We start from the raw sequence: 57,180 nt of genomic DNA on the forward strand, positions 1-57,180 counted from the left end.
CCACCGATCAGTTCGACGACGATATCGACGTCCGGATCGCGCACCACCGAAAACGCATCGTCGACGACCTGTGCCGCCGCTTCGCCGGCCGGCGTGCAGCCGGCCACGAGCGCGCGCGCGCGCGGCAGGTCCTTGTCGGCGACGCGCGTGATGCGTATCCCGCGCCCGGCACGCCGTTCGATCTCGTCACGGTTGCGCGCGAGTACCCCGAAGGTACCCCCACCCACGGTGCCGATACCCAGCAGACCCACGTTGATCGGTTTCATCAGAGCAGCCCATCCTTGCGGAACATCTCTTTCACGCCGCGCGTCGCCTGGCGGATGCGCGACTCGTTTTCGATCAGCGCGAGCCGGACATGGTCGTCGCCGTACTCGCCGAAGCCGATGCCTGGCGATGCGGCCAGCTTGGCCTCGTCCAGCAGTTTCTTCGAGAACTCGAGCGAACCCATCTTCGCGTAGGCCTCGGGGATCTTCGCCCAGATGTACATCGCCGCCTTGGGCGACTCGACCATCCACCCGGCCCCGTGCAGGCCCTGCACCATCACGTCGCGCCGCTTCTGGTAGGTCATCGCGATCTCGCGCACGCACTCCTGCGGGCCTTCGAGCGCGAGGATCGAGGCGATCTGGATCGGGGTGAAGGTGCCGTAGTCGTGGTAGCTCTTCATCCGTGCCAGCGCCGACACGAGGTCGCGGTTGCCGACCATGAAGCCGACGCGCCAGCCCGCCATGTTGTAGCTCTTGGACATCGTGAAGAACTCGACCGCGACGTCGCGCGCACCGGGCACCTCCATGATCGACGGGGCACGGTAGCCGTCGAACGTGATGTCGGCGTACGCAAGGTCGTGCACGACATAGATTTCATGGCGGCGGGCGATTTCGATGATCTTCTCGAAGAACGGCAGGTCCACGCACTGGCTGGTCGGGTTCGACGGGAAGTTCAGGATCAGCATCTTCGGCTTCGGGTACGACTCCTTCATCGCACGGTCGAGTTCGTCGAAGAAGTCGACGCCCGGAGTCATCCGCACATGGCGGATGTCGGCGCCGGCGATCACCGGGCCGTAGATGTGGATCGGGTAGCTGGGGTTGGGCACCAGCACGATGTCGCCGCGTTCGAGGGTGGCGAGCGCCAGGTGGGCGATGCCCTCCTTCGACCCGATGGTGACGATGGCCTCGCTGTCCGGGTCGAGTTCCACACCGTAGCGGGTCTGGTACCAGTTGCAGATGGCCTTGCGCAGGCGCGGGATTCCCTTGGACACCGAGTAGCCATGGGTGTCCGGCCGTTGCGCTGCCTCGATCATCTTGGCGACGATGTGCGGGGGCGTCGGCCCGTCGGGGTTTCCCATCGACAGGTCGATGATGTCCTCGCCGCGGCGGCGGGCGGCCATCTTCAGCTCCGCCGTGATGTTGAACACGTACGGTGGCAGGCGTCGGATTCGGGCGAATTCTTCCATCTGTTCAGTCACCTGGCGCCGCGACCGTCGGTCGGCGGCACATCGTGGAAAGCCGACGAGTTTACCCGAGGCGACCGTGCAGCGCGGCCACTGCCGCCACGCACCGGCGGCTCCGGCAGCCGCCCGCTTTGCCGATACCGGTCAGACGGCGAAATCGGCCGTCGCGCTCAACGCAACCGCTCCGGTGTCGTCCTCGGCCCACAGCTTCGCGCTGCGACCGTCGGCCGCAGGTTCGCCGCAGAGGGTGATTGCCCGGTCCACGAACAGCGGGCGGACGTTGCGGGACGCCATGTGGCGCAACGGGCCGCCCGCGTTCGCGCGCGCGAGTTCGAACACCAGCAGCGTGGTGAGCCCCCCGTTCATCACCAGCGCCGGGTAGCCTTCGGTGCCGGTCACGTAGGGCTGATCGTAGTGGATCCGGTGGCCGTTGAAGGTGAGCGCGGAATACCGGAACAGCATCACCGGGTCCGGCGTCACCACCGTCTTCCAGACCGCAGTACCCGGAGCGGCCATCGGGGCCGCGGGTGGCCGGGGCGCGTTCGGGTCCGGCTCCTCGCGGTAGACGATGTCCTGCTCCTCGACCACGGCCAGCCCGCGGGCGCTGGAGATCTCGGTGCGCACGGTGACGAACACCATCTGGCCCGACTTGCCCGCCTTCGGCGTCACGCTCTGGATCACCGATTCGCGCCTGACCTCGTCGCCGACCCGCAGTTCGCCCTCGAACGTGATGCGCTTGCCGGCGAACATCCGGCGCGGCAGCGGCACAGGCGGAAGGAAATCGCCGCGCCGGGGATGGCCATCCGGCCCGATCTGCGACTGGCGCACCACGCGCGGGAACAGGATGGAGTGCCAGCCGATCGGCAACGGATCGCCGACCTTCGGGCGCGGATCGTCCCGATCGAGCGTGCACGACAGCCGGTGCACGGAGGGCACCGTCACGTAGTCGATGTCGGATTCACGGTTGCCGATCCATTCGGCGAGGCGATCGAGGTCCTGCGTCATGTATTCCTCCTGGAATGCCGGGAAAGTGCGCGGGCGAGTCCGGCCGAGCACTGGACGGGCGGGAACCCGTAACAGTTCGTAATAGCGCTTGCGGATCGTACACCGGAGGCGAATACTGTCGTCACTGCGGTCGCGGCCAGCGACGCAAGCAGCTTCAGCCGGAAGGGGCGACCCTGCCGGCTGTTTTTTGCTGCCCGCGCAGCGCACCTGCCGCGCTTCAGGCGGCTCCGAGCCGGTACTGACTGACCGCTGCCTGCAGTGAACCCGCAGTCGCGGTGAGCTGCAGTGCGTCGTCGGCGATGGCCGCCGTCGCCTCCCGGGCATGGTCGGTCATCGCGGCGATCTGCGCGACGTGCGTCGATATCTCGCTGGCTGCCAGTGCGTGCTGCTGCAATGCTGTCGCGATCTCGCGCACGCTGTCGCGTGCCAGCGCCGACTGTTCGCGGATGGCGCCGATCGTCGAGCCGGCATCGCCGGCATAAGACAACCCGGCATCGACCTTGTGCACGGCATCGGCGATGCGTTCGGTGACCTGGCCGCGGACGGCCATGATCTCGTCGATCATGCGGCTGATCTCGCCGGTCGAGCGCCCGGTCTCGTCGGACAGCTTGCGCACTTCGTCCGCCACCACCGCGAAGCCGCGGCCGGCCTCCCCGGCGCGCGCGGCCTCGATGGCAGCGTTGAGCGCGAGCAGGTTGGTCTGCTCGGCGATGTCCTTGATGATGCGCACGACGCTGTGCACCGCCTCGGACTTCTCGCCCAGGGACTCGACGACGACCGCCGCTTCGTTCACCGAGCGCGCCATCGACTGCATCGAGGCGACGGCATCCTCGATGACACTCGCGCCCAGCGCGGCACGCTGCGCAGACTGCTCTGCCGCGCCGCACGCCTGCTGCGCGCTGTCGGCAATGGAACTGATCGACGCGCTGATCTGCTCGACCGTGCTGGCCGCAGTGGAAGCCGCCCTCGACTGGTCGCCGCTGCCGTCGGCGATGCGCCGGGCCGTGTCCGCCAGCGAGGTGGACGCACCCGCCACCTGCCGTGCACTGCTGGAAGCCGTCTGCAGCGTCGCGACCAGCCTCGACTGCATGCGCTCCAGCGCTGCGATCATCGGGCTGTCGACGACCGTGCGGCGGTCGAACACATGGTCGAGCTTGCCATCGGCCACGTGCACGGCGAAGGCGACCGCCTGCTCGCTGCGTTCGAGCAGCCGCGCCAGCATCAGTGCGAGGTAGCACAGAACGCCGGCCTCGACGACCACATAGGCTGCGTGCAGGAGTACCCAGCCGAAGCCCTGCGACTCGGAGAATACATGGACGCCGAGACCGGCCCGCTGCATTGCATCGAAGCCGAGGTGGTGGAGGGCGATCAGCGCGGCCGCAAACACCACCGGTCGCCAGTCGCAGTAGGCGAGCAGGAAGGCGAGCAGCACGAAGATCCCGAAGTGCATCTCGATCAGGCCGTGGCTGAGCTGGATCATCAGCGCGGGGTAGATCATCATCGACGCGGCGATCGCAAGGCGCACCGCGAGGCTGCCAGGCGCGGCCAGGTAGAGCCCGAGCGGAACGGCCAGCGCCGGTACCCCGACCAGCAGCGCCACAGTCAGGCCGTCGCCCATGGCCCCCATGCCCGCGCAGATCACCAGCAGCAGTGCGCAGGCGCCGAGCATCAGCCGGTCGGTGCTGCGCTGCAGGAGCTGCAGCAGGGTCTGACCCGAGGCGGGATTGGCGACTTCATCGATCATGGCAGGCTTTCAGCGGGGCGCCGCGCAGGTAATTCCGCGGAGCCTGTTGCCGGCGTCCAGGTGCCACAGCAGGGCACCGGTGGTGCCCAGCCAGGCGGCGAACACGACAGCAAGGATGCGCGGGGACACGGCGCGCCCCGGCGACACGCGTACGGACATCGAGACCACTCCAGCAGGAGAGTCCCCTGTTAACGGCATCCAGGCGTGCGGCTTTAGCGGCGCCGCAGCACCGCTGGCCGGGTTACTCGGCCGCGATTCCGGCGTTGCGGATCAGTGCACCCCAGTAGGCCAGTTCCTGGGCAATCGTCTTGGCGAATGCTGCGGGATCCTGGTACTGGGCGAACGCACCCTGCGAGTCGGCCTTCTCCCGGAACTCCCGTCCCTCGACGATCCGCCGGACTTCTTCCGACAGGCGCCTGACCACCTCCGGCGGCAGGCCCGCCGGCCCGAGCAGGCCGAACCAGGACGCCACCTCGTACTTCGGGAAGCCGGCTTCGGCCGCGGTCGGCACCGTCGGCATCGACGGGTGGCGGTTGCGTGCCGCATAGGCAATCGCCCGCAGCTTGCCTGCCTGCACCTGCTGGATCACGCCGGGCGGCGTGGTGATGAACATGTCGATGTTGCCGGCCATCAGGTCGACCACGGCCGGACCGCTGCCCTTGTAGGGAACATGGATCATCTTTCCGCCGGCCTGCTGCTCCAGGATTTCGCCGGACAGGTGCTGTATCGACCCCGCGCCGGAGGAGCCATAGCTGATCTTGCCGGGGTTGGCCCGGATCAGGTCGACCAGTTCCTTCATCGTGGTGACCTTCGTCGACGGCCCGACGGCGATCACCTGCGGCGCGTAAAGTGCCATCGCGATGGGCACGAAATCCTTGACCGGATCCCACTTCAGGCCCTTGAAGAGGTGCGGATTGCCAACGTGGAAGCCCGAAAACTGCAGCAGCAGGGTGTGGCCATCGGGCTTCGCGCGCGCGACCAGTTCGGTACCGATGTTGCCCGAGGCGCCGCCGCGGTTCTCCACGAGCACCGGCTGGCCGAGCGCCTTCGACAGCGGCTCCTGCAGGAGGCGGGCGGTGAAGTCGGTGGACCCGCCGGGAACGGTGGCCACCACCAGCGTGACCGGCCGCGAGGGGAAGGATTGCGCTGCCGCAACCGTGGACAGGCCCAGCAGCAGGCCGGCGATCATCCGTTTCATCTTGTCTCTCCTCCGATGCACATCTGCCGCCGCACCGTGCCGTGCGGACAATGCGGGTTCCAGACTGCCGATACCGTGGCCGGGCTCCGCCGGTCGCACTGCGTGGCAAGGGTACCTCAGGACCGCAGGTACTCCGAGATCTCGATCAGGTTGAGGTCGGGGTCGCGAACATACACCGAGCGGATGCGGCCGGTCGCGCCGGTGCGCGGCCCGGGACCGTCCTCGATCCGCACACCTGCCGCCTCCAGGCGCTCGATCACCGCCTCGAGCGGCAGCGCCGCGATGAAGCACAGGTCGAGGGCGCCCGGCACCGGCAGGTGCGCCTTCGGCTCGAACTCCGCACCCTTCACATGCAGATTGATCTTCTGGTTGCCGAAACGGAATGCGACCCGGCCTTGCGGCAGCTCGGGCGTCACGCCGAAGCGCTCGAGCTGCATGCCGAGCACGCGCGTGTAGAAATCGATTGCACGGGCCGGGTCGGTGGTGGTCAGCACCAGGTGGTCCAGGTGATCGATCATGGCACCTCCGCACGGGCGCGCGACTGGGCGACCGAAGCCGGCACCGGATGCAGGTCGAGCCTGCGCCCGGCCTTCACCAGTTGCCCGGGGAGTTCATGGCCGACCAGCGCTCCGAGCCGTCGCGCACAGTCGAGCAGCGCAGGCAGGTCGACGCCGATGCTGCAGCCCTCCAGCACCAGCATGTGCGCGAGGTCTTCGGTGCACACGTTGCCGGTCGCGCCCGGCGCATAGGGACAACCGCCGAGTCCGCCAAGCGACGCATCGAACCGATCGACGCCGGCCTGCAGCGCCGCCAGTGCATTCGCCAGCCCCATGCCACGCGTGTTGTGCACGTGAAGCGTCAGCATCGCGCCAGCGAAACGCCGGCGGTAATCGGCACACAGCGCGGCGACCTGGGTCGGATAGGCCATGCCGGTGGTGTCGCACAGCGTGACGCCGCGGGCACCGGCATCGATGAAGATCGCGGCGAAATCCAGCACCTCGCCTGCGGGCACGTCGCCCTCCATCGGGCAGCCGAAGCTGCACGACAGCGACACGTTGACGGGCACGCGCGCCTCGGCGGACAGCCGCATCACCTCCAGCAACTGGGCGACCGACCGCTCGCGCGTCATCCGGAGATTGGCCAGGTTGTGCGTCTCCGAACACGACATCACCAGGTTGAACTCGTCCGGCGGCGCAGCCAGCGCACGCTCGACGCCGCGCACGTTGGGCACCAGCACCGTGTACTCCACGCCGGGTACCCGCTGGATGCGGCGCATCACCTCGTCGGCGTCGGCCAGCATCGGGATCGCCCTGGGCGAGGTGAACGAGGTCACCTCGATCTTGGCCAGACCGGTCGCGGACAAGGCATCGACGAATGCGACCTTGTCGTCTGTCGGCACGAACACACTCTCCGCCTGCAGCCCGTCGCGCATCGCGACATCCTGCAGGAACACGCGGCGCACGGCACCAGCGCATGGATCCATCATCAGTCTGCCTCCCCGCCGGTCTCGATGACATTCTTCGCCGCGAGTTCGGCGATGGCCGACTCGCTGATGCCCAAATCGCGCAGCACCTGCGCCGTATGGTGGCCAAGCGCCGGCGCCAGCGTCGAGAGCCGGCCGGGCGTCGCGGACAGCCTCGGGACCACGCCGGGCACGTCGAGTTCGTACCCTTCCGTCGTGGTGATGCGCTGGATCATGCCGCGTGCCCGGTAATGCGGATCCTCGGCGATGTCGCGCGCGGTGTAGATGCGGCCTGCCGGAACCCGCGCGCGTGTCAGGCCGTCGAGCACCTCTGCGAGCGGCCGCGCCGCGGTCCAGGCACCGATCGCCGAATCGAGTTCGGCAGCGCGCCTGGCACGGCCATCGTTCGATGCGAGGTCGGGTGCATCGCGCAGGTCGGCACGGCCGATCAGGTCCATCAGCCGGCGATAGATGCTGTCGCCATTGCCGCCGATCAGCACCGCGCCATCGGCGCAGCGGTAGGCGTTGCTCGGGGCGATACCCGGCAGCGCGCTGCCCGCCGGTTCACGTACCGCTCCGAACGCGCTGTACTCGGGCAGCAGGCTTTCCATGCAATTGAATACTGCCTCGTAAAGGGCAACGTCGACCACCTGGCCACGGCCTGCTGCGCCCTGCGCCTTGCGGTGGTAGAGCGCGAGCAGCAAGCCGATCACGCCGTGCAGGGCAGCCAGGGTGTCGCCGATGGACACGCCCACCCGCACCGGCAGACGGCCAGGCTCGCCAGACAGGTGTCGCAGCCCGCCCATCGCCTCGGCGATCACGCCGAAGCCGGGCCGGTCGGCGTACGGACCATCCTGGCCATAGCCGGAGATGCGCAGCATCACCAGGCCGGGGTTGCCACTTGCCAGCGCCTCGTAGCCCAGGCCCCAGCCTTCCAGGGTGCCGGGCTTGAAGTTCTCGATCACCACGTCCGCCTCGCTGGCGAGCCGGCGGCAGAGTTCCTGCCCCTCGCTGCAGCGAAGGTCGAGTGCCACCGACCGCTTGTTGCGCGACTGCACCTGCCACCAGACGGAGGTGCCATCCTTGAGCATCCGCCACTTGCGCAGCGGGTCGCCGCCGCCCGGCGGCTCGACCTTGATCACGTCGGCCCCGAAATCGGCGAGCATCTTGCCCGCGAACGGGCCGGCGATCAGTTGGCCGAGTTCAAGCACGCGCAGCCCTGCCAGGGGAAGCGCAGATGCCGGGCCTGCAGCCGGCGGACGATCGGGACTGTCTGACATCGTGGAAGCGCAGTCGATTGCAACAGCCATGAGCGTACACCAGCGCGCAGCGCCCGGCCGCGCAGCGCGTCCGGACCGGCGTTCAGTCGCCGCCGGCCAGCATCACCCGGTTGCGGCCCTTGCGCTTGGCCCGGTACATCGCCTGGTCCGCCCGGCGCAGCGCCTCCGCGCCGGGTTCTCCTGGCTGCATCCGCGACACGCCGGCGCTGAACGTGATCAGGACCTTCCTGTTGTCGTGCAGGAACAATTGCCGGGTCAGTTCGCGCTGCAGGCGCTCGACGACGGCCTTCGCATCCTCCAGCGGCGTCTCGGGCAGCAGCAGCACGAACTCCTCGCCACCATAGCGGCCGACCGTGTCGGACGGACGCAGCATGCCGCGCACCATGGACACCAGGTAGCGCAGGGCCTCGTCTCCGGCCTGGTGGCCGAGGCGGTCGTTCAGCTTCTTGAAGTTGTCGATGTCGATCATCGCGAAACACAGCTGCGAACCGTAGCGATGCGCGCGCGAGGCCTCCCGTTCGACGGCTTCGTCGAGCCCGCGCCGGTTGAGCGCGCCGGTCAGCGCGTCCTCCCGCAGTGCGGCGCTCACGCGGGCAAGTTCCGCCTCGAGTTCGGCGACCTTCGCCCGGGCACGCGTCGCCTGCTCACTCACGCCGAGCACGTCGTCGCGCGATCGCGTCGCGTCGATCTGCATCCGGCGGATGTCGACCATCAGGTCGTCGAGCACCTCGCGCAGCGCATTCACGTTCTCGGTCACGCGCACCCGCTCGGTATAGCCGACGATCCGCGTCTGGTAATCGACCGCGCTCCGGGCCATCTCGCCCACGCGCTCGACGAACACGCCGATCAGTTCCTTCAGCGTGCGCTTCATCTCGCGCAGCGCCTGCTTGAGCGCGCGCTGCCGTTCCGCCGTCTCGCGGAACTGCGCCTGCGCGTCGGCGAGCGTGCGCGACGTAGGGGGCTGGGCCACGGTTCGCTCCAGCATCTGCACCTGCCCGGCAACCCAGCGGTCGTCGTCCACCAGTTCGGCGAGATTGGCGACCAGCATGCGCACCAGCGCCATCGAGTCCTCGACGATCAACCGCTGTTCCACCTGCACCAGCTCGGCCTCGCGCAACGCATGGCCGATCGCCGTGTCGACTGCCGCGCAATCGGCCGGGGTCGCCGCCGCACGCACCAGGGATGGCAACCGGGATACGGTACCGGCCAGCTTCGGGTAGTCGGATACCCGCGGCGCCACCTCGCGCTCGAAAACCCCGGCGAGCAGTTCGCGCAGCGTCTGCGCAAGGTCCTGCACCATCGGCAGCAGGATCACGTCCGATGCCGGGGGATTCGTCGCCGCGATACCGTTGAACACGGGCGACGCCTGCCACGGTGCAGGGGCAACGGCAGCGGTGGCAACGGCAGCGGTGGCAACGAATGGCGCGCCAGCCGGCGCGACAGCGTCCTCGGCTGCATCGACCACCAGCGCTCCCGGCGCCGACGGCAGGGCTTCGCCCCACGCCTTCACCATCGAGGCGAGCTTGTCACCGAGCTGGGGAGACCTGCGAAAGCTGATCAGCAACCGCTCCAGGCCCTCCCTCTTCTGGCTCAGCGAGACGGCCGCGTGGCGTACCTCGAGCTGGCGCAGCAGGTCGCGGATCACCTGAGACCAGTCGGTCGGATCGGCTCCAGCAGCCGCTGGCCGGCCAGGCATCGCGACCGCCGGGGTACCGGCGATCTCGGCATAGACCTGCACATAGTTTTCCGGCGTGGGCGCGATCCGGCGACTGGCCAGTACTTTCAGGGTCTCGCGCGCGAGCTCACCCGGGGTGCGGGCCGGGCGGGGGGACGGGACGGACTCTTGAGGCATCGGTATCGCGGATCGAACGACTGGGTTATGCGGCCATGCTGCACATCCCTCCGTTATCGGTCAACGGACCGGCAAGTTGAGGGCGTCCGGGACCCGTGGATCAGCGCGCAGGCGACATCCGGAAATCGAACTCGACCCGTTCGAACGGGTTCGGCAACCGGTACCGCCCAGCTTCTTCGGGTGAATCGCATTGCACGAACGGGATCGCGAGTGACGCGCGCACGCCGAACACCGCGTCCTGGTCGATGTACGGGTCGTCGGCGGGAAACAGTTCGGTCGTCAGCGGCGCGAAGCCGTCGGCCAGCACCCGGAAATGGAAATGCGCGGGACGCCACGCGTGCCGACCGCCGGCGCGCAGCAGGTCACCGACCGGGCCGTCGTAGGGCACCGTATACGGCGCGGGCCGCACCGTGGTGAACGCATAGGTGCCGTCATCGCCCAGCGTCATGCGGAAACGCAGGTTGTCCGGGCTCTGGCCAGGATCCTGCTGCCAGTAGTGCCCGACGGCATTTGTCTGCCAGAAGTCGAGCGTCGCCCCGCGTACCGGCTTCCCGGCGAGGTCGAGCACGCGTCCGCAGACCAGTACCGGCTGCCCGGCATTGGCACGGATCAGGTCTCCGCCGACCGCCAGTTCCGGCGAGCCTTCGGCGTGGAAAGGCCCCAGTACGCTGCGCTCGGTCGCGCCGGGCACGCTTTGCAGCAGGTCGGTGAGCGAGGTCAGCCCCAGGATGTCCGAGGTCAGCACGAACTCGTTGCGCCGGTCATCGGTGATCGCAGCCGCGGCGGTGAGGAATGCAATGCCCGCGCGCCACTCCTCGGGCCGCAACTCGACCTCTCGCGCGAAAGCATGCAGGTGGCGCACCAGTGCGCCCAGTACTTCCTTCAGGCGGGGATCGTGCGCGCCAGCAAACGACGCGATGACCGCATCGGTGAGGGTATTGCGGTCGATCGCCTGCATGCGTCCTCCTGGGTCCGTACCGGGCGGGTTCAGTCTGCCTTCAATCCGAGCTGCTTCACGATCTTCGCGTAGCGCTCGACGTCATTTCGCAGCACGGCGCCGAATGCGGCCGGCGACATCGGCGTCGGTTCGATCGCGAGACCGCTCATCCGCTCGCGCACATCGGTTGCTTCGAGCGCACGGTTGATCTCGGCGTTGAGGCGCCCGACCACCAGCGCCGGGGTACCGGCCGGCGCGAGGAATGCGATCCAGGTGTAGTCGGCAAAGCCGGGATAGCCGAGTTCCGCGACGGTCGGCACGTCGGGCAGCGTCGCCGAGCGCTTCGCGCTGGTCACCGCAATCGGCCGGATCTTGCCGGCCTGGGCGAGCGGCACCGCTGGCGGCATCGAAGTGCTGCCGATGGGCACCTGGCCACCGAGCACCGCGGTGACCGCGGCGGCCGGCGTGTGCGGCACGTGTGTGATGTCGAGCTTGTTCAACTGCCGGAACAGCACCTCGGCCGCGAGATGCGTGGTCGTGCCCGTGCCGGACGACGCATAGCTCAGACGCTCGGTCCGGGCCAGCGCGAGCAGTTCCTTCAGGCTGGTGGCCTTGACCGACGGGTGGACGAACAGGATGTTCGGCGTCAGCGTGGCCATGGCGACCGGGACGAAGTCGCGGATCTCGAAGCCCGGTCGCGAAAACAGGCTGACGTTCACCGCGAACGCTACGCTCGTGCCGAGCAGCGTATGGCCGTCGGGCGCAGCCTTGGCGACGATCTGGGCGCCGATGTTGCCACCGGCGCCGCCCCGGTTGTCGATCAGCACCGGCTGGCCGAAGGCTTCGGCCAGGCGCGGCTGCAGCAGCCGGGCGATGGTGTCGGTCGTGGCGCCCGGCGGAAACGCGACCACGACGCGCAGCGGACGCGACGGAAAGGACGACGACTGGGCCTGCGCCAGCGCCTGGGCCGCAGTGCCGGCGAGCGGCAAGCCGATGGCCAGGGCGCGCGCGGCATTGCAGATGATCGATCGGGCAGTCGGTTGCATCGGATTCTCCTCCGGGCTGGTACCTGGTCTTGTCGTAACGGCTACAGAAGCGTGCACATCTCGTCGAAGGACAGCCTGGGCAGGCGCAGCGGCAGCGCGGCCACGTCGCCGTAGCCGAGGTTGACCATGAAGTTGGACTTGAACGACGTGCCATGGAAAAACACTTCATCGACCTTGGCGTTGTCGAAGCCGGACATCGGTCCCACATCGAGACCCAAAGCGCGCGCGGCAATCATGAGCCAGGCGCCCTGCAGCGTGCTGTTGCGCAGCGCATACGGCTCGGCCGCATCGGGATGGGTGCGGAAGTGGGTCGCATGGTCGCCGGCCGGGAACAGCCGCGACAGGTGTTCGAAGAACAGGGTGTCGTAGGCGATCACCGCGGTGACCGGCGCCTCGCGCACCTTCGCCACGTTGCCCACGTCGAGGGTCGGGATCAGCCGGGCCTTGCCCTCCCGGGTGCGGATGAACAGGATCCGTGCAGGGTTGCAGTTCGCGCTGGTCGGGCCCCACTTCATCAGGTCGTACAACCGGTGCAGCGTGGCGTCGTCGACCTCGCGCGACAGCCACATCTTGTGCGAGCGGGCGCCGGTCAGCAGGCCGGCCACCGCGGCCTGCAGCGCAGCCGGGCTGAGCGCCGCGAAGCGGGCGCGCACCGCGAGTGCCTCGGCGACGGCCTGTTCCTTCTGTTCGTCGGTGTTCATGTGGTTGCTCATGATGCGGCCGCCAGGGTACGGGCCTCGCGCGCCTTGATCTTGTCGTGCCTGCGCAGCAGCTTCTCGGCGCGCACGACGATCGGGATGTCGATCATCTTGCCGTCGATCTGGAACGACCCGCGGCCCTCGGCCGCGAACTTGGCGTTCATCTCGATCACCTTGCGCGCGAACGCGACCTCCTCGTCGGACGGGGAATACTCGGCATTGACGATCTTCACCTGCCCGGGGTGGATGCAGCCGGCGCCATCGAAGCCGAAGCGGCGCGACTTGCGCACCATCGCGCGGAACTTGTCCCAGTCGCTGAAGTCGGCGACCGTGCCGATGAAGCCCAGCGGCATCACGCCGGCGGCCCGCGCCGCGATGATCATGCGCTGCTTGGGGTGCAGCAGCACGTCCTCTTCCGGAAGCATGTCGCAGTTCAGGGCAAAGTCTTCGCCGCCGATGTTCATCGCGACCACGCGCGGGCACGCACGCGGGATCTCGTCGATGCGCAGAAAGGCGTCCGGCGTCTCGATCATCGTGATGAACTTCGTGTGCCCGATCTTCATGCCGCGCTTCAGTTCGAGCTCGCTGACCAGTTCGTCGAGCAACCGCACATGCGAGGCGCTGTCCGCCTTGGTGATGGCGAGGCCATCGACATCGGGGCAGATCGAATGCTCGATGTCGCGCACCGCCAGCGACAGCGGCTGGTTGATGCGGACCACCACGTCGGAGCCCCCCTGCCGCACGCGGGCCGCGTTCTTCTCGACGAGCGTGCGGGCAGTGGCCTTCTCGCCCGGCGGCACGGCGTCTTCGAGGTCGAGCTGGATCACGTCTGCGGCGCGCGTATGCGCCTTGTCGACGAATTTCTCGACGTTGACCGGTACGTAGAGCAGCGAACGCCAGACAGGCAGTTCATCCTGGGTATGCATCGAGATCTCCTGTTCCGTTGTTTTCAGGCGCCACTGGCGGCGTCGACCAGCGCGCCGCTGGCCGGGTCCACCAGCGCGCCACTGGCGCGCAGGGCGGCGATGCGCGCCAGGTCGAAGCCGGCTGCCGAGAGTATCGCGTCGTTGTGCTCGCCCAGGGCAGGCGCGGGCAGCCGGATCGCACCGGGCGTCGCCGACAGCCGGGGTACGACGCAGTGCATCGGCACCTGGCCCATGTCGGCATCCGGATAGTCTGCCAGCACTTCACGCTCGACCACGTACGGATCCTGCATGATCTGCGAGATGTCGTAGATCGGCCCCACGGTGACTTCCTCGCGGTCGAAGAATGCCAGGTTCTCGTCGAGCGTCCGGCCGGCGATGAACGCGCCGATCACCGCATCGAGCTCGACCGAATGACGCAGGCGGTCGGCATTGGTGCGAAAGCGCGGATCGTCGACGAGGTCCGGGCGGCCGATCGAGCGCAGCACCCGCTCGGCCATCGCCTGCGTCGATGCCGACAGGCACACCCAGCGCTCGTCGCGGGTGCGGTAGGCGTTGCGCGGGGCGGCCGTGGTCGAGCGGCTGCCGGTGCGGCTGCGCAGCCGCCCGCTCGCTCGGTAGCTGGCGGCCTGTGGTCCCATCACCGAGAACAGCGGGTCGAACAGCGACACGTCGATCGACTGGCCTGCCCCGCCATTCACCTCGACCTCGCGCAGCGCGACCATCGTGGCGAAGGCGCCGTACAGGCCGGCGGTGCAATCGGCCAGTTGCATGGGCGGCAGCACCGGTTCCCGGTCCTCGAAGCCGTTCAGCGCAGCGAAGCCGGACATGCCCTCGGCGAGGGTGCCGAAGCCGGGCTTGTGCCGATATGGTCCGTCCTGGCCCCAGCCGGTGACGCGAACCACGACGAGCTTCGGGTTGCGTGCATGCAGCACGCCAGGGCCCAGCCCCATCTTCTCCAGCGTGCCGGGGCGGTAATTCTCGATCAGCACCTGAGAACGCTCGACCAGCGACAGCAGAACCTCGATCGCCTCCGGCCGGCGCAGGTTCAGGCAGAGGCTTTTCTTGTTGCGCGCGTACACCTTCCAGTTCGTCGGCACCCCGTTCACCAGCCAGTCGCGCAGCGCATCGCCGTCGGGCGTCTCGACCTTGATCACCTCGGCACCGAAGTCGGCGAGCGCGAGGCTGACCATGTTGCCGGCAACCACCCGCGACAGGTCGAGCACGCGCACGCCGTGCAACGGACCGCGCGCATCGGTGGCGAATGCGCGCTGCTTCAGGGCGCGGGGAGCCGGCGCGGACGAAGGCCCGGCGTTTGCCTTTGCCATTGCGTTCAGTCCGGACGAATGGCCGCGTCGCGGGCCACGGCGCGCCAGAACAGGATCTCGTCGCGCACGATGCGCGCGAACGCCTCGGGCGTGGTGCCAGCCGGCTCCGCGCCCTCGGCGGCCAGGCGCTCGCGCATCTCGGCCGTCTGCAGCACCTTGACGGTTTCGGCGTTAAGCCGGTCGATGATCGGTCTCGGCGTGCCGCCGGGTGCGAACAGGCCCCACCAGAGCACCGCCGCATAGCCGGGCACGCCCGACTCGGCGATCGTCGGCACGTCGGGCACGAACGGCGAGCGGGTCGGCGTCGACACGGCAAGCGCACGGACGCGGCCGGATTTCACCTGCGGCATCACGTTCGGGATACCCGACAGCAGGAACTGGATCTGCCCGCCCATCAGGTCGGTGAGCGCCGGGCCGATGCCCTTGTACGGCACGTGCACCGTCTGCACCTTCGCCATCCGGTTGAGCACCTCGGTGGCGAGGTGGTTGATGCCGCCGCTGCCGGACGAACCGTAATTGAGCGCCCCCGGCTTCGCGCGTGCGAGCGCGATCAGCTCGGCCATCGTCTTCGCCGGCGACTCCGCCGCCACGGTGATCATCAGCGCGCCCATCCCGAGCCGGGTGACCGGCGCGATATCGCGGAACGGATCGAACGGAACCTTCGACTGGATAGCGACGTTGGTGGTGAACGAGGTCGAGTGGATCATCAGGTTGTAGCCGTCCGACGGCGCCTTGGCGACGAGGCCTGCGCCGAGCAGCCCGCCAGCACCTGGGCGGTTGTCGATCAGGACCGGCTGGCCCATCGCCTCGCTCAGGCGCTGGCCGATGATGCGGCCGAAGATGTCGTTGCTGCCGCCCGGCGTGAACGGAATGATGAAGCGCAACGGACGGTTCGGATAGGGCTGCGCCGACTGGGCGAGCGCGATGCCGGTCGATGCCGGAACGGATGACAGCAGAACCAGCAGCGGCAGCAGCCGTTGCTTCATGCGCAGCGCGCGCGCCTGACCAGTGGTCATCTGGACTCCTTCGGAGGTATCGCCGCGGGCCGTACGCTGCGGCCGCGTGCCGGGTGCCATGCTATCGCGTCCGCTGCCGCCGCGCGCGCGGCGACGGCGTTCGGCGCACCGGTGGCTGCGATACCATCCGGGCGTCGATCATGGCGAGTGGATGTGCGGATGGCCTTCGAAGGATTTGCCCGGGCGCGGATCGCCACATCCGATCCCGGCGTCGAGATAAACGTGCGCCACGGCGGCAGCGGACCCGCTCTCCTTCTGCTGCACGGCAACCCGTTGTCGCATCACTCCTGGCATCGGCTGGCCGACCGTCTGGCGCAGCGTTTCACCGTGGTCGCGACCGACCTGCGCGGCTACGGCGACAGTTCGAAGCCGCGCGGGCTGCCGGACCACTCGAACTACACCTTCGGCCGCATGGCGCTCGACCAGGTCGAGGTGATGGCTGCGCTCGGCTTCGAGCGATTCCAGGTCGCCGGCCACGACCGGGGCGCGCGGGTCGCCTTCCGGATGGCGCTCGACCACCCGGACCGGGTGAGCCGTGTCGCCTTCATGGACATCCTGCCGACCCACCATGTGTTCGCGCACAGCACGCGCGAATGGGGCCTGAATTCCTACCACTGGTTCTTCATGGCCCAGCCGTACGACTTTCCCGAGCGGCTGCTGGCCGGCAACGAGGCCTACTACATCCGGAAGAAGCTGCTCAAGCAGGGTGTCGGCAAGGGCGGCTTCTCCGAGGAAGACGTGCAGGAGTACATCCGGGTCTGCACGCCTGAACAGATCCACGGGGTGTGTTCGGACTATCGTGCGACCGCGTTCGTCGACTACGAGGCAGACCGCGATGCTTTCGAGCGCGGCATCCGGGTCGAGCAGCCCGCGCTGGTGCTCTGGGGCGAACACAGCCACACGCAGAAGTATTATTCGCCGTCGACGGTCTGGCCGCGCTATGCCGCGAACATCGAGCGGCTGGTCGCCCTGCCCTGCGGGCACTACCCGAACGAACAGAGCCCGGAAGAGACGTTGCGCGAACTGAACGGCTTCTTCGAGGCCTGAACCGACGGCGCGGCCGGACGCACGCACGCAAGACAGGAAGGACACATGACCGTACGCACGGTGAACCCTGACGGACTCGAACCCTTGCTGCAGCGTGTCGCCGACGGATTGCCGACACTGCTCGTCGATTTTGCTGCGATCTGCGACTGCGGCGGAAGGGTGGCCGGATCCGACAGCGAACGGCGCGCATGCGATTTCACCCTCGGCCGTCTGGCCGAGATCGCCGGTGCCAGCCGCACCGGGCGCACCTGGCTCGAGCCAGTCGACTATGCCGGCTGGCAGCCGGGAAGCTGTTCGCTGTCGCTGGCCGACGGCACGCCACTTGCCTGCCAGCCGCTGCTCGGCTCGGCCTCGACGCCGCCGGCAGGCCTCATGGCCAGCGTGATCGATCTCGGGCGCGGTACCGACGAGGACTTCCAGCGCGCGGCGGCACGGATCCCGGGCCGGATCGCGCTGGTGCGCCACGAGTTTCCCTTTTCGCCGGACCACGTACACCGGCGCCGGAAGTACGACGCAGCGCGTGCCGCCGGTGCCGCAGGCTTCGTGATCGCGCACACCGATCCGCGGGCAAGTCCCACGTCCGGGTCGTCCGGCCGCAACGGTGGCGACGGCATACCGGCCGTCGCCACCGACCACGCGGGCAGCGTGCGACTGACCGCCGCGCAGGCCTCCGGCGCGCGGCTGCTCGTGCAGGGAACGGACCAGCCAGCGGTCGGCCAGACGCCGATGCTCGACCTGCCGGGGCGAGACCCCGACGATCCGCGCAGGGTGGTGCTGTCGGCGCACCTCGACGGCCATCCGCTCGCCGAGAGCGCGATGGACAACGCCAGCGGGCTGGCCGTTGCACTCGCGCTGGCGCGCGCAGTCGCGCCGCAGATGCCTCAGGCGGCCCTCGGGCTGCGCGTGTGCCTGTTCACCGCCGAGGAATGGGCGCTGGCCGGGTCGCGGCAATGGCTGGCCATGATGACGCCCGCCGAGCGCAGCCGATTCGTGATCGACATCAACCTCGACACCGTCGGTGCCGACCCGAGGCTCACGGCGCTGACCAGCGGCTTCGCCGGACTGGACGCGTTCGTTGCCATCAGCGCCCGGGGGGCCGGGCAGCCGATCGCCCTGCATCGACCGCTGATGTCGAACTCGGACCATGCGAACTTCGCGGCGCACGGCATCCCGGCCCTGCGCCTGATCGCGGGTTTCGACCAGCCGACGAGCCGCGTGCGGCACATCCTGACCGCGCAGGACACACGCGACCAGGTGGCACCCGGCGAACTCGCCGGCGCCGCGCGGGCGGCCGCCAGCCTGCTCTGGCACGCGCTATGCGCGACCGACGAGGACGTGTCAAGCTGGCGCTGAAGCCGGCGCGCAGCGCCGGCGGTGATGAACCCTTGCTTTTTCAACAGGAGATGGACATGGCGGGAGGCCCGCTCGAAGGCGTGCGCATCATCGATCTCACCTCGGTCGTGGTCGGGCCGCTCTGCACGCGCACGCTGGCCGATTACGGCGCGGACGTCATCAAGGTAGAGAGCCCGTCCGGCGATCTCGGGCGCAACATCGGCGGCCGCGGCCGCACCGAGAACATGGGACCGAAATTCCTGCACCTGAACCGGAACAAGCGCAGCGTCGTGCTCGACCTGAAGAAGCCGGCCGGCCGCGAGGCGCTGCTGAAGCTGGTCGCCACCGCCGACGTGCTGCTCTGGAACGTGCGGCCCGACTCGATGGCGCGGATGAAGCTGTCATACGAAGACGTGCGCAAGGTGAACCCGAAGATCATCTACTGCGGCATGTTCGGCTTCGGCCAGGACGGCAGCTACCGTGCCAAGCCGGCCTACGACACGATCATCCAGGGCTCCAGCGGCCTGTCCGCGCTGCTTCACCGGGCCGTAGGCGAGCCGCGCTATGTGCCGATCGTGATGTGCGACCGCACCGTCGGCCTGATCGCGGTGCAGATGATCGTGATGGCGCTGTTCGCGCGCACCCGCACCGGCGAAGGCCAGTCCATCGAGATCCCGATGTTCGAGAACATGGCTGCCTTCGTGCTCGACGAGCACATGTACCAGGCGACCTTCGATCCGCCGATCGAGGGCGCGCCGACCGACCACGGCGGCACCGGCGACCCGCGGCTGCTCGACCCGGACGGACGGCCGCTGCCGACGAAGGACGGCTGGGTCTGCGTGTCCGCCAACACCGACGCGCAGGCGTTCGGATTCTTCCGCGCCGTCGGCCGTCCGGAACTGGTCACCGACCCGCGCTTCTCGTCGGTGTCGGCGAGGCACCGCAACGTGAAGGCCTATTTCGCGATCCGCATCGAGGCGCTCAAGGACAGGACGACCGCCGAGTGGCTGGAGATCCTCGACGCGGCCGACGTGCCGGCCATGCCTTACCACACGCTGGAGACGCTGCTGGAAGATCCGCACCTGGCGGAGGCCGGCTTCTTCGAGTGGAAGGACCACCCGACCGAAGGCCGCATCCGCAACATGCGCGTGCCGAACAGGCTGAGCGGCGGGGTACGCGCCGACTATCGCCCAGCGCCGAAACTGGGCGCCGACAGCCGGGAGGTTCTGGCCGAGGCGGGCTACGACGCGGCGACGATCGAGCGCATGATCGCCGAGGGCATCACGCTGGCCCGCTGAACCGGGATGCATCCAGTGGAGGCGCACCTGGTGGCGCCTTGCACGGCGGAAGAAGCCGCCCGGAGGCGGCTTCCTTCGGGCAGCAGGCCAAGCCGCGCCGGCCGCCGGGCCTCAATCCGGCTTCACGCCCGCTGCCTTCACCAGCTTCGACCACTTGGCGATCTCCGACTTGATGTACGCGCCGAACGCCTCGGGGGTGGTGGGCGTCGGCTCCAGCCCCTGGTTGAAATAGATCTCGCGAATGCTCTGCGACCCGAGGATCTTCACTGTCTCGGCATTCAGGCGGTCGACGATCGCCTTCGGCGTCTTCGCCGGCGCGAGGAGTCCGTACCAGTTGTTCGCCTCGTAGCCGGGCAGCGCGGCTTCGGCGATCGTCGGCAGGTCGGGCAGCATCCCGGCCCGGGTAGCGGTGGTCACGGCGAGGCCACGCACCTTGCCGGCCTTGATCTGCGGGATGGCGGTGGCCGCGGTGGCGAACACCATCTGCACCTCGCCGCCGAGCAGCGCGCCCATGGCCGGCGCCCCGCCCTTGTAGGGGATGTGGGTAATGTCGGTTCGGGTCATGTGCTCCAGCAGCACGCCGGACAGGTGACCGGCACTGCCGACCCCGGACGAACCGTAGTTGAGACTGCCCGGCTTCGAGCGCAGCAGCGCGACCAGTTCCTTCACGGTCTTCGCCGGCACCGACGGATGCACGACGAGCACGTTGATCGAGGACGCCATGTTGGTGATCGGCGAGAAGTCGCGGATCGGGTCGAAGGCGAGCTTCTCGTAGATAGACGGATTGATCGCCAGCGCGGCGATCGTGCCCACCAGCAGTGAATAGCCGTCCGGCGTCGCACGCGCGGCGATCTCGGTGGCGATGTTGCCGCCGGCGCCCGGCCGGTTGTCGACCACGAACTGCTGACCGAGCACTTCGGACAGCCGCTGGGCGACCGGACGTGCCGCGGTGTCCGCGCCGCCGCCGGGCGCGAAGCCGACCAGCATGCGCACCGGACGGTCGGGATAGGCCGGTCCTTTCTGCTGTGCGTTCGCGGCGCAGGGCATGACGGCCAGTGCGATCGACGCAAGGCCGGCCAGGGACGGGATAGCGAAGTGGCGATGCTGTTGCCTTGGTCGTAGTGTCATCTTCATCTCCGTTGGTTGTTCAGCTTGCCCCGGCCTTGCGCGACGCAGCCAGCCGCGCGCCGATGTCCATCGCCGCCTCCATCGCGCCGCTGCCGGCCACGTGCTTGCCGACGATGTCGAAGGCCGTCCCGTGCGCCGGCGTGGTGAAGACGGTCGGCAGCCCCGCCGTCACGGTGACGCCCTTGTTGAACCCGAGCAGCTTGGTCGCGATCTGTCCCTGGTCGTGATACATCATGACCACGCCGTCGAACTCGCCGGCACGTGCCTTGATGAACACGACATCCGACGAGACCGGACCGACGCAGCCGATGCCCTCGGCACGCATCCGCTCCACCGTCGGGCGGATGATCGTGATCTCCTCGTCACCGAACAGACCGTTCTCGCCGTTGTGCGGATTGAGCGCGGCAACCCCGATACGCGGGCTGGCGACGCCCTTGTCACGCAGCATACGGTCGGCCAGCCGGATCGCATCGGCGACACGCGGCGGCTGCACCATGTCGACCGCCTTGCGCAACGAGACGTGGGAGGTCACCCGGAACGTCGCGAACTGATCGATGACGTTCATCTCGCCGTAGAACCCCTGGTGCCCGGTGAGCGCGGCGAACATCTGGTGCTCGTCCGGGAAGTTCCAGCCGCCACGGAACATCGCGCCCTTGTTGAGCGGGGCGAAACAGATACCATCGAGCCGGCCGGCCAGCGCCATGTCGATCATCGCCTTCAGGGTATCGCCCGCGAGCTTTCCGGCCTGCGGCGAAGCCTCGGCGCGCGGCAGCGCCGCCGGGTCCATGTTGCCGAGATCGATCAGTGGCGTCGGACCGCCGGGCTGCTCGACCTCGTGCCAGTCGATGTCTTCGAGCTGCGGGTACTGGCGCACCGGGAAGGCGACTTCCGCGTCCGCCTGGCCCATCGCCAGCACGCGCGCATCGCCGATCACGGCCACCCGGGTGCCGGCAGGCCAGGCACGCCGGGCGATCATCCGGCAGGCGATCTCCGGGCCGATGCCGGTCGGATCGCCCAGCATCAGGCCGATCAGCGGGCGGGTTTCGAGCACCTTGTCAGTCATGTATGTACAGCCTCTTCGTTGGGCAGTTGCCGGGGTACCCGGCAGGGTGCTGCGGGTCAGTGCTGCAAGTCAGTCCAGCTTGATTCCGAGCTTCCGCCCGAGGTCTCCCCACACCGCCATATCCTCCCGGATCAGGGCGCCGAAGGCCTCGGGCGTGGTCGGCGACGGGTCCATGCCCTGTGCCAGCAGGTTGCGGCGCACCTCGGCGTCGTCGAGGATCCGGCGTACCGACGCGTTGAGCAGGTCGACGATCGGCCGCGGCAGCTTTGCCGGCCCCAGCAGCCCCCACCAGCCGCTCACGTCGAAGCCGGGCAGCCCGGCTGCTTCGGCCACGGTCGGCACGTCGGGAACCGCAGCCGAGCGCTTCGGCGCGCCCGAGGCAATCGCCTTCAGGCGCCCGGCCTTCATGTGCGGCAGGCCGACCAGCACCGGCGTGAACGCGAGCTGCACTTCATTGCCAAGCTGGGCCACGGTTGCCGGGCCGATGCCCTTGTAGGGGATATGCGACATCGACAGCCCGGCGCGCGACATCAGCAGTTCCATGCCGAGGTGCGGCGGCGATCCGTTGCCCGACGAACCGTAGTTGAGCTTGCCCTGACTCGCCTTCACATGCGCGATCAGCTCTTTCATGTTCGACGCCGGCAGCGACGGATGGGCAAGCAGCAGCAGCGGCGAAGTCGTGGCCAGCGTGATCGGCGTGAAGTCGCGCACCGGGTCGTAAGGCAGCTTTTCGACCAGACGGGCGCTGCTTGCGAACGAGTTGAACGTGAACAGCAGCGTGTAGCCGTCGGCCGGCGCCTGCGACACGATCTGCGCGCCGACGATACCGCTGCCGGCCGGGCGGTTGTCGACGATGAAGGTCTGGCCGTGCCGCTCGCCGAGCTGCTGTGCCAGCACGCGGCCGACCGCATCGGTGCCGCCACCCGGCGCGAACGGGATGATCAGGCGCACCGGGCGCTGGGGATAGCCCGCCTGCGCGGAAACATCGCCCGGAAGAAGAGCGGCGAGCAGGACGGAAACGGACAGGCAGGCAGCGCCGACGGCGCATGTGCGACGATGGATCACGGAAACTCCTCCGGTGCGGCCGGCCCCTGGTTCGAGGGCATCGGCGCGGATTGACGGGTCGCCCGCAGCAGCGAGTCGGCACTGCAGGGCGCTGCGTGCCCGGTTCTGCGTTGCGCACCCGATGATACCGGACGCGGCGCCTGCGGCGGCCCGATGCGCAGCCTGCCTCGGGCATAATCGCGCCCTTCACATGGAAGGATCTGAGCGATGGGTCATACGCTGGCTGAAAAGATTCTCGGCGCCCGTTCGGGCGGTGCCCCGGTCAATGCAGGCGACGTCGTCGTCGCCCGCGTCGATTTCGCGATGGTGCACGATGCACGCGCAGCCAACGCCCTCAAGGCGGTAGCCACGCTCGGTTTCGACAAGCTGCCCAACGCGGCGCGCACCGCCTTCGTGCTAGACCACTTCTCGCCGCCGCCGTCGCGCGAAGCGGCGAACGTGCATGCCGACATGCGCGAGTTCTGCGAGCGCACCGGCGCGGTGATCTACGACGTCGGCGACGGCATCTGCCACCAGGTGCTGCCCGAGCATGGCCACTTCACCGCAGGCGACCTGGTGGTGGGCACCGATACCCATTCGACGACTTATGGCGCGTTCAATGTGTACGGCACCGGACACGAAGGCACCGACGTGGCCGCCATCCTCGCCACCGGGCGCACCTGGTTCAAGGTTCCCGAAACGATTCGCGTCGAGCTCACCGGACGCCTCGCCCCGGGCGTATGGGCCAAGGATGTCACCCTCGCGATGCTCGGCCGCCTCGGCGCCGAGGGTGCGAACTTCAAGGTGATCGAGTACACCGGCAGCGCGGTGGCGTCGATGGACATCGACGACCGGATGACCCTGTCGAACCACGCAGCCGAACTCGGCGCGGAAGCCGCAATCCTCGAATGCGACGACAAGACGGTCGCATGGCTCGCCGCGCATGGCGCACAACCTCCGAAGCCGGTCACCGCGGACGCCGATGCGCGCTACGCCGACCGCTTCGCGATCGATGCCTCGACCCTGGCGCCGAAGGTGGCGCACAACCACGATATCGGCGATGTGGTGGACGTGTCGGAACTCGCAGGCCAGCCGGTGCACGTCGGGCTGATCGGCACCTGCACCAACGGCCGGCTGGACGACATCCGCCAGGCCGCCAGCATCCTGAAGGGCAGGAAGATCGCCAGGGGCGTGCGTCTGGTCGTCACTCCGGCCTCGCGCGCGATCTACCTCGCCGCGATGCGCGAAGGGCTGTTCGAGATCCTGACCGAGGCCGGTGCCTCCGTGGATGCCGCTGGCTGCGGCACCTGCGTGGGCATCACGCACAAGCTGATGTCGGCCGATCGCGAGCGCGTCATCTCCAGCGCGAACCGCAACTTCAAGGGCCGCCTGGGCAATCCCGAGTCGGAGATCCTGATCGCCTCCTCCGCGACGGTTGCCGCCTCCGCGCTGACCGGGCGCGTCACCGACCCGCGCGAGTTCGCGTACGACATCCGCAGCGCCGCGTGAAGGAGACACCGATGACGCAGACACCCATGACCGGCACCGCATCGACCGTCGCACCGATCCGCGCGACCGTGCACCGCCTCGGCGACGAGGTCAGCACCGACATCCACTGCTCGGCCAAGTACAACATGGGCAAATCGGTCCAGTGGCTGGCCGAGCATGCATTCGAACAACTGCAGCCCGGTTTCGCGCAGCGCATCAAGGCGGGCGACGTGATCGTCGCCGGCAAGGACTTCGGCATCAACTCGTCGCGCGAGCAGGCGGTGCACGTACTGCGCGCGATGGGCGTGTCGGCCGTCATCGCACAGTCGTTCGGCCGGCAGTTCTACCGCAACGCGATCAACAACGGCCTGCCGATCGCCGAATGCGACGTGTCCGCGATCCATGACGGCGACCTGATCGAGGTCGACGTGGCCGCCGGGCGGATCGCCGTGCCGGCCACCGGCTTCAGCGCAGCGGTGCCGAAACTGCCGCCCGCAGTGCTTGCACTGATCGCCGCAGGGGGGCTGCTGCCGTTCCTGAAGCAGCACCCCGACTGGGCCTTGCCGACCGCCTGAGCAGCGGATCCGGCAAAGGCCTGACGGGGCGGGCGGGACGTCAGCCCTTCAGGTGGGCGTCCCGCTGCTGGTACAGCTTCTCGTCGGCATAACCCATCGTATCGGGTCTTGCGCGGCCGAGCATCACCTGGAAGTAGACCGGCTCGAGGCTGTTGTTGTCGTAGCCGTGGATCACCCCAGGCGGGCAGGCGACGCACTCCCACTTGCCCAGTCGGGTCGTCACACGGTTGCCCTGCTCATCCTCGACGAATACGTCGAGGAAGCCGTCGAGCACGAAGAATACCTCTTCGACTTCATGGGTGTGCGCCGCATTGCCCTGGCCCGGCTCGACGAACATGATCGACAGCGTGAAGCCACGCGCCGGGATCACCGACGGATCATCGTGCTTGCCGGAGCCGCCGGCGCCGATGAAGCGATGCTGCGCGCGCTTCCAGCCCTCGATCTTCGCGTCTTCGAACGCGGCCCAGTCGGCGGTCTTTTCCTTGAATCGCCCGGTAAACTTCTTCAGCACGGTGTCGAGCGGCAGCCCGACGAGTTCCGGGGGCATCGGGTGGCGTGCAGCTGGCATGGTGTTCGCTCCTTGTTGCGTTCGTTGTCGATGATCGATAGTAGTGCGCCGTCGCGCGCGAAGGCAACCGCGCACTGTTTTTTCCGGACAGGTCCATGCGCCCGCGCGCGTATCGCCCATGCTGCCGTAATATCGCGAGCTCCCGGATGTGATCACATCGCCTGCCGGCCCGCTGGCGGCACCGGGAACCGGCACGAACCCCAGCACGAGAGGTCCACTGCATGCGCCCGACACCCGCCCAGAACACCGAACGCCCCGCCCCTCCGGCGAATGTCGTGCGCCGCACGATCCTGTGCGCCCTGCTGGCCACGGCGCCTGCAGCGAGCTTCGCGCAGCCGGCCTTCCCTTCGAAGACCATTCGCCTGATCGCACCGTTTGCGCCCGGCGGTGCCCTCGACCTGACCGCACGCGTAGTGGGGCAGGTGCTGACCGAACAGCTGGGCCAGCCTGTCATCGTCGACAACCGGGCCGGCGCCGCCGGCGCCATCGGGTCCGAGCAGGTCGCGCGCGCGGCACCCGACGGCTACACGCTGCTGCTCGGGGCCACGACGACCCACGGCATCAATCCGGTGCTGCAGCAGCTCAGCTACGACCCGATCAAGGATTTCACGCCGGTGTCGCTGGTGGTGACGATCCCGCATGTGCTGGTCGTCAACCCGACGCTGCCGGTCAACACCCTGCCCGACCTGATCAAGTACGCCCGCAGCAAGCCCGGCCTGACCTACGGCTCGGCCGGCACGGGTTCGCCGCACCACCTCGCCGGCGAGATGCTCAAGATCGCCACCGGCATCGACATCACCCATGTGCCCTACAAGGGCTCGGCGCCCGCGATGTCCGACGTCATCGCTGGCCAGGTGCAGTTCATGTCGATCGAACTCACCGCCGCGGTCAGCCAGCTCAAGGCCGGCAAGCTCAGGGCGATCGCGATTGCCACGGCGAAGCGGGTGCCGGGCGTCGATCTGCCGACGGTCGGCGAAAGCGGCGTGCCCGGGTTCGAAGTCACGGCCTGGTACGCGGTCTATGCGCCTGCCCGCACCCCGCGCAACGTGGTCGACATCCTGTCGAAGGCGATCGCCCGCGGCCTCGGCTCGGGCGAAGCGCGCGAGAAGCTCGCCTCGCTCAACGCGGTCACCATCGGCAGCACGCCGGAGGAACTGACCACCCACATGCGCAGCGAACTCGCGCGCTGGTCGAAAGTCATCAAGACCGCCGGCGTGAAGGCCGAGTAGTTCCCCCGCCGTTTTCCGATCACCCCGCAGACAGTCGAGCCCATCCGATGAAGCCTCCCCAGTTCGAATACGCCGCGCCCGCCACCCTGCCCGAAGCGCTCGCGCTGCTCGCCCATCCGGACGGTGACGCAAAACCGCTGGCGGGCGGGCAGAGCCTGATGCCGGTGCTGGCCTTCCGCCTCGCCTCGCCGCGCCTGCTGGTCGACCTTCGAAAGCTGCCGGGCATGGACCGCATCGACATCGATGCCAGTGGCGTACGCATGGGCGCAAAGGTGCGCTGGCGCGACATCGAGCGCGATTCCCGCCTGAAGACCGCGCTGCCGCTGCTGGCCGAAGCGATCGGGCATGTCGCCCACTACCAGATCCGTAACCGCGGCACGGTCGGCGGCAGCCTCGCCCATGCCGACCCGGCTGCGGAGCTGCCCGGCATTGCAGTGGCCTGCGACGCGACGATAGAGATCGCCAGCGTGCGCGGCACCCGTAGCGTGGCTGCCGCCGATTTCTTCGAGGGTGCGCTGACCACGGTGCTGCAGCCCGATGAGCTGATCACCGCGATCACCTTCCCCGCCTGGCCCGCCACGCGCGCCAGCGCATTCGAGGAACTCGCGCGCCGCCACGGCGACTTCGCGATGGCGGGTACCGCGGTCTGGTTCGACCTCGACGCGGCCGGACGCGCGCGCGACACGCATATCGCGGTGATCGGCGCATCCGACCGTCCACGCCGGCTACCCGCCGCCGAGGCGAAGCTCGACGGCCAGGTCGTCGATGCCGGCACGATCGGCGAAGCTGCGTGCGCGGCCGCAGGCGCATGCGATCCCGCGGACGACCTGCATGCCAGCGCGGCCTATCGGCGGAACCTGGTCGGCGTACTGGTCGAGCGGGCGCTGGCAAGGGCACTGGCTGCCACGAAGAGTGGCGGCAGGGCAATCAATCGCAGCGGGGAGTCGCACTGATGGAAGTCTCGTTCAAGGTCAATGGCAATGCGGTGAAGGCCCAGGTCGAACCGCGCACCACCCTGTCGCTTTGCCTGCGCGACAACCTCAGGCTCACCGGTACCCATGTCGGTTGCGAGCACGGCGTATGCGGTGCCTGCACGGTGATCGTCGACGGCGAAGCCGTGCGCTCCTGCCTGACGCTGGCGGTACAGGTCGAGGGCCGTTCCATCACTACGGTCGAAGGGCTGGCCGACGGTGATGCGCTGTCTCCGCTGCAGGCGGCGTTCCGCCGCCACAATGCGCTGCAGTGCGGGTTCTGCACGCCGGGCATGCTCACCACCGCGCATGCGCTGCTCACCGACGAGCCGGACGCCAGCGCCGACCGCATCCGCGAGGTGCTGTCCGGCAACCTGTGCCGCTGCACCGGCTACGTGCCGATCGTCGAAGCGGTGCTGGATGCGCGCGCGGCCTATGGCGGCCCGGCCAGCGACGGTGCGGCCGGCCACGCTGCCACGGCCAACCCGACCGCGGGAGCCGGCCGATGAATGCCCGCCTGACCGACATCCTGCCGGAGTCCGCAGCCACCGCCGACGACGGCCCCTACATCGGCCGGTCCGTACAGCGGGTCGAAGACCTGCGGCTGCTGCGCGGCCTGGGCCGTTACGCCGACGACGTGGCGCTGCCCGGCATGCTGCATGCGGCGATGCTGCGCAGCTCGATCGCCCATGCCCGCGTACGCGGCATCGACGCGGGCGCAGCGCGCGCAATGCCAGGCGTGCATGCGGTGATCACCGCGGCCGAGATCGCCAGTGCGCCCGGCCAGCCGGTACCGACCGTCCCGCTCCGGCTGCAGCCACTGCCCTGCATGGAACCCTATCGCCAGCCGGTGATCGTGCAGGACCGTATCCGCCATGTCGGCGAGGTGATCGCGATCGTCATCGCGGACACGCTCGCCCTGGCCGAAGATGCGATGGAGGCGATCGAGCTCGACCTCGAGCAACTGCCTGCGGTCGCCGACTGGAAGACCTCGGCCGCCGACGAGACGCTGCTGTTCGACGCCACGACGACCAACCGCGGCGTCACCTTCACCGCCAGGCGCGGCGACGCCGATGCCGCGTTCGCGGCAGCCGTGCACATCCAGCGCGAGCACTTCACCGTCCAGCGCCAGGCGCCGGTGACGATGGAGGCGCGCGGCGTGGTCGCCGACTGGGATGCGGCAAACGGCCGGCTGATCGTGTACGGCGCGGCGAAGGTCCCGTTCTTCAACCGCCATGCCAGCGCACGGATGCTCGGCATGCCCGACAGCGCCGTCGACTTCATCGAGGGCGACACCGGAGGCAGCTTCGGCGCCCGCGGCGAGTTCTACGTCGAGGATTTCCTGGTGCCGTTCGCCGCGCGCCATGTCGGCCGTCCGGTCAAGTGGATCAGCGACCGGCGCGAAGACCTGATGACGATGGCGCAGTCGCGCGAGTGCGAGGCAGACGTCGAGATGGCCTTCGCGGCCGACGGCACCATCCTCGGCGTGCGCGGCACCGCCTGGTGCGACCTCGGTGCGTATCCGCGCACCAACGGGCTGATCCAGCCGCGCAACATCCCGCATTTCCTGACCAATGCCTACCGCATCGAAGCGGTGCACGTCGATTCGCACGTGCAGTTCACCAACAAGGGCCCAGCCGGTACCTACCGCGCACCCGGCCGCGCCGAGACCGCGATGTTCTGCGAACGGCTGATCGAACGCGGCGCGAAGGCGATGGGCCTCGATCCGATCGAGGTTCGTCGGCGCAACCTGGTCACCTCGAGCGACATGCCCTGGCACTTCGCGACGCTCACCCCGTCGGCACCGGAATCGAGCGGACTCTCCGAGGCCGACAGCGGCGACTACCTCGCCGCGTTCGAGCGCTGCCTGGCCGAGTTCGACTGGCAGGGCAAGCTCGCGCTGCAGGGCACGGTGGTCGACGGTCTCCATCACGGCATCGGCGTCGCCTGCTTCATCGAGGGCGGCGCGGCCGGCCCGCGCGAGAACGCGAAGATCGAACTCGCGCGCGACGGCTCGATCACGCTGTATGTCGGCTCCACCTCGGTCGGCCAGGGCCTGGAGACCTCGCTCGGACAGATCGCGGCCGATGCCCTCGGTATCCCGATGTCCGCGCTGACGCTGCTGCACGGGTCGACCACCTACCTGCACGAGGGCTTCGGCTCGTACCACTCGCGTTCCACCGTGATGGGCGGCTCGGCGATCATCGAAGCGGCCGGCAAGTTCAAGCAGGCCGTGCGCGAAGCGGCTGCGACCTACCTCGAGTGCCTGCCCGAGCAGGTCACGATCGCCGGCACCGAGGCGAAATCGCCACGCGGCCGCAGCATCGGCTTTGCCGAACTGGCGAAGAACGAAACGATCGTGGTCGATGGCACGTTCGCCAACCACCACCATACCTGGGCCTACGGGGCGGCCGCAGCGCATGTCGCGGTCGATGCGCGCACCGGTGACGTGTCCCTGCTCGACTATGTCGTGGTCGAGGACGTCGGCCGCGCGATCAATCCGCTGCTGCTGCGCGGGCAGTTGCTGGGCGGCACGGTGCAGGGACTGGGCGGCGCCTTCCTGGAAGAGATGGTGTACGACGCCGAGGGCCAGATGCTCACCGGCACGCTCGCCGACTACCTGGTGCCGACCGCGACGGACTTTCCGCGCCTGCGCGCGGTGATCACCGAGGACTTCCCGTCGCCGATCAACCCGATCGGTGCCAAGGGAGCCGGCGAAGGCGGCACGATCGTCGCCCCGGCGGTGATCGTCAACGCGATCGCCAACGCGCTCGGCGAGTACGGCGTGAACCCCACCTCGTTGCCGCTGTCGCCGTCACGGCTGTGGCACATGATCGACGACGCGCGGCGCGCCGCGCGCTGAACGCGAACCGCCGCCGCCCTTCCCCGCCTGGAGACACCGAGATGAGCCACGCCCGCCGTACGTTCCCCGATGCCCGCCGCCGCAGTGTCGCCCTGGCCGGCGGCGGCGGATTGCTGTCCGCGCTCGCCGGCGGCAGCGGCCTGCTGCTGCCAACGTCGGCAGCATACGCGCAGGCGGCGAAGTTCCCCGCGAAGCCGGTACGCGTCATCGCCGGCTTCGCTCCGGGTGGCGCTCTCGATCTCAATGCCCGGATAGCGGCGCAGGCCATCCAGGAGCAACTGGGCCAGCCTGGCATCGTCGAGAACCGGGCCGGGGCGTCGGGCGTGATCGGCACCGAGCACGTGATGCGGGCCGCGCCCGACGGCTACACGCTGCTGCTGGGCGCAGCGGGCACTCATGGCATCAATCCGGTGCTGCAGAAGCTGCCCTACGACCCGATCAAGGATTTCGCCCCGGTCTCGCTGGTCTCGTCGGTGCCCCATGTGCTGATCGTGCATCCGTCGCTGCCGGTGAAGACGCTCCAGGAGTTCGTGAAGTTCGCGCGCGCCAACCCGGGCCTCAATTACGCATCGTCGGGTACTGGCACCATCCACCACCTCGCGGCAGAAATGCTGCGCTCGATGATCGGAGCGCAGTTCGTGCATGTGCCCTACAAGGGCGCCGCGCCAGCAATGGCCGACGTGATCAGCGGCCAGGTGCCGTGGATGTCGATCGAGTACGCCCCCGCCGCGCCGATGATCAAGGCCGGCAAGCTGCGCGCCCTCGCGCTGGCGACGTCCAGGCGCGTGCCCGGCATCGACGTGCCGACATCAGCCGAGGGTGGCGTGCCCGGCTGGGAGGTCACCAACTGGTACGCGGTGTTCGCGCCCGCCGGCACCAGCCCGGAGGTGGTCGACACGCTGTCGAAAGCGATCGCCCGCGGGCTCGGCTCTGCCGAGGCGAAAGAGCGACTGTCCTCGCTCGGGGCGATCCCGATCGGCGGCACCCCGGCGGAACTCGCCGTGCTGGTGAAGTCCGAACTGGCGCGCTGGTCGGCGATCGTCAAGTCGGCCAACGTCAAGATCGACTGAGTACCCGCAACAGCCTGCGGGCGCCCGCGGCAGCGCCCGACGGGTCGGCTACAATCACCGCTTCTGCGGGCTTCGCTGTCCGCTCCTGCGTGCGGCGCTGCCCGCCGTTGCCGGCCGCCCGCCGGTCGATCCGGGCGGTGCAACCGCCGCTCGCGCTCCACCGGAACTTCCGCATGCCTTCTTCCTCTGCCCGCCGCCGCCTGCGCGAACGCCTGACCTCGGGCCCGATGGTGGTCGCTCCCGGCATCTACGATGCCTACGGGGCCCGCCTGACCGAGATGGCCGGCTTCGAGGCCGTGTACATGACGGGCAACGGCGTCTCCGCCAGCCTTCTGGGCAGGGCCGATGTCGGCCTGATCGACCTCACGCTGTTCTCCCAGCATGCGCACCGAGCCGCTGCCGCGGTCGAGATCCCGCTGATCTGCGACGCTGACACCGGCTACGGCAACGCGGTGAACGTTCGCCGCACGGTCGAAGAGTTCGAGGCCGGCGGTGTTGCCGCCATCCACCTCGAAGACCAGGTGATGCCGAAGAAGTGCGGCCACATCCCGGGCGCACGTCCGGTCGTCTCGCTGCTCGAGCATGCCCGGAAGATCGAGGCCGCGGTTGCCGCGCGCCGCGATCCGGATTTCCTGATCATCGCCCGCACCGACGCCGCCGGCGGGCTCGGGCTGGTCGAGGCGATCGCACGGGCGAAAGCCTACCGGTCGGCCGGCGCGGATGTGACCTTCGTCGAGATGAAGAACAGCCCGACGCTGCTCGACGACATGAAGCGGGTGACCGGGTCCGTGGACGCACCGGCACTGGTCAATGTCGAGGAAAGCGGCGCTCTGGGACAGCTGACGGCTGCCCAGCTGGAAGAACTCGGTTTCCGGATCGCGATCTACCCCGGGCTCGCGCGCTATGCGGCCGGCTTCGGTATCCGGCACGCGCTCGACACGCTCAAGCGCGACGGCAACACGAAGTCCGCGCGCGACCGGATGCTGTCCTTCAAGGACTACAACGAGGCACTCAAGCTCGACGACATCATCGAGTGGGAAGGGAAGTACCTGCCCCCGGCAGACTGATCCAGCCACCGCACCCCTCGTTCCTGCACCGCCCGTCCCGAGCCGGGACACCGCCTGACCGCCTTGCGAAGAGATACCGGAGCCCACGCCATGCCGACCCTGATGCTTTCGAAGAACTTCATCGACGAACATGCCGCACGGCTGGCGCAGATCGAGAAGGCGAACAACACGACCTTCGAACTGGTACGGCTGGACACGAAGCTCGTCTACCTGCCCGACGAGATCGCCTCGCGCATCGACGCCGGCTTCCTGTCGCGCGACATCCGCTTCGGTTCGATGTCGCATGCCGGGCACTACGAGCCGGTGCCAGAGGCCTGCCCGCACTTCTTCAAGCCGATCGACCAGTCGAAGGGCTTCAAGTGGCTGCAGATCGCCAGCGCCGGCATCGACCGCCCGATCTACGGCGAACTGATGGCACGCGGCATCCGCGTGTCGACCGGTGCCGGTACCCATGCCGAGCCGATCGCCCAGACCACGATCGGCGCGATGCTGATGCTGTCGCGCGGCTTCATGAAGTGGCTGCCGGCGCAGCGCGCCCACAAGTGGCATGCGCTGCGTGACGCCGAGGCGCCGAAAGACCTGCGCGGCCAGACGATGGTGATCGTCGGCGTCGGCTCGATCGGCGGCTTCACCGCGCCGATCGCGAAGGCACTCGGCCTGAAGGTGATCGGCGTGCGGCGCAGCCCGAAGCGGCCCGACGACGTGGTCGACGAGATCGTGCATCCATCGAAGCTGGACGAACTGCTGCCGAAGACCGACTGGCTGATGCTCTGCTGCCCGCTGAGCGACGAGACGCGCGGCATGATCGATGCACGCCGGCTCGCGCTGTTGCCGAAAGGCGCGCACCTGCTCAACGTCGCGCGCGGCCCGGTGGTGGTCGAGCAGGACCTGATCGCCGCGCTGCGCTCCGGCCACCTCGGCGGCGCCTTCCTCGACGTGTTCGAGACCGAGCCTCTGCAGGCCGAATCGCCGCTGTGGGACATGCCGAACGTGATCTGCACGCCGCACAACTCGTCGACCTCGGACGGCAATGAAGCGCGCGTGTCGACGATCTTCCTCGAGAACCTCGATCGCTGGTGCAAGGGCCAGCCGCTGATCAACGAAGTGAAGGCCTGAGACCCGACATGACAACGCTGAACATCATCAGTGCCGGTGCCATGCAGGCAGTCGTCACCGCCCTCGCCCCCGTGTTCGAGAAAGTCTCCGGCGCGACCGTGTCGGTCACCTTCGGTGCGGTCGGACAGCAGAAGGCTCGCGTACTCGCCGGCGAACCGGCGGACGTGATCCTGCTTACCCCTGAGATGCTCGACGACCTCGCGGCCACTGGATGGGTCGTGCCGGGTTCGCAGCGCACGCTCGGCCGGGTCGGCATGGGCGTGGTGGTGCCGAAGGGTCATCCGCCGGTGGACGTGTCCACGCCGGAGGCGCTGCGTGCCACGATGCTGGCGGCCAGCATGGTCGTCTACCCCGATCCGCAGATCGCGTCGGCCGGGCGCAACTTCGACAATGCACTGATCAAGCTGGGCATCCGCGACGCGCTCTCCGACCGCATTCGCCACTTCCCGAACGGTAACGTGTCGATGACCTGGCTCGGCGAACAGCGCATCCCGGGTTCGATCGGTGTCACTCAGGTGAGCGAGATCAAGCCGATACCGACGATCGACCTTCTGGCCGAGATACCGGGCGACCTGCAGGTGATCACCGCCTACGGCGCGGCCCGCGCCGCAAAGGGCCGCGAAGCGGCGCTCGGCCAGGCCTTCTTCGACCTGCTGTGCTCCGCGCAGGGGCGTGCAGTGATCGTCACGGCGGGGTTCTCCCCGGTCGACTGACGGGTTAAAGTCCTCCGCAAACAAGGACAACGCTCCGAAGGAGGAGAACATGAGAGCACCCGTTCCGCGACAGGATGCCGTGCATCTGCTGTCGCTCGCGTTCGCTGGGCTGCTGCTACCTTCTGCAGCCGCAGCCCAGCCGGTATTCCCGGCCAAGCCCATCCGCCTGATCTGTCCGTTCACCCCGGGCGGCCCGACCGACCAGACCGCCCGGCTGCTGGCGCAGAAAGTCACCGAGGCCTGGGGCCAGCAGGTCGTGGTCGAGAACCGCGGCGGCGCCAACGGCAACATCGGCATGGAACTGGCGGTGAAGTCCCCGCCCGACGGCTACACCTGGGTTATCGCGACGGTCGGCACGATCGCGGTAAATCCGTCGCTCTACAAGCTGCCGTTCGACATGCTGAAGGACTTCGCGCCGGTGATCCACCTGACCAGTTCCCCGGCGGTGCTGGTAGTCAATCCGTCGCTGCCGGTGAAGTCGGTGAAGGAACTGATCGCGCTGGCAAGGAAGCGTCCCGGCGAACTCACCTTCGGATCGTCCGGTTCGGGTGGCCTCGGGCACATCTCCGGCGAGATGTTCAAGCAGCTGGCCGGGCTCGACATGGTGCACGTGCCCTACAAGAGCTCCGCACCGGCCCTGATGGACCTGCTCGGCGGCCAGACCTCGATGCAGTTCGAGAACACGATCAGCGCGACGCCGCACATCCGCAGCGGCCGGCTGCGTGCGCTGGCGGTGACCACCGAGACGCGCTCGCCGGTGCTGCCGAGCGTGCCCACGGTGGCCGAGTCCGGATTGCCGGGCTACGCCAACAATTCCTGGAACGGCATCCTCGTGCCGGCCGGTACGCCGCGCGAGATCATCAACCGCATCAACGCCGAACTGGTGCGCATCCTGAAGGAGCCGGACGTGCGCGAACGGCTGACCGGAGTCGGTGCCGACATTGCCGGGAGCACCCCGGAAGCGTTCGGCGCGATGATCCGTTCCGAGATCGAGAAGCTGGCCAAGGTGGTGAAGACGGCGAAGGTCCGGATCGACTGAGCCGGCCGGTCCGATTGATTCAGCGCGGCCAGGGCCGGCATCATTTGAGCCCCCGGCGCTGCGGGAGTAAAGTGGACGGGTAGCCGGAAATCATCCAACTGCGGCCGGACCGCGCCGCGATCCCCAGGAGAGAGACATGACCCAGTCGCGCGTTCCCGTGCACCACATCAACATCGGCTGCCGCCGTTCGGACCTGCCGAAGATCGAGACGTTCTACGAAGGGCTGCTGGGCCTGAAGGTGGGCTATCGCCCGCCCTTTCCGTCCGAGGGCATCTGGATGTACGACGGCGACCACCCGCTGCTCCATGTCGTCGTCCGTTTCCCGGAAGACTGGGCCGGCATCGACGAGGCGCATTCGGGCTACGACCACACCGCCTACCACTGCGTCGGGATTGACGACTACCGCTCGCGCATCAAGGCCCTCGGCGTCGAGTACGAAGAGCAGCTGGTATCGACCAATGCCTACCAGGTCTTCACCAAGGACCCGGTCGGCAACAAGGTCGAGCTGATCTTCCCGGACGAGACGGTGGCCAACGGCGTTGCCGAAGGCACGCTGTCGTCCTCCCAGTTCGGCACCCGGACGAAGATGCCGGAAACCGTCTGATTGCCAGCCGGCAGTACCCCGAAGCCGCGGTTCGGTAGAATCGCGGCTTTTTCGTGCCCGTCGCGCGCGCCACGATGCGTGCCGCGTGACACCCGCATGCCAGGAGCCGTACATGGAAGAAGTCACCCGAATCCTCGCCCGCTATGTCGTCGAGTCGCGTTTCGAATCGATCCCGACCGCCACCCGCCACCATGCCACGCGCACCTTCGTCAACTGGCTCGGCTGCGCGATCGGCGGCTCGCACCATGAGGGCATGGACATCGCGCTGGCCGCGCTGGCGCCGATGGCAGGCGCAGCCCAGGCCTCGGTGCTCGGCCGCGGCGAACGGCTCGACATCCTGCATGCCGCACTGCTCAACGGCATCAGCTCGCACATGTTCGACTTCGACGACACCCACCTGAAGACGGTGATCCACCCGGCCGGCCCGGTGTGCTCGGCGATCCTGGCCCTGGCCGAGCATCGTCCGGTCAGCGGCGAAGACTTCGTGCATGCGCTGGTGCTGGGCGTCGAGGTCGAGTGCCGGATCGGCAACTCGGTCTATCCGAACCACTACGACACCGGCTGGCACATCACCGGCACCGCGGGCGTGATGGGCGCGGCGGCCGCCTGCGGCAAGCTGCTCGGACTGAACGAGCAGCAGATGGTCTGGGCGCTGGGCATCGCCGCCACCCAGTCCTCCGGCCTGCGCGAGATGTTCGGCACCATGTGCAAGCCGTTCCACCCCGGCAATGCCGCGAAGAACGGCCTGATGTCCGCGCTGCTCGCCGAGAAGAACTTCACCAGCTCGAACCGCGGTATCGAGGCGCCGCGCGGCTTCGCCCATGTGCTGTCGACGAAGTTCGATCCGTCGGAGATCATCGACGGCCTGGGCAAGACCTTCGAGATCGACCTCAACACCTACAAGCCGTTCGCCTGTGGCATCGTGATCCACCCGATCATCGATGCCTGCGTGCAGTTGCGTAACGAACACAAGCTGGCCGGCGACGAGATCGAGTCGGTGCTGGCCAAGGTGCATCCGCTGGTGCTCGAACTCACCGGCAAGAAGACGCCGCAGACCGGCCTCGAAGGCAAGTTCAGCGTCTACCACTCCGCCGCGGCCGGCTTCATCTACGGTGCGGCCGGCGAGCGCGAGTACAGCGATGCGGTGGTGCGCGACGCCAGGGTGATCGCGCTGCGCGACAAGGTCACCGCGGTGGTCGACACCACGATGCACGAGGACCAGACCCTGGTCGAGGTGAAGCTGAAGGACGGTCGCACGCTCAGCAAGTACGTGGAAGCAGCCATCGGCAGCCTGAAGCGGCCGCAGACCGATGCCGACCTGGAGGCGAAGTTCCGCGGGCTGGCCGAAGACGTGCTGCCGAAGGCGCAGGTGGACAAGGTGCTGGGTCTGGCGTGGAAGGTCGGCGCGCTGGCCAGTGCCGGGGACGTGGCCGCAGCGGCGCGCAAGTAGGGCGAACGGCGGACCCTCGCCCGGGCGATCGCGGTCGTCCGGGGCAGTGACGGCACCGGGCGGCGCACGCGCCGGCCGGTGCTGTGTCGTCAGGCGGGCCGGCGCGGCACCAGCACGTTGGCGACCAGTTCCTGCATCACCTCGCGCTTCTGGTTGTAGGTCAGCGTGCGCAGCTTGACGATCCCGCGATCCGGCCGCGAGCCCGACGGACGGGCTTCAAGGATCTCGGTGACCGCGGTCAGGACATCCCCCGGGCGGGTCGGCGTCGGCCAGCGCAACAGTTCGATGCCCAAACCAACGCGCCCGCGATCGTCCGAGCGCATGTCGCCCCCGATCACCAGCTTCATCGTCAGGGCGGCGGTATACCAGCCGCTGCCGATCAGGCCACCAAAGATCGACGCACGCCCAGCCTCGGGATCGGTGTGCATGGGCTGCGGATCGAACGCCTGCGCGAAGCGGATCATCTCCGCCTCCTCCATCGTTACCGTGCCGGTATTGAAGTGCCGGCCGACCGTCATGTCCTCGAAGTAGATGGCCCCGTCCGGGGCACCTGTGGTCTCGTCGTTCAAATCGCACTCCTGTCTGCATTCATCGCATGCATCGCGGCGGCTCGTGCCGGCTGTTCCGGTAGCTGCCGTTCCTATTGCATGTGCCAGCCATGGCTGACGATCACCGACTGCCCGGTCAGCGCAGCGCTCGGAAACGCGGCCAGGAACAGCGCGGTCTGCGCGACGTCCTCGACCGTGGTGAACACCCCGTCGACCGTGTCCTTCAGCATGATCGTACGCACCACTTCGTCCTCGCTGATGCCGTGGCGCCGCGCGAGCTCGGGAATCTGCGCGATCACCAGCGGCGTCTTCACGAAGCCGGGGCAGATCACGTTGGTGCGCACGCCCTGCGGACCGCCTTCCTTGGCTACCGCCTTCGCCAGGCCGACCAGCGCGTGCTTGGCCGACACATAGGGCGCCTTCAGCGCCGAGGCTTCCCTGGAATGCACCGAGCCCATGTACAGCAGGCAGCCACCGCGCCCGGCTGCGTACATCCGGCGCAGCGCGGCGCGCGTGCAGAGGAATGCGCCGTCGAGGTGGATGCCGATCATCCGGCGCCATTCGTCGAAGGTGAAGTCCTGTACCGGCTTGACCATCTGGATGCCGGCGTTGGAGACCACGATGTCGATGTCGCCGAAGGCGGCCGTACAGGCATCGAACCCGGCCTCGACCTGCAGTTCGTCGGTCACGTCCATCGCGACGGCGATCGCCCGGCCGCCGGCTGCGTTGATCGCGGCGGCCGCCGCCTCGGCGCCTGGCCCGTTCAGATCGGCCAGCGCCACCGCGCAGCCCGCCTCCGCGTACACCCCGGCGATCGCGCGGCCGATGCCGCTGGCTGAACCGGTCACCAGCGCAGTCTTCCCGTCGAGCCGCTGCCCGCCGCTCATGCCCGGCCCTCCCTGCGCAGCACGCGTCCGGGCCGCTCACCGGTCGCGCATCCGTCGCGCCACACAGGCGTGCCGTTCACCATCACCGTGTGGATGCCGGCGGCCGGTTGCACCGGCGCATCGAAGGTGGCGCTGTCGATCACGGTTGCAGGGTCGAACAGCACGAGGTCGGCGAACGCACCCTGCGCCACGCGGCCGCGGCCGTGCAGCCCGAAGCGCGCGGCCGGCAGCCCGGTCATCTTGTGCACCGCGACCTCCAGCGGGAACAACCCGAGGTCGCGGCTGTAATGGCCCAGCACGCGGGGGAAGGTGCCCCACAGTCGCGGATGCGGGCTGGCATCGTGCGGCAGGCCGTCGGAACCGATCATGGTCTCGGGAAAGGCCAGGATACGCTGCACGTCGTGTTCGTCCATCATGAAATAGATCGCTCCTGCAGGTTGCAGACGCTGTACGGCCTCTTCGGCCGCGATGCCCCACCCGGCCGCGACCTGCGCAAGATCGCGGCCGGCGCATTCCGGATGCGGCGTCGACCAGGCGACCAGCACCCGCGAGGACATCGCCAGTCGCGACGCGCTGAGCACGGTCGAGGACGCTTCGTAAGGGTAGCAGTCGAGCGACACCGGCTGCCGCTGCATGGCATCGGCGATCCGTGCGAGCGTCTCCACCGACCGCCCGTGGTTGGCCAGGCCAGCCACCTTGTGGTGCGAGATCACCACTCCGATGCCGCAGGCCCGGCCGATCTCCAGCGTCTCGTCGATCGCCGGCAGGATCGCCTCGGCCTCGTTGCGCATGTGGGTCACGTACAACCCGCCGCAGTCGGTCAGCCGGCGCGACAGCTCGATCAGCTCCGAGGTCGGCGCGGCTGCGGCCGGCGGATAGAAGGTGCCGGTCGACAGGCCGATCGCCCCGGCCTGCATCGCCTCGTCGATCGCCGCGCACATGCGGCGACACTCCGCCGGCGATGCCGCGCGCGACAGGTCGTCCATCGCGGCCGCGCGCAGCGTCGAATGGCCGACCAGGAAGGCCGCGTTGGTCGCGGCCGGGTGACGCTCGAACGCATCGAAGTAGTCGCGGAAGGTCGGGAAGCGGAACCACTCGCCGCTCGCATCGAGCAGGTCGAGCGGCTGCGGCGGACGGCCGCGGCCAGAGAGCCCGGCGAGCGAGATGCCGCAGTTGCCGGCAACCACCGTGGTCACGCCCTGGCTGACCTTGGGCGACATCGCGCCGCCATCGATCAGCATGCGGTCGTCATGGGTGTGCACGTCGATGAAACCCGGCGCCAGCGCGAGCCCGGATGCGTCGATCGAGGCTGCGCCGCGCAGCGTCCCGGGCGCGCCCAGCGCGGCAATGCGATCGCCGTCGATCGCGACATCGCCGGCGAATCGGGGCGCGCCGCTGCCGTCGAACACGGTCGCGTTCGAGATCACCAGCGCGGGGGCCCGCTGCGAAGCTGCGAGGATCGTCGATCCGCCCCCGGGCTCAGTCTGCATCCGGCAGCACCTTGCCCGGATTCATGATCCCCAGCGGGTCGAGCGCGTGCTTGATCGCCTGCATGGCCATCACCGCTCCCTCGCCATGCTCGCGCGCGAGGTAACCGCGCTTGCCGATGCCGATGCCGTGCTCGCCCGTGCAGGTTCCACCAGCATCGATCGCACGCTCGACGAGTGCTGCATGCAGCGATACGGTCAGCGCGCGTTCGCGATCGTCGCGCGCGAGATAGGTCACGTGGAAGTTGCCGTCGCCGACATGGCCGACGATCGGCGCCAGCAGGCCGGCAGCCTGGCTGTCGTGCTGCGCCGCCAGCACGCATTCGGCCAGCCGCGAGATGGGTACGCAGACATCGGCGACCATGCTGTGCGCGCCGGGCTGCAGCGCCAGTGCGGCGTAATACGCGGCATGCCTCGCCTTCCACAGGCGGTTGCGTTCCTCGGTCTTCTCAGCCCGGCGGAAGGCACCGCCGCCATGGCTCGCCGCCAGCCCCGCGACGGTGGCCGTCTGCTCGGCCACGCCGGCCTCGCTGCCGTGGAACTCGTAAAAAAGGGTCGGTGCCGGCACGAATTCGTCGAGCTTCGAATAGGCAATGGACGCCTGCATCTGCAGTTCGTCCAGCAGTTCGATGCGCGCCACCGGGACGCCGAGCTGTATCGTCTCGATCACGCTGCGCACCGCTCCTTCGAGCGAGTCGAACTGGCATACCGCGGAGGCGATCCGTTCCGGCTGGCCGTAGAGCTTCAGCTGCACCTCGGTGATCACGCCCAGCGTGCCTTCGGAGCCGACGAACAGGCGGGTCAGGTCGTAGCCGGCGGCCGACTTGCGCGCCCGCCCGCCGGTGCGGATGACCTCCCCTGACGGGGTGACGACGGTCAGCCCCAGCACGTTCTCGCGCATCGTGCCGTAGCGCACCGCATTGGTTCCCGATGCACGGGTCGAGGCCATCCCGCCCAGCGACGCGTCGGCGCCCGGATCGATCGGGAAGAACAGGCCATGCTCCTTCAGCGCATCGTTGAGCTGCAGCCGGGTCACGCCCGCCTGCACGCGTGCATCGAGGTCGTCGACGTTGACCGAAAGCACCCGGTTCATGCGCGACAGGTCGAGCGACAGCCCGCCACGCACCGGGATCGACGCGCCCTCGATGCCGGTGCCGGTTCCGAACGGCACCACCGGCATGCGGCAGGCCGATGCGAGCCGGAGTGCCGCCGATACGTCGTCGGTCGACTCGACGAACAGCACGGCGTCCGGCAGCGCATGCGCATGGCCGGACTCGTCGCGGGAATGCTGCTCGCGGATCGCATGGGTCGTCTGCAAGCGGTCGCCGGCCAGCGCGCGCAAGCGGTCCAGGGTCCCTGCTTCGATCATCGAGGCCTCTGCGACAGTTGGTGGGATAATTCTAGGCCGTTTCCTCGCCATCGAGCAGCCCTTGCAACTGTCGCCCGCCACGCCGGCCCTGCCGGCGCCCCTGTCCCATCGCTTCTGCGTCGCGCCGATGATGGACCTGACCGACCGCCATGCGCGCTTCTTCCTGCGCCTGCTGTCGCGGCATGCACGGCTGTACACCGAGATGGTCACCACCGGGGCGCTCCTGCATGGCGATCGCGCCCGCTTCCTGCGCTTCGACCGCGCCGAGCATCCGGTCGCGATCCAGCTCGGCGGCAGCGATCCGGCGGCACTCGCCGCCTGCGCGGCATTCGCCGAGGCCGAGGGCTACGACGAGGTGAACCTGAACGTCGGCTGCCCGAGCGACCGCGTGCAGTCCGGGCGCTTCGGTGCCTGCCTGATGGCCGAGCCGGCGCTGGTCGCCGAAGGCGTCGCGGCGATGATCGCGGCGGTACGCATCCCGGTGACGGTGAAGACCCGCATCGGCATCGACCGCGACGATTCGACCGAGCGTCTGTACACGCTCGTCGACGCGGTCGCGGCCGCTGGCTGCCGCACGCTGATCGTCCACGCGCGCAACGCCTGGCTCGATGGCCTCAGCCCGAAGGACAACCGGGAAATCCCGCCGCTGCGCTATCCGGTGGTCGGGCAGTTGAAGCGCGACCGGCCAGGGCTGTCGATCGTGATCAATGGTGGCCTGCAGACGATCGACGACTGCCAGCAGGCGCTGGATACCTTCGCGCTCGATGGCGTCATGCTCGGCCGCGCCGCCTACTACTCGCCCTGGCTGCTCTCCGAGGTCGACCGCAGCCTGTTCGGCGACGCGTCGCGAACGGTCGACCGGCATGAAGTGGTCGAGGCGATGATCGGCTACGCCTGCGCCCGGATGGCCGAAGGCACGCCGCTTGCATCCGTCACGCGCCACATCCTCGCGCTCTACCAGTCGGTACCCGGCGCCCGCGCATGGCGCCGGCTTCTCAGCGAACGCGCGCCCAGGGTCGGCACCGCCCAGGCCATGGGAATCGAGGTGATGCGCGCCGCGCTGGCCTGCGTCGAGCCAGGCCAGGCGGCGGCCTGATGCCGCATCCGCCGGACGGCAGCGGCGCGACCGGCGCCACGGTCGCGCCGACGGCGCACGATGCGACGGCGAGGGACGCCACGGCCAGGGCGGCGAAAGCCCAGGCGCGCGGCATCGTGGCCATGATGATCAGCGCACTGCTTCTGATGCTTGGCGACTCGATCTCGAAGTTCCTGCTCGAGACCTATCCGATCGGCCAGGTGATCACCATCCGACAGTTCGCCGCGGTCCTGGTGATCCTCGCCTGGGCACTGTCGGTGGGCGGGCCGTCCGTGCTCAGGATCGTATCGTGGCGCGGCCAGCTGGTACGCGGCGGCCTGTTCCTCGCCGGCACGTTCGTGATCCTCAGCGCCCTGCACCGGCTGCCGCTGGCCACGGTCACCGCGATCACCTTCGCCAGCCCGATCTTCGTAGCGGCGCTGTCGGCACCCGTCCTGGGCGAGAAGGTCGCACGCAGGCTGTGGATCGCGATCATCGTCGGCTTCATCGGCGTGCTGGTGATGATCCGGCCGGGAGCCGCCAGCTTCGAGTGGGCGCTCCTGCTGCCGGTGATCGGCGCTGCGGTCAACGGCGTGCGCGACCTCGTGTCGCGCCGGCTGTCGCGTACCGACCACTCGCTGTCCATCCTGTTCTGGTCGACCCTCATCGTCGCGCTGGGCGGCCTGCTGATGGAGCCCTCGGGATGGCTGCCGGTCAGCGCCGGCATGCTCGCCTGGTTCGTGCTCGCCGGCGTGATCAATGCCGGCGCGCATTTCGCGATGATCGAAGGCCTGCGGCTCGGACGCGCCGCGGTGGTGACGCCGTTCAAGTACACCGGTCTGGTCTGGGCGGTGCTGCTCGGCGTACTGCTCTGGAACGAGTGGCCCGACCGCTGGCTGCTGCTGGGTGCACTGATCGTGATCGGCGCCGGCATCTACATGAGCCGGGTACCCGCGACCCGCTAGCTTGAGCCGCGCAGGTCGACGCCGACCGCTTCGCCGAGGCTCGCGAAGCCGTCACGGCGCAGCAGCGCCGCCAGGTCGCGCTTGATCTGGTTGACCAGCGGCAACCCGTAGAACACCAGTGCCGAGTAGAGCTGGACCAGCGAAGCGCCCGCGCGGATCTTCGCGTAGGCGTCCGCGCCGCTGGACACGCCACCACAGCCGATGATCGGCAGGCGCCCGCCGGTCGCGCGCGCGAAATCGGCGAGGCAGGCATTGGCCCGTGGCAGCAGCGGCGCGCCGGAAAGGCCACCGGCCTGCGCGGCATCCCGGCCCAGCAGCCCGGGCGGCCGCTCGATCGTGGTGTTGCCGATGATCAGGCCGTCGAGGCCGGTCGCGAGCGCCACTTCGGCGATGTCCTGTACCTGCTGCGCATCGAGGTCGGGGCCCACCTTGGCCAGCAGCGGCGGTGGCTTGCAGCCGGCCGGGGTCGCCTCGCCCCTGGCCACGAGCACCCGCCCGAGCAGGTCCTCGATCGGTGCGCGCGCCTGCATGCCACGCAGCCCCGGGGTGTTGGGCGAGGAGATGTTGCACACCAGGTAGTCGGCCAATCCGGCAACGGCCCGGATGCCGATGACGTAGTCGGCCGCACCATCGGCGGTTTTCTTGTTCTTGCCGAGGTTCGCACCGACGATACCGCGCGCCCCACCCCGGCGGCGGCGCGCCCGCAGCCGCTCGGCATAGGCGTCGATGCCCTGGCTGTTGAACCCGAACCGGTTGATCACTGCCCGGTCTTCGGTGAGCCGGTACAGGCGCGGCTTCGGGTTGCCCGGCTGCGGCTTCGGCGTGACCGAACCGGCCTCCACGAACCCGAAACCGGCCCTGAGCATCGGATCGACCACCTCGGCATCCTTGTCGAAACCGGCGGCGAGCCCGATCGGGCTCGCGAAATCGAGATTCCAGATCCGCGTCGCGAGGATCGGATCCTCGTACGGGCCGGGCATCGGTGCCAGGCCCAGCTTCAACGCGGACAACGCGACAAGGTGGGCGGCTTCAGGGTCGAGCCGGTGCAGCAGTCGTTGCGACCAGGGGATATCGTTCATGGCTGCCGATTCTATCCCGCCTGCCCGTGCTGCCGGCCGCATGCTGCTACGGCAGGTCCGCGCAACAGCATGCGCGCCTCATCTGCTACCCTCGCGCCCACTACGTGTGACCACCCCTGCAAAGCCGCGCCGGATGCGCGGCGCATCGACCGGACGGGCCCCTGCATGAAGCGAATGATCATCGGCATCACCGGCGCGTCCGGCATCATCTACGGCGTGCGCGCCCTCGAGATCCTGCGCGAACTGCCCGACGTTGAAACCCACCTCGTGATGTCGCCGTCGGCCGCGCGCACGCTGGTCGAGGAAACCGACTACGACCTGGACCACGTGAAGTCGCTGGCCAGCGCCCAGCACAACTACCGCGACATCGGGGCATCGATTTCCAGTGGCTCCTTCAAGACCGAAGGCATGCTGGTGGCCCCCTGCTCGATCAAGACCCTTTCGGGCATCGCCAATTCGTTCGACGACGAACTGATCGTGCGCGCCGCAGACGTCTGCCTGAAAGAGCGCCGGCGCGTCGTGCTGCTGCTGCGCGAGACGCCGCTGCATGCAGGCCATATCTCGCTGATGGAACAGGCCACGCGCAATGGCGCGATCATCATGCCGCCAGTGCCCGCCTTCTACCATCGGCCGAAGACCCTCGACGACATCGTCACCCAGACCGTCGGCCGCGCGCTCGACCTGTTCGGCATCGACACGCGCACGGTAAAACGCTGGAAGGACGAGCCGGCATCGTGACGGCAGACGCCACCGGCAAGGACAGCTTCTGGGGCTTCTCGCTGCGCATCTATGCCCGGCCGGACGTGCCGCAGGCCTGCCTGGCCCTGCAGGACGAGGGCGGCGCCGACGTCAACCTGGTGCTGTTCCTGCTGTACCTTGCCGATTGCGGTCGGATGCTCGACGAGGCCGCCGTGGCAGCGCTAGACCAGGCCACGCGCGACTGGCGTGAGCAGGTAGTGAAGCCGCTGCGCGGCGTGCGCCGCCTGCTGAAGGAAGACATCGGGGCGTTCCAGGCGGACGCGACCGCCTCGCTGCGCAGCGACGTCAAACGGACCGAACTGGCCGCCGAGAAGTTGCAGCAGTTCACCCTCGAGGCGCTCGCCCCACCAGCCACCGCGGGCGAAGCGGCGACCTCGCGGCGGCTCGCGGCGGCGACCCACCTCGCCAGCTACGCCGCGCGCTGCGGCAACTGGCCGGAGGAAGCGCTGCATGTGCTGATCGACGCGTGGGCCGCAGATGCGTCATCGCGCGGCATGCTGGACTGAGCAGCCGCCCGGCACTCGCCTTACCGGAGGACAATCCGGCCGTGGCCGGCAACCGCCGGCTGCACCCCCTGTCGACTGCCGCCGCCTCCGGCGCACCCGTGCCCTTGCCGATCTTCCGCTACTTCGAAACCCGCGTGCAGCAGACGGCGCTGCCGCCCGCGGCGCCGCCTGCGGGGCTGCTCGCCTTCTACTGGCATTTCATCCGCCAGACCCGCGGCCTCTATCTGGCGATGCTGTGCACCGGCCTCGCGGTAGCGTTGATCGACACGGTGATTCCCCTTTTCATCGGCAGGCTCGTCGGGCTGATGGAGAATGCCGACCGCGCAGCGGCGTTCGCGGAATCGGGGCCGATGCTGGCGGGCATGGCGCTGCTGATCCTGGTCGGGCGGCCGCTGGCGATGCTCGCCGACAGCCTGGTGCGCAACAACGCGGTGCTGCCCGGCGTCACCAGCATGATCCGCTGGCAGAGCCACTGGCATGTCGCCCGCCAGGGCTGGTCTTTCTTCCAGAACGATTTCGCCGGGCGCATCGCCAACCGGGTGATGCAGACCAGCAACGCGCTGCGCGAATGCGTGGTGAGCAGCATCCGCGCCATCTGGTACATCGCGATCTACGGGCTCACCGCGCTGCTGCTGATGGCGGCCGTCGACTGGCGCCTTGCGGTGCCCACCGCGCTCTGGTTCGTCGGCTACGTGTTCTTCCTGCATCGCTTCGTGCCGCGCATGCGCGACCTGGCAAAGGCGAGCTCGGAAGTACGCTCGATGGTGATGGGGCGGGTGGTCGACAGCTACACCAACATCCTGACGGTGAAGCTGTTTGCCCGCGCTCGCGACGAAGACGCCTTCGTGCGCGAAGTGATCGACGAGCATACCGCGGCGATGGCCGCGCACATGCGGCTGATCACGCGCTTCATGTTCACGCTCTCGGTGATGAACGCGCTGCTGCTCACCTCGACCGCAGCCATAGGCATCCACCTGTGGAGCGAAGGCGCGATCGGTGCCGGGCTGGTCGCCACCGCGCTGCCGCTCGCCTGGCAGATCGCCAACGTCGCCGGCTGGGTCAGCTGGGAAGTCACCGGCATCTTCGAGAACATCGGCATCGTGCAGGAGGGGATGGAAACCATCGCGGTGCCACTGACCCTGACCGACCGGCCTGGCGCGGCCGAACTCTCGGTGCAGCCGGCGCCGCGTGGCGGTGCCATCCGCTTCGAACGGCTGAGCTTCACCTACTCGCGTGAAGACGGCCGCAAGGTGCTCGATGACCTGTCGCTGGATATAGCGCCCGGGGAGCGCGTCGGCCTGGTCGGACGCTCAGGTGCAGGCAAGTCGACGCTGGTCAACCTGCTGCTGCGCTTCCACGAGACCGAGCACGGCCGGATCCTGATCGATGGCCAGGACATCTCCCAGGTGACGCAGGAGAGCCTGCGCGCGGCCATCGGCATGGTGACCCAGGACACCTCGCTGCTGCACCGCTCGATCGCGGCCAACATCGGCTACGGGCGGCCGGGCTCGACGATGGCGCAGATCGTGGCCGCCGCACGCAAGGCCCAGGCGCACGACTTCATCGTCGACCTGCAGGACTGGAACCAGCGCGCCGGCTACGACGCGCATGTCGGCGAGCGTGGGGTCAAGCTGTCCGGCGGCCAGCGCCAGCGCATCGCGATCGCACGGGTGATCCTGAAGGATGCACCGATCCTCGTGCTCGACGAGGCTACCTCGGCGCTCGACAGCGAGGCAGAGCGCGCGATCCAGGAGCAACTGTTGGGGCTGATGGAGGGCAAGACCGTGATCGCGATCGCGCACCGGCTGTCGACCATCGCGCGCATGGACCGGCTGGTGGTCCTCGACGCTGGCCGGGTGGTCGAACAGGGCACGCACGAAGAGCTGCTTCGACTGGGCGGCCACTACGCCGTATTATGGAGGCATCAGTCCGGCGGCTTCCTGCCGGAGGCCCTGCCGGCGGAAACAGCAATCCCGGCATCGACCGTGACCGCGACACACCCTTAGGACGCGACGCCATGAACCATCCCTCGAGCAACGGCCTGGACAGCGACGTGCGCAGCCGGGTCTCCACCGACGAATGGACTGCACGCGTCGACCTCGCCTGCTGCTACCGCCTGCTCGCGCACTATGGTTCGAACGACCTCACCTACAACCACTTGTCGATGCGCGTGCCGGGCGAACCGCAGCACCTGCTGATCAAGCCGCCGACGATGATGTTCGAGGAGGTCACCGCCTCCAGCCTGTTGAAGTTCGACTTCGACGGAACCCCCCGGCAGGACAGCCCGCGGCTGCGCGGCGGTGGCCTGGTGATCCACGCCGGGCTGCTGGCGGCCCGCCCCGACCTGAACGCGGTATTCCATACGCACACCGAAGCAGCGATGGGTGTGTCCTCGCAACAGCACGGCCTGCTGATGATCAACCAGCAGGCCGTCACGTTCTACAAGCGCATCGCTTACCACACGTTCGGCGGCTTCGAGTTCAACATGGAGCAGCGCGCGCCGCTGATCCGCGACCTCGGCGAGCAGTCGATCATGCTGCTGCGAAACCACGGCGCGCTGGTGTGCGGCCCGAGCGTGCAGGACGCCTTCTTCGAGCACCACTTCCTCGAGATGGCCTGCAAGGGACAGATCGCCGCACTGTCCGGCGGCGCGCCGGTCACGCTGATCGACGATTCGGTCTGCGAATACGCGCTCGCGCAATCGCAGGGCGGCGAGCGGCTCGCCAATCGCGCAAAGAACTGGGCAGCCTGCCTGCGCCAGGCCGACCGCCTCGATCCGTCGTTCAGGGACTGACCGGCGCCAGCCAAGCCTCGACCCTGGCACCCCTGGGGTCCACCCCTGGGGTCTGACCCCGGGGTCTGACCCCAGGGTCAGACCCCAGCCTTACCCGCCTCGGCGGCGGTACGCTCGCGGATCGACTCCGCCAGTTCGCCATGCTGCACATGCAAGGTCAGCAGCCAGCGCTGCCCACCCGACATGAAGCCGATGTAATGGCCGAGCTCGACCAGTTCGGGCTCGGTGAAGTGGCGGTGGAGTTCATCCCACATGGCATCGTCCGCATGCAGCGGATTGCCGATGATCGCGTCGCAGTAGCGCAGCGCAATCTTCTCGCGATCGGTGAAGGCGTCTGACTGCAGGTAGGACTGCTCGCCGTCGAGCAGCGACATCCGGTGACCGGGGACCCGCACGAACTGTGCGGTATTCATGTTCCCTCAATAGTGGCAGTCGGTGGCGAACATCCGACCCCATGAGGTGGCGATACGCGCGCGCATCAGCTCTCGCATTTCCTGCGGCAGCACGCCCTCGGCGCGCATTGTCCGGATCAGCGAAGTGAACGAGCGCATCACCACCTTGTTGTGCGCGCGGATCGCCTGATTCTCGGGGCCGGGGCTGCCGGTCTCGATCGCATCGACCAGCCACTGCTTCATCTCGGGATCGGTCACGTCCTGCGGATGCAGGTAGCGTATGCGGGCCATTGCACTCCTCCTGTGTGGTGACATTCTTCCCTGCATGTCTATGCTGCCGGTTGTACCCCACGGCCGATGCCCCGTAAAGCAGGACGGTCGAACGCGATTTCCGCACCGGCGAGCATGCGTACCTGCCTGGCCCGCCGTTGTGCACGCAGGTATGTCGGTATAGTCGGGAGACCGTATCGTGCGGTCACGCGACGGCCGCACTGCACGGCACTTCACCGCGCTGGCCGATCCCCTGGCACACGGTCGTTCAGCAAAAGGTGTCATCGATGCAAGCAAAGCGACAACCTCCGGCGGCCCGGGCCGTTCCCGGCGCGGCCCTGCTCCTCGTTGTCGTCCTCGCGCTGGCCGGCTGCGGTGAGGGTACGAAGCCTGTGTCCGGAGAGATGAAGACCGGCGCCGGCGCGCCTGCCGACCGCAAGGGAAGCAAGGGCGCCCCCCCGCCACCGGAAGTAGGCGTGGTGACGGTCGACACCGGTACGGTCGGGCTGGTCACCGAACTGCCCGGCCGCACCGAAGCTTCGCGCATCGCCCAGGTGCGCGCCCGCGCCGCCGGCATCCTGCAGCAGCGGCTGTTCCGCGAAGGCAGCGACGTCAAGGCCGGACAGGTGCTGTTCCAGATCGATGCGGCACCCTATCGTGCGCTGCTGGCGGCCGCGCAGGCTGCCGTCGCACGCGGCGAGGCGAACGTGATGCAGACGCGTGCACAGGCCGAGCGCTACAAGCCGCTGGCCGAAGCCAACGCCATCAGCCAGCAGGACTATGTCAACGCGGTTGCCGCGCAGAGACTCGCCGAGGCCGAACTGGCCGCCAGCCATGCGTCGCTGCAGACCGCGCAGATCAACCTCGGCTACGCGAGCGTGACCGCGCCGATCGCCGGCCGCATCGGGCGCGCGCTGGTGACCGAGGGCGCACTGGTGGGCCAGAGCGAGTCGACGCCGCTGGCCGTCGTGCAGCAGATCGACCCGATCTACGTGAACATCCTGCAGCCGGTGGCCGACGTGCTGCGCCTGCGCGCGGCCATCGCCCGCGGCGAACTGCGGCGGGCGGGAGCGGAAGAGGCGGTGCCGGTGCGCCTCGTGCTGGAAGATGGCACGGTGTATCCGGTCGCGGGCCGATTACTGTTCTCGGACCTGTCTGTGGACGCGGCAACCGGCCAGATCGCGCTGCGCGCCGAGGTGGCAAACCCGCGCGGCGTGCTGCTGCCCGGCATGTACGTACGCGCGCGCCTGGAGCAGGCGAGCGCCGCATCGGCCATCCTGCTGCCCCAGCAGGGCGTGCAGCGCGCGGCGCAGGGCGACAGCGTGAAGGTGGTGGCAGCCGACGGAAAGGTATCCGACCGGCCGGTGAAGCTCGGCCCGGCACGCAATGGCCAGTGGGTGGTGCTGGAAGGACTCAAGGCCGGCGAGCAGGTAGTGGTCGACGGCTTCCAGAAGCTGCAGGGTGATCGTCCGGTCAAGGCGGTGCCATGGCAGGCGCCGGGCAGCACGCCGGCCGGGGCGGCCGCGCCACCGGGCGCGCCCTCCCCCGCGCGGGCACAGGGGTCCTAGATGGCGGCGTTCTTCATCGAACGGCCAGTCTTCGCATGGGTGATCTCGCTGTTCATCCTGGTGATCGGCGTGGTGTCGATCACCCAGCTGCCGGTGGCGCAGTACCCGACGGTCGCGCCGCCATCGATCATCGTATCGGTGACCTACCCGGGTGCGTCGGCACAGACGCTCGAGGACAGCGTGATCAGCGTAATCGAGCGCGAGATGAACGGCTCACCCGGTCTGATCTACATCGAATCGGTCGCGCAGGCCGACGGCACCGGTTCGATCACCCTGAGCTTCCAGCCTGGCACCAACCCCGACCTGGCGCAGGTCGATGTGCAGAACCGCCTGAGCCGCGCGTCGCCCAGGCTGCCCATCGCGGTGACGCAGCAGGGCGTACGTGTCGACAAGGCGCGCTCCAACTTCCTGCTGTTCACGATGCTCTCGTCGGAAAACCCGGCCTTCGACCCGATCGCACTCGGCGACTATGCCTCGCGCAACGTGCTGCCCGAGCTCCAGCGCGTGCCCGGCGTGGGACAGGCGCAGCTGTTCGGCACCGAGCGCGCGATGCGCATCTGGATCGACCCGGCGAAACTGGTCGGCTATCGGCTGTCCTCGTTCGACGTGACGGCGGCGATCGCCGCACAGAATGCACAGGTCGCCTCCGGCACCATCGGCGCTCTGCCGAACGTACCCGGCCAGGGCATGTTCTCGACGGTCGTGGTGAGGGGGCAGCTGGCCACGCCGGAGGAGTTCGGAAACATCGTGCTCCGTTCGGCGACCGACGGCGGCCTGGTGCGGTTGAAGGATGTCGCCCGGATCGAACTGGGCGCGCAGTCCTACAGCCCGCAGGCCCGGTTGAACGGACAGCCATCGACCGGCATCGGCGTGCAGCTCTCGCCCACAGGCAACGCACTGGCCACGGCGAAGGCGATCAAGGTCCGCCTGGACGAGCTGTCCCGCTATTTCCCGCCTGGCGTGAAGGCAAGCATCCCCTACGACAGTTCGACGTTCGTGGAGATCTCGATCCGGCAGGTCGCGATGACCCTGCTGGAGGCCGTGGTGCTGGTGTTCCTGGTGATGTTCCTGTTCCTGCAGAACATCCGCTACACGATAATCCCGACGCTGGTGGTACCGATCGCGCTGATGGGCACCTTCGCCGCGCTGCTCGCGATGGGGTTCTCGATCAACGTGCTCACCATGTTCGGCATGGTGCTGGTGATCGGCATCGTGGTCGACGATGCGATCGTGGTGGTGGAGAACGTCGAGCGCATCATGACCACCGAGGGGCTGTCCCCGGTCGAGGCGACGCGCAAGGCGATGTCGCAGATCTCAGGGGCCATCATCGGCGTGACCGTGGTGCTGGTCTCGGTATTCGTGCCGCTGGCCTTCTTCAGCGGGGCGATCGGCAACATCTACCGCCAGTTCTCGGCAGTGATGGTCACCGCCATCCTGTTCTCGGCCTTCCTCGCGCTGTCCTTCACCCCGGCCCTGTGCGCAACCCTGCTCAAGCCCGTCGAGGCCGGGCACCACCATGCGAAACGCGGCTTCTTCGGCTGGTTCAACCGCGGCTTCACGCGTACCGCGAAGGGCTACGAGGGCGTGGTCGCCGCCCTGCTGCGCCGCACGCTGCGCTACCTGTTCATCTACGCCGCCATCGTCGCGGCGGTGGTCGTGATGGTCAACCGCATGCCGACCTCGTTCCTGCCCAACGAGGACCAGGGAAACATCCTCGTCAACGTGCAGTTGCCCCCGGGCGCGACGGTCACCCGTACGCGCGAGGTGATGGCCGCGGTCGAGCAGTACATGCTCGCGCAGACCACCGAGGTGAAGAGCATCGTCAGCGTGCTCGGCTTCAGCTTTGCGGGCACCGGCCAGAACGCCGCCCTGGGCTTCGTCACGCTCAATGACTGGGACGAGCGCCGCGGCGCAGCCCACACCGCACAGGCGCTTGCCGGGCGCGCCTTCGGCGGACTCGCCACGATCCGTGATGCCTTCATCTTCCCCGTGAGTCCGCCGCCGATCCCGGAACTCGGGCGCGCGACCGGTTTCGCGATGCGGCTGCAGGACCGCGGCGGCAACGGCCGCGAGGCACTGCTCGCCGCACGCGCACAGCTGCTCGGGATGGCCGCGAAGAGCCCGCTGCTCCGGGCGGTGCGCCCCGAAGGGCTGGAGGATGCCTCGCAACTGCAGCTGGACATCGACCGGGACAAGGCGAGCGCGCTGGGCGTCGCCTTTGCATCGATCAACAATGCGCTGTCGACCGCGCTCGGGTCGTCCTATGTGAACGACTTCCCGAACGCCGGACGCCTGCAGCGCGTGGTGGTGCAGGCCGATGCGCCCGCGCGCATGCAGGCAGACGACCTGCTGCGCATCAACGTGCTGAACGCCGCGGGGCAGCCGGTACCGCTGTCCGCCTTCGCGGTACCGCGCTGGATCAGCGGGCCGATGCAGACCGTCCGCTACAACGGCTATCCGGCGGTGCGCATCTCGGGCGAACCCGCCGCCGGCCAGAGCACCGGCGCAGCGCTGGCCGAAATGGAGCGTCTCGCCGCGCAGCTGCCCCCGGGCTTCGCTTTCGAGTGGACAGGGCAGTCGCGCGAGGAGAAACTGTCCGGGGCGACCGCCAACATCCTGTTCCTGTTCTCGCTGCTGGCGGTGTTCCTGTGCCTCGCTGCGCTGTACGAGAGCTGGACGATCCCGCTGGCGGTGATCCTGGTGGTGCCGCTGGGCGTGCTCGGCGTCGTGCTGGCCGCGCAATTGCGGGGGCTCGAGAACGACGTGTACTTCAAGGTGGGCCTGATCACGATCATCGGCCTGTCGGCGAAGAATGCCGTGCTGATCATCGAGTTCGCGAAGGACCTGCATGCGCAGGGCCGCGACGTGGTCGATGCCGTGCTGGAGGCCGCGCACCTGCGATTCCGTCCGATCCTGATGACCTCGCTCGCGTTCATCCTCGGCGTGCTGCCGCTGGTAGTGGCGAGCGGCGCGGGTTCGGCCAGCCAGCGCGCGATCGGCACCGGCGTGATGGGTGGCATGATCAGCGCCACCGTGCTCGCGGTGTTCTTCGTGCCGCTGTTCTATGTCGTGGTCATGCGTCTGTTCAGTCGGCGTCCGCAGCACGCGACTGCCACGACGCCTGCGCCGACGCCGGCGTCGACCTCGGCGTCCCCGCAAGAAAGCCTGCGATGACCCGGCCGCCATACCATGCCCCTGCCGTGCGATGGCGGCACCGCCATCGCAGGCGCGCCGCCATCGCACGCGTGGCGGTTTCGGCAGCTGCCGTGCTCGCGGGCATTGCACTGGCCGGTTGCGCGTCGATGGCCCCGCGCAGCGAGCGTCCACTGGCGCCAGTGGCCAGCGCTTTCCCGGGCGCTCCGGCCGGCGAGGGTACGCCTGCCAGCGAGATCGAGTGGCAGCGCTTCTTCGCGGACGAGCGTCTGCGCGAACTGATCCGCCTCGCGCTCGAGAACAATCGGGACCTGCGCATCGCCGTGCTCAACATCGAGCAGGCGCGCGCTGCATTCGATGTACGGCGCGCAGATCGACTGCCGACCGTGGGCGCCGGCATCGGCGGCTCGCGCCAGTCCAAAGGCGATGGCGGCATCAACAGCTTTTATTCTGCGGGGCTCCAGGTCACCGGCTACGAGCTCGACCTGTTCGGTCGCGTACGCAGCCTCTCCGATGCCGCGCTCGCGCAGTACCTTGCCACCGAAGAGGCACGCAAGGCCGTACAGATCAGCCTGGTCGCCTCGGTCGCCACCCTCTACCTTTCTATCCAGGGTGACGAGGAACTCCTGCGCGTGACCCGCCAGACCCTCGATACGCGCGAGGAGTCCTACCGCCTCACCCGGCTGCGCTTCGACAATGGGGTGAGCTCGATGCTAGAGGTACGACAAGCCGAGACCCTGCTCGAATCGGCCCGCGCCGCGCTCGCGCAGTTCACCCGCCAGCGCGCGCTCGACCAGAACGCACTGGTGCTGCTGGTCGGCCAGCCCCTGCCGCCCGGACTGCCGTCGCAGGCGGCTCTGGCAGCGGATGTCACCCGTACGTTCGGAATACCCGACCTCCCGGCCGGCATCCCGTCCGAAGTGCTCGCACGCAGGCCCGACGTGAGGCAGGCCGAGCAGCTTCTGCGCGCCGCGGATGCGAACATCGGCGCTGCGCGCGCAGCCTTCTTTCCGCGCATCACGCTGACTGGCAGCCTGGGCATGGCGAGCAGCCAGTTGAGCGGACTGTTCTCGTCCGGGCTCGCCTGGAGCTTCGCACCGCAGCTGCTGCAGCCGATCTTCGACGCCGGCCGGAACCGGGCCAACCAGCAGGTCGCGGAAGCGAGCCAGCGCATTGCGCTCGCCCAGTATGAACGCACCGTGCAGGTCGCATTCCGGGAGGTGGCCGATGCACTGGCCGGGCGCGAGACCTTCGCCGAGCAGTTGCGCGCCCAGCAGGCGCAGGTGCGCGCCGAACAGGACCGCTTCACCCTCGCCGAGCTCGGCTTCCGCAACGGCGTGCGCAGCTACCTCGAACTGCTCGACGCCCAGCGCTCGCTGTTCACCGCCCAGCAGACCGAGGTGTCGCTGCGCACGCAGTACGCACAGAACCTGGTGACGCTCTACCGGGTGCTGGGCGGGGGCTGGTCCCCTGAGCCGTGACCTAGTCGACCTGCGCCTTTGCCTGTTGCACGACCTTGCGCCACTGCGCGAGCTCGGACTTGATGTAGGCCCCGAACTCCTCCGGCGTGCTGCCCACCGGGTCGGCACCGTCGCGGGCGAGCCGCTCGCGCAGGTCGGGTGCGGCCAGCGACTTCACCACCGCCTCGCGCAGCGCACCGGTGACGGCGCGTGGCGTTCGCGCCGGGGCGACGAGCCCGGCCCAAGAGCTGGTTGCAAAGCCCGGCACACCGGCCTCGGCGACCGTCGGCACGTCGGGTAGCGCACCCGAGCGCTTCGCGGTAGTCACGGCAGGACCGATCAGCTTGCCCGACTTGATGAAGCCGATCGCTCCCGGCAGCGTTGCGAAGATGAGCTGCGCCTCGTTGGCCAGCACGGCGGCGGTAGCCGGTGCCCCGCCCTTGTACGGCACGTGGGTCATCTCGACCTTCGCCAGCATCTTGAAAAGCTCGCCCGACAGGTGGCCCGGCGAGCCGTTGCCGGAAGACGAGAAGTTCAACGTGCCGGGCTTCTGTCGCGCCAGCGCCAGCAGGTCGGCCACCGTCTTCACGCCGAGGGAGGGATTCACCGCGAGGATCAGCGGGTAGGACGCCACGAGGCTGACCGGGGCGTAGTCACCGATGGGGTCGTAGGGGACGCTGCGATAGAGCGCGGGATTGATGGCGTGGCTGCTGACCGTCGCCATCAGCAGCGTGTATCCATCCGGGTTGCCGCGCGCGGCGAGTTCGGCCGCGACGTTGCCGGCAGCGCCGGCGCGGTTGTCCACCACCACCTGCACGCCGAGCTGTTCGCCCAGCTTGTTGCCGACGCTGCGCGCCAGCAGGTCGGTGGACCCGCCTGGCGGGAAACCCACCAGCAGGCGGATTGCCTTGCCCGGTTGCGGAAACGGCTGCGCGAGGGCGGCGTCCGGGCCAAGCATCGCGATCGCCGCAGCGGCGACCGGAAGGGCGGCGACGGAACGCGTCGCCGAACGCAGGAAACGGTGGACGCGGTTCAGGCTGGTCATGGATTCCTCATCGCGCCACGCCCGGCTGTGCGGACGGCTGGGCGCTGCTATGTCGTGTGGTTGAGAAGCAGGTCGAAGATGTCGAAGTTGCGCAGCCGCGCATCCGACGGCACGCCCTGCAGCCGACGGTTCACCAGCAGCGGCACCTTCTGTTCGGAGATACCGCCATGCGATCGCAGCGGCGCATCGAGGCCCGACAGGTCGTGCCGCGAAACGCTGGTC

53 protein-coding genes (1 of these 53 only partly in view) are annotated in these 57,180 nt (G+C 68.6%); 25 read left to right on the forward strand and 28 right to left on the reverse strand.

The annotated features are described in order from the left end of the window. From ING98_18335 to ING98_18405, 15 genes are all read right to left on the reverse strand, one after another. Positions 1–266, reverse strand: a 266-nt coding sequence (locus ING98_18335) for a homoserine dehydrogenase (GenBank protein ID MCA3103829.1), incomplete at its 3' end; no start/stop codon positions are given. Beyond that, positions 266–1,450 carry an alanine transaminase gene (gene alaC, locus ING98_18340; GenBank protein ID MCA3103830.1) on the reverse strand — a complete coding sequence of 395 codons (1,185 nt, stop codon included), beginning with the start codon at positions 1,448–1,450 and terminating at the stop codon, positions 266–268. The genes ING98_18335 and alaC, both read right to left, overlap by 1 nt. Positions 1,451–1,591: 141 nt before the next feature. Beyond that, positions 1,592–2,452: a MaoC family dehydratase N-terminal domain-containing protein gene (locus ING98_18345; protein MCA3103831.1), complete on the reverse strand. Its 861-nt coding sequence runs from the start codon at positions 2,450–2,452 to the stop codon at positions 1,592–1,594. A 217-nt stretch (positions 2,453–2,669) separates the two neighbouring features. Next, positions 2,670–4,196: a methyl-accepting chemotaxis protein gene (locus tag ING98_18350; protein MCA3103832.1), complete on the reverse strand. Its 1,527-nt coding sequence runs from the start codon at positions 4,194–4,196 to the stop codon at positions 2,670–2,672. Positions 4,197–4,437: 241 nt separating this feature from the next. After that, a complete protein-coding gene (locus tag ING98_18355) occupies positions 4,438–5,394 on the reverse strand; it encodes a tripartite tricarboxylate transporter substrate binding protein (GenBank protein ID MCA3103833.1) in 957 nt (318 codons plus the stop codon). 116 nt (positions 5,395–5,510) lie between these two features. After that, on the reverse strand, positions 5,511–5,912 hold the full coding sequence (locus ING98_18360; GenBank protein MCA3103834.1) for a VOC family protein: 402 nt from the start codon (positions 5,910–5,912) through the stop codon (positions 5,511–5,513). After that, positions 5,909–6,880, reverse strand: a complete 972-nt coding sequence (locus ING98_18365) for a hydroxymethylglutaryl-CoA lyase (GenBank protein MCA3103835.1) — start codon at positions 6,878–6,880, stop codon at positions 5,909–5,911. The genes ING98_18360 and ING98_18365 overlap by 4 nt, the downstream gene beginning before the upstream one ends. Then, positions 6,880–8,136 (reverse strand): CoA transferase, encoded by a 1,257-nt coding sequence (locus tag ING98_18370; protein ID MCA3103836.1) that lies wholly within the window; start codon positions 8,134–8,136, stop codon positions 6,880–6,882. Before ING98_18370 ends, ING98_18365 begins: the two co-directional genes overlap by 1 nt. Positions 8,137–8,218: 82 nt before the next feature. Beyond that, positions 8,219–9,988, reverse strand: a complete 1,770-nt coding sequence (locus ING98_18375; protein ID MCA3103837.1) for a diguanylate cyclase — start codon at positions 9,986–9,988, stop codon at positions 8,219–8,221. A 100-nt stretch (positions 9,989–10,088) separates the two neighbouring features. Further along, positions 10,089–10,946, reverse strand: a complete 858-nt coding sequence (locus ING98_18380) for a hydroxyquinol 1,2-dioxygenase (protein MCA3103838.1) — start codon at positions 10,944–10,946, stop codon at positions 10,089–10,091. 29 nt (positions 10,947–10,975) lie between these two features. Next, positions 10,976–11,971: a tripartite tricarboxylate transporter substrate binding protein gene (locus ING98_18385; protein ID MCA3103839.1), complete on the reverse strand. Its 996-nt coding sequence runs from the start codon at positions 11,969–11,971 to the stop codon at positions 10,976–10,978. A gap of 41 nt (positions 11,972–12,012) precedes the next feature. Beyond that, entirely contained in the window at positions 12,013–12,672 is a 660-nt protein-coding gene (locus ING98_18390) for a malonic semialdehyde reductase (GenBank protein MCA3103840.1), read from the reverse strand. Between the two features lie 8 nt (positions 12,673–12,680). After that, positions 12,681–13,595, reverse strand: a complete 915-nt coding sequence (locus ING98_18395; protein MCA3103841.1) for a CoA ester lyase — start codon at positions 13,593–13,595, stop codon at positions 12,681–12,683. Positions 13,596–13,618: 23 nt separating this feature from the next. Next, entirely contained in the window at positions 13,619–14,920 is a 1,302-nt protein-coding gene (locus tag ING98_18400) for a CoA transferase (GenBank protein MCA3103842.1), read from the reverse strand. Positions 14,921–14,925: 5 nt separating this feature from the next. Then, positions 14,926–15,906: a tripartite tricarboxylate transporter substrate binding protein gene (locus ING98_18405; protein ID MCA3103843.1), complete on the reverse strand. Its 981-nt coding sequence runs from the start codon at positions 15,904–15,906 to the stop codon at positions 14,926–14,928. A 189-nt stretch (positions 15,907–16,095) separates the two neighbouring features. Between ING98_18405 and ING98_18410 the strand changes: the two genes are divergently transcribed. From ING98_18410 to ING98_18420, 3 genes are read left to right on the forward strand one after another with little or no spacing between them, the layout of a single operon-like run. After that, positions 16,096–16,983, forward strand: a complete 888-nt coding sequence (locus tag ING98_18410) for an alpha/beta hydrolase (protein MCA3103844.1) — start codon at positions 16,096–16,098, stop codon at positions 16,981–16,983. Between the two features lie 45 nt (positions 16,984–17,028). Beyond that, complete coding sequence (locus ING98_18415; protein ID MCA3103845.1) at positions 17,029–18,336, forward strand: M28 family peptidase; 1,308 nt, start codon at positions 17,029–17,031, stop codon at positions 18,334–18,336. Between the two features lie 56 nt (positions 18,337–18,392). Continuing rightward, positions 18,393–19,613, forward strand: a complete 1,221-nt coding sequence (locus tag ING98_18420; GenBank protein MCA3103846.1) for a CoA transferase — start codon at positions 18,393–18,395, stop codon at positions 19,611–19,613. 111 nt (positions 19,614–19,724) lie between these two features. Here the strand turns inward: ING98_18420 and ING98_18425 are convergent, their stop codons facing one another. The 3 genes from ING98_18425 to ING98_18435 all read right to left on the reverse strand — a co-directional run bounded on the left by ING98_18425 (position 19,725) and on the right by ING98_18435 (position 22,869). Continuing rightward, the gene (locus ING98_18425; GenBank protein MCA3103847.1) at positions 19,725–20,747 is read right to left on the reverse strand and encodes a tripartite tricarboxylate transporter substrate binding protein; all 1,023 of its coding nucleotides are present in this window, start codon (positions 20,745–20,747) and stop codon (positions 19,725–19,727) included. Positions 20,748–20,760: 13 nt separating this feature from the next. Next, positions 20,761–21,804 carry a 4-hydroxythreonine-4-phosphate dehydrogenase PdxA gene (locus ING98_18430; protein ID MCA3103848.1) on the reverse strand — a complete coding sequence of 348 codons (1,044 nt, stop codon included), beginning with the start codon at positions 21,802–21,804 and terminating at the stop codon, positions 20,761–20,763. Between the two features lie 69 nt (positions 21,805–21,873). After that, positions 21,874–22,869 carry a tripartite tricarboxylate transporter substrate binding protein gene (locus tag ING98_18435; protein MCA3103849.1) on the reverse strand — a complete coding sequence of 332 codons (996 nt, stop codon included), beginning with the start codon at positions 22,867–22,869 and terminating at the stop codon, positions 21,874–21,876. A gap of 207 nt (positions 22,870–23,076) precedes the next feature. On the opposite strand from ING98_18435, the gene ING98_18440 reads away from it, so the two are divergent. Together ING98_18440 and ING98_18445 are read left to right on the forward strand one after the other, a co-directional pair. After that, positions 23,077–24,357, forward strand: coding sequence for a 3-isopropylmalate dehydratase large subunit (locus ING98_18440; GenBank protein MCA3103850.1), 1,281 nt, complete (start codon positions 23,077–23,079; stop codon positions 24,355–24,357). A gap of 11 nt (positions 24,358–24,368) precedes the next feature. Further along, positions 24,369–24,911 carry a 3-isopropylmalate dehydratase gene (locus ING98_18445; protein MCA3103851.1) on the forward strand — a complete coding sequence of 181 codons (543 nt, stop codon included), beginning with the start codon at positions 24,369–24,371 and terminating at the stop codon, positions 24,909–24,911. 40 nt (positions 24,912–24,951) lie between these two features. Here ING98_18445 and ING98_18450 read toward each other — a convergent pair whose 3' ends face one another. After that, complete coding sequence (locus ING98_18450; GenBank protein MCA3103852.1) at positions 24,952–25,479, reverse strand: cupin domain-containing protein; 528 nt, start codon at positions 25,477–25,479, stop codon at positions 24,952–24,954. A gap of 221 nt (positions 25,480–25,700) precedes the next feature. On the opposite strand from ING98_18450, the gene ING98_18455 reads away from it, so the two are divergent. From ING98_18455 to ING98_18505, 11 genes are all read left to right on the forward strand, one after another. Further along, entirely contained in the window at positions 25,701–26,708 is a 1,008-nt protein-coding gene (locus tag ING98_18455) for a tripartite tricarboxylate transporter substrate binding protein (GenBank protein ID MCA3103853.1), read from the forward strand. Positions 26,709–26,755: 47 nt separating this feature from the next. After that, positions 26,756–27,661: a xanthine dehydrogenase family protein subunit M gene (locus ING98_18460; protein MCA3103854.1), complete on the forward strand. Its 906-nt coding sequence runs from the start codon at positions 26,756–26,758 to the stop codon at positions 27,659–27,661. Further along, entirely contained in the window at positions 27,661–28,188 is a 528-nt protein-coding gene (locus tag ING98_18465) for a (2Fe-2S)-binding protein (protein ID MCA3103855.1), read from the forward strand. Before ING98_18460 ends, ING98_18465 begins: the two co-directional genes overlap by 1 nt. Next, positions 28,185–30,542, forward strand: coding sequence for a xanthine dehydrogenase family protein molybdopterin-binding subunit (locus tag ING98_18470; protein MCA3103856.1), 2,358 nt, complete (start codon positions 28,185–28,187; stop codon positions 30,540–30,542). The genes ING98_18465 and ING98_18470 overlap by 4 nt, the downstream gene beginning before the upstream one ends. Positions 30,543–30,583: 41 nt before the next feature. Next, on the forward strand, positions 30,584–31,612 hold the full coding sequence (locus ING98_18475) for a tripartite tricarboxylate transporter substrate binding protein (GenBank protein MCA3103857.1): 1,029 nt from the start codon (positions 30,584–30,586) through the stop codon (positions 31,610–31,612). A gap of 173 nt (positions 31,613–31,785) precedes the next feature. Further along, positions 31,786–32,679, forward strand: coding sequence for an oxaloacetate decarboxylase (locus tag ING98_18480; GenBank protein MCA3103858.1), 894 nt, complete (start codon positions 31,786–31,788; stop codon positions 32,677–32,679). 90 nt (positions 32,680–32,769) lie between these two features. Continuing rightward, positions 32,770–33,795, forward strand: coding sequence for a D-2-hydroxyacid dehydrogenase (locus ING98_18485; GenBank protein MCA3103859.1), 1,026 nt, complete (start codon positions 32,770–32,772; stop codon positions 33,793–33,795). Positions 33,796–33,803: 8 nt separating this feature from the next. After that, on the forward strand, positions 33,804–34,508 hold the full coding sequence (locus tag ING98_18490) for a substrate-binding domain-containing protein (protein ID MCA3103860.1): 705 nt from the start codon (positions 33,804–33,806) through the stop codon (positions 34,506–34,508). A gap of 49 nt (positions 34,509–34,557) precedes the next feature. Continuing rightward, the gene (locus ING98_18495; GenBank protein ID MCA3103861.1) at positions 34,558–35,547 is read left to right on the forward strand and encodes a tripartite tricarboxylate transporter substrate binding protein; all 990 of its coding nucleotides are present in this window, start codon (positions 34,558–34,560) and stop codon (positions 35,545–35,547) included. 136 nt (positions 35,548–35,683) lie between these two features. Next, positions 35,684–36,151 carry a hypothetical protein gene (locus tag ING98_18500; GenBank protein ID MCA3103862.1) on the forward strand — a complete coding sequence of 156 codons (468 nt, stop codon included), beginning with the start codon at positions 35,684–35,686 and terminating at the stop codon, positions 36,149–36,151. A gap of 112 nt (positions 36,152–36,263) precedes the next feature. Further along, positions 36,264–37,601 (forward strand): MmgE/PrpD family protein, encoded by a 1,338-nt coding sequence (locus ING98_18505; GenBank protein MCA3103863.1) that lies wholly within the window; start codon positions 36,264–36,266, stop codon positions 37,599–37,601. An 89-nt stretch (positions 37,602–37,690) separates the two neighbouring features. On the opposite strand, the gene ING98_18510 is transcribed toward ING98_18505, so the two are convergent. The 4 genes from ING98_18510 to ING98_18525 form a co-directional block, all read right to left on the reverse strand. Beyond that, complete coding sequence (locus ING98_18510; protein MCA3103864.1) at positions 37,691–38,119, reverse strand: MaoC family dehydratase; 429 nt, start codon at positions 38,117–38,119, stop codon at positions 37,691–37,693. 122 nt (positions 38,120–38,241) lie between these two features. After that, complete coding sequence (locus ING98_18515) at positions 38,242–39,036, reverse strand: 3-hydroxybutyrate dehydrogenase (protein MCA3103865.1); 795 nt, start codon at positions 39,034–39,036, stop codon at positions 38,242–38,244. After that, positions 39,033–40,526, reverse strand: a complete 1,494-nt coding sequence (locus tag ING98_18520; GenBank protein MCA3103866.1) for a D-aminoacylase — start codon at positions 40,524–40,526, stop codon at positions 39,033–39,035. The genes ING98_18515 and ING98_18520 overlap by 4 nt, the downstream gene beginning before the upstream one ends. After that, the gene (locus tag ING98_18525) at positions 40,516–41,892 is read right to left on the reverse strand and encodes an FAD-binding protein (GenBank protein ID MCA3103867.1); all 1,377 of its coding nucleotides are present in this window, start codon (positions 41,890–41,892) and stop codon (positions 40,516–40,518) included. Before ING98_18525 ends, ING98_18520 begins: the two co-directional genes overlap by 11 nt. 127 nt (positions 41,893–42,019) lie before the next feature. Here ING98_18525 and dusA point away from each other — a divergent pair, with 127 nt between their 5' ends. After that, the gene (gene dusA, locus ING98_18530) at positions 42,020–42,988 is read left to right on the forward strand and encodes a tRNA dihydrouridine(20/20a) synthase DusA (protein MCA3103868.1); all 969 of its coding nucleotides are present in this window, start codon (positions 42,020–42,022) and stop codon (positions 42,986–42,988) included. Next, positions 42,988–43,932, forward strand: a complete 945-nt coding sequence (locus ING98_18535) for a DMT family transporter (GenBank protein ID MCA3103869.1) — start codon at positions 42,988–42,990, stop codon at positions 43,930–43,932. Before dusA ends, ING98_18535 begins: the two co-directional genes overlap by 1 nt. On the opposite strand, the gene ING98_18540 is transcribed toward ING98_18535, so the two are convergent. Next, complete coding sequence (locus ING98_18540) at positions 43,929–45,011, reverse strand: quinone-dependent dihydroorotate dehydrogenase (protein MCA3103870.1); 1,083 nt, start codon at positions 45,009–45,011, stop codon at positions 43,929–43,931. The two genes, ING98_18535 and ING98_18540, sit on opposite strands and share 4 nt — an antisense overlap. Positions 45,012–45,176: 165 nt before the next feature. Between ING98_18540 and ING98_18545 the strand changes: the two genes are divergently transcribed. From ING98_18545 to ING98_18560, 4 genes are all read left to right on the forward strand, one after another. After that, entirely contained in the window at positions 45,177–45,749 is a 573-nt protein-coding gene (locus tag ING98_18545; protein MCA3103871.1) for a UbiX family flavin prenyltransferase, read from the forward strand. Beyond that, a complete protein-coding gene (locus ING98_18550) occupies positions 45,746–46,276 on the forward strand; it encodes a TIGR02444 family protein (protein MCA3103872.1) in 531 nt (176 codons plus the stop codon). Before ING98_18545 ends, ING98_18550 begins: the two co-directional genes overlap by 4 nt. Before the next feature lie 230 nt (positions 46,277–46,506). Beyond that, entirely contained in the window at positions 46,507–48,282 is a 1,776-nt protein-coding gene (locus tag ING98_18555) for an ABC transporter ATP-binding protein (protein ID MCA3103873.1), read from the forward strand. A gap of 11 nt (positions 48,283–48,293) precedes the next feature. Continuing rightward, positions 48,294–49,070, forward strand: coding sequence for a class II aldolase/adducin family protein (locus ING98_18560; protein MCA3103874.1), 777 nt, complete (start codon positions 48,294–48,296; stop codon positions 49,068–49,070). 77 nt (positions 49,071–49,147) lie between these two features. Here the strand turns inward: ING98_18560 and ING98_18565 are convergent, their stop codons facing one another. Continuing rightward, positions 49,148–49,483, reverse strand: a complete 336-nt coding sequence (locus ING98_18565; GenBank protein ID MCA3103875.1) for a hypothetical protein — start codon at positions 49,481–49,483, stop codon at positions 49,148–49,150. Positions 49,484–49,489: 6 nt separating this feature from the next. Further along, positions 49,490–49,753: a hypothetical protein gene (locus ING98_18570; protein ID MCA3103876.1), complete on the reverse strand. Its 264-nt coding sequence runs from the start codon at positions 49,751–49,753 to the stop codon at positions 49,490–49,492. A 383-nt stretch (positions 49,754–50,136) separates the two neighbouring features. On the opposite strand from ING98_18570, the gene ING98_18575 reads away from it, so the two are divergent. The 3 genes from ING98_18575 to ING98_18585 all read left to right on the forward strand — a co-directional run bounded on the left by ING98_18575 (position 50,137) and on the right by ING98_18585 (position 55,934). Beyond that, positions 50,137–51,300 carry an efflux RND transporter periplasmic adaptor subunit gene (locus ING98_18575; GenBank protein ID MCA3103877.1) on the forward strand — a complete coding sequence of 388 codons (1,164 nt, stop codon included), beginning with the start codon at positions 50,137–50,139 and terminating at the stop codon, positions 51,298–51,300. Beyond that, on the forward strand, positions 51,301–54,474 hold the full coding sequence (locus ING98_18580; GenBank protein MCA3103878.1) for an efflux RND transporter permease subunit: 3,174 nt from the start codon (positions 51,301–51,303) through the stop codon (positions 54,472–54,474). Positions 54,475–54,536: 62 nt separating this feature from the next. Next, positions 54,537–55,934, forward strand: a complete 1,398-nt coding sequence (locus ING98_18585; GenBank protein ID MCA3103879.1) for an efflux transporter outer membrane subunit — start codon at positions 54,537–54,539, stop codon at positions 55,932–55,934. A 1-nt stretch (position 55,935) separates the two neighbouring features. Here ING98_18585 and ING98_18590 read toward each other — a convergent pair whose 3' ends face one another. Together ING98_18590 and phnA are read right to left on the reverse strand one after the other, a co-directional pair. Beyond that, positions 55,936–56,958, reverse strand: a complete 1,023-nt coding sequence (locus tag ING98_18590; protein ID MCA3103880.1) for a tripartite tricarboxylate transporter substrate binding protein — start codon at positions 56,956–56,958, stop codon at positions 55,936–55,938. A 47-nt stretch (positions 56,959–57,005) separates the two neighbouring features. Then, positions 57,006–57,180, reverse strand: partial view of a phosphonoacetate hydrolase gene (gene phnA / locus ING98_18595; protein ID MCA3103881.1) — the end only. 1,055 nt of this gene lie beyond the right edge of the window; 175 of the gene's 1,230 nt are visible here — the last part of the coding sequence; the start codon falls outside the window, past its right edge; its stop codon occupies positions 57,006–57,008.

The organism is Rhodocyclaceae bacterium (assembly GCA_020248265.1).
Taxonomy (GTDB): domain Bacteria; phylum Pseudomonadota; class Gammaproteobacteria; order Burkholderiales; family CAIKXV01; genus CAIKXV01.

Excerpts from the sequence above, each read along its gene's own strand:
- ING98_18520 (MCA3103866.1), bottom strand. The coding sequence starts at position 40,526 with ATGCAGACTGAGCCCGGGGGCGGATCGACGATCCTCGCAGCTTCGCAG.
- ING98_18395 (MCA3103841.1), bottom strand. The coding sequence starts at position 13,595 with ATGCATACCCAGGATGAACTGCCTGTCTGGCGTTCGCTGCTCTACGTA.
- ING98_18475 (MCA3103857.1), top strand. The coding sequence starts at position 30,584 with ATGAGCCACGCCCGCCGTACGTTCCCCGATGCCCGCCGCCGCAGTGTC.
- ING98_18485 (MCA3103859.1), top strand. The coding sequence starts at position 32,770 with ATGCCGACCCTGATGCTTTCGAAGAACTTCATCGACGAACATGCCGCA.
- alaC (MCA3103830.1), bottom strand. The coding sequence starts at position 1,450 with ATGGAAGAATTCGCCCGAATCCGACGCCTGCCACCGTACGTGTTCAAC.
- ING98_18365 (MCA3103835.1), bottom strand. The coding sequence starts at position 6,880 with ATGATGGATCCATGCGCTGGTGCCGTGCGCCGCGTGTTCCTGCAGGAT.
- ING98_18515 (MCA3103865.1), bottom strand. The coding sequence starts at position 39,036 with ATGAGCGGCGGGCAGCGGCTCGACGGGAAGACTGCGCTGGTGACCGGT.
- ING98_18445 (MCA3103851.1), top strand. The coding sequence starts at position 24,369 with ATGACGCAGACACCCATGACCGGCACCGCATCGACCGTCGCACCGATC.
- ING98_18560 (MCA3103874.1), top strand. The coding sequence starts at position 48,294 with ATGAACCATCCCTCGAGCAACGGCCTGGACAGCGACGTGCGCAGCCGG.
- ING98_18405 (MCA3103843.1), bottom strand. The coding sequence starts at position 15,906 with ATGAAGCAACGGCTGCTGCCGCTGCTGGTTCTGCTGTCATCCGTTCCG.
- ING98_18355 (MCA3103833.1), bottom strand. The coding sequence starts at position 5,394 with ATGAAACGGATGATCGCCGGCCTGCTGCTGGGCCTGTCCACGGTTGCG.
- ING98_18440 (MCA3103850.1), top strand. The coding sequence starts at position 23,077 with ATGGGTCATACGCTGGCTGAAAAGATTCTCGGCGCCCGTTCGGGCGGT.
- ING98_18465 (MCA3103855.1), top strand. The coding sequence starts at position 27,661 with ATGGAAGTCTCGTTCAAGGTCAATGGCAATGCGGTGAAGGCCCAGGTC.
- ING98_18380 (MCA3103838.1), bottom strand. The coding sequence starts at position 10,946 with ATGCAGGCGATCGACCGCAATACCCTCACCGATGCGGTCATCGCGTCG.
- ING98_18415 (MCA3103845.1), top strand. The coding sequence starts at position 17,029 with ATGACCGTACGCACGGTGAACCCTGACGGACTCGAACCCTTGCTGCAG.
- ING98_18590 (MCA3103880.1), bottom strand. The coding sequence starts at position 56,958 with ATGACCAGCCTGAACCGCGTCCACCGTTTCCTGCGTTCGGCGACGCGT.
- ING98_18510 (MCA3103864.1), bottom strand. The coding sequence starts at position 38,119 with ATGACGGTCGGCCGGCACTTCAATACCGGCACGGTAACGATGGAGGAG.
- ING98_18495 (MCA3103861.1), top strand. The coding sequence starts at position 34,558 with ATGAGAGCACCCGTTCCGCGACAGGATGCCGTGCATCTGCTGTCGCTC.
- ING98_18370 (MCA3103836.1), bottom strand. The coding sequence starts at position 8,136 with ATGTCAGACAGTCCCGATCGTCCGCCGGCTGCAGGCCCGGCATCTGCG.
- ING98_18410 (MCA3103844.1), top strand. The coding sequence starts at position 16,096 with ATGGCCTTCGAAGGATTTGCCCGGGCGCGGATCGCCACATCCGATCCC.
- ING98_18345 (MCA3103831.1), bottom strand. The coding sequence starts at position 2,452 with ATGACGCAGGACCTCGATCGCCTCGCCGAATGGATCGGCAACCGTGAA.
- ING98_18360 (MCA3103834.1), bottom strand. The coding sequence starts at position 5,912 with ATGATCGATCACCTGGACCACCTGGTGCTGACCACCACCGACCCGGCC.
- ING98_18580 (MCA3103878.1), top strand. The coding sequence starts at position 51,301 with ATGGCGGCGTTCTTCATCGAACGGCCAGTCTTCGCATGGGTGATCTCG.
- ING98_18565 (MCA3103875.1), bottom strand. The coding sequence starts at position 49,483 with ATGAATACCGCACAGTTCGTGCGGGTCCCCGGTCACCGGATGTCGCTG.
- ING98_18460 (MCA3103854.1), top strand. The coding sequence starts at position 26,756 with ATGAAGCCTCCCCAGTTCGAATACGCCGCGCCCGCCACCCTGCCCGAA.
- ING98_18375 (MCA3103837.1), bottom strand. The coding sequence starts at position 9,988 with ATGCCTCAAGAGTCCGTCCCGTCCCCCCGCCCGGCCCGCACCCCGGGT.
- ING98_18535 (MCA3103869.1), top strand. The coding sequence starts at position 42,988 with ATGCCGCATCCGCCGGACGGCAGCGGCGCGACCGGCGCCACGGTCGCG.
- ING98_18500 (MCA3103862.1), top strand. The coding sequence starts at position 35,684 with ATGACCCAGTCGCGCGTTCCCGTGCACCACATCAACATCGGCTGCCGC.
- ING98_18570 (MCA3103876.1), bottom strand. The coding sequence starts at position 49,753 with ATGGCCCGCATACGCTACCTGCATCCGCAGGACGTGACCGATCCCGAG.
- ING98_18455 (MCA3103853.1), top strand. The coding sequence starts at position 25,701 with ATGCGCCCGACACCCGCCCAGAACACCGAACGCCCCGCCCCTCCGGCG.
- ING98_18400 (MCA3103842.1), bottom strand. The coding sequence starts at position 14,920 with ATGGCAAAGGCAAACGCCGGGCCTTCGTCCGCGCCGGCTCCCCGCGCC.
- ING98_18555 (MCA3103873.1), top strand. The coding sequence starts at position 46,507 with ATGCTGTGCACCGGCCTCGCGGTAGCGTTGATCGACACGGTGATTCCC.
- ING98_18425 (MCA3103847.1), bottom strand. The coding sequence starts at position 20,747 with ATGAAGATGACACTACGACCAAGGCAACAGCATCGCCACTTCGCTATC.
- ING98_18390 (MCA3103840.1), bottom strand. The coding sequence starts at position 12,672 with ATGAACACCGACGAACAGAAGGAACAGGCCGTCGCCGAGGCACTCGCG.
- ING98_18430 (MCA3103848.1), bottom strand. The coding sequence starts at position 21,804 with ATGACTGACAAGGTGCTCGAAACCCGCCCGCTGATCGGCCTGATGCTG.
- ING98_18540 (MCA3103870.1), bottom strand. The coding sequence starts at position 45,011 with ATGAACGATATCCCCTGGTCGCAACGACTGCTGCACCGGCTCGACCCT.
- ING98_18385 (MCA3103839.1), bottom strand. The coding sequence starts at position 11,971 with ATGCAACCGACTGCCCGATCGATCATCTGCAATGCCGCGCGCGCCCTG.
- ING98_18575 (MCA3103877.1), top strand. The coding sequence starts at position 50,137 with ATGAAGACCGGCGCCGGCGCGCCTGCCGACCGCAAGGGAAGCAAGGGC.
- ING98_18480 (MCA3103858.1), top strand. The coding sequence starts at position 31,786 with ATGCCTTCTTCCTCTGCCCGCCGCCGCCTGCGCGAACGCCTGACCTCG.
- ING98_18525 (MCA3103867.1), bottom strand. The coding sequence starts at position 41,892 with ATGATCGAAGCAGGGACCCTGGACCGCTTGCGCGCGCTGGCCGGCGAC.
- ING98_18505 (MCA3103863.1), top strand. The coding sequence starts at position 36,264 with ATGGAAGAAGTCACCCGAATCCTCGCCCGCTATGTCGTCGAGTCGCGT.
- ING98_18470 (MCA3103856.1), top strand. The coding sequence starts at position 28,185 with ATGAATGCCCGCCTGACCGACATCCTGCCGGAGTCCGCAGCCACCGCC.
- ING98_18490 (MCA3103860.1), top strand. The coding sequence starts at position 33,804 with ATGACAACGCTGAACATCATCAGTGCCGGTGCCATGCAGGCAGTCGTC.
- ING98_18420 (MCA3103846.1), top strand. The coding sequence starts at position 18,393 with ATGGCGGGAGGCCCGCTCGAAGGCGTGCGCATCATCGATCTCACCTCG.
- ING98_18545 (MCA3103871.1), top strand. The coding sequence starts at position 45,177 with ATGAAGCGAATGATCATCGGCATCACCGGCGCGTCCGGCATCATCTAC.
- ING98_18350 (MCA3103832.1), bottom strand. The coding sequence starts at position 4,196 with ATGATCGATGAAGTCGCCAATCCCGCCTCGGGTCAGACCCTGCTGCAG.
- ING98_18450 (MCA3103852.1), bottom strand. The coding sequence starts at position 25,479 with ATGCCAGCTGCACGCCACCCGATGCCCCCGGAACTCGTCGGGCTGCCG.
- dusA (MCA3103868.1), top strand. The coding sequence starts at position 42,020 with ATGATGGACCTGACCGACCGCCATGCGCGCTTCTTCCTGCGCCTGCTG.